General features: G+C 71.6%; 38 protein-coding genes (1 of these 38 running past the window's edge). 25 read left to right on the top strand and 13 right to left on the bottom strand.

Features of this window, described 5'->3' with window-relative positions; all coding sequences use genetic code 11:
• From ABT025_RS15540 to ABT025_RS15515, 6 genes are all read right to left on the bottom strand, one after another.
• Window positions 1-2,083 carry the 5' end (the start) of an ATP-binding protein gene (locus tag ABT025_RS15540; RefSeq protein WP_350994120.1) on the bottom strand. Its footprint begins 3,605 nt before the window's first position, so 2,083 of the gene's 5,688 nt are visible here — the first part of the coding sequence; its start codon is at window positions 2,081-2,083; its stop codon lies beyond the left edge, outside the window.
• Window positions 2,084-2,315: 232 nt separating this feature from the next.
• Window positions 2,316-4,829: an AprA-related methyltransferase gene (locus ABT025_RS15535; RefSeq protein ID WP_350994118.1), complete on the bottom strand. Its 2,514-nt coding sequence runs from the start codon at window positions 4,827-4,829 to the stop codon at window positions 2,316-2,318.
• Between the two features lie 618 nt (window positions 4,830-5,447).
• The gene (locus tag ABT025_RS15530) at window positions 5,448-6,575 is read right to left on the bottom strand and encodes an LLM class flavin-dependent oxidoreductase (protein WP_350994116.1); all 1,128 of its coding nucleotides are present in this window, start codon (window positions 6,573-6,575) and stop codon (window positions 5,448-5,450) included.
• 48 nt (window positions 6,576-6,623) lie between these two features.
• A complete protein-coding gene (locus ABT025_RS15525) occupies window positions 6,624-14,786 on the bottom strand; it encodes a hybrid non-ribosomal peptide synthetase/type I polyketide synthase (RefSeq protein WP_350994114.1) in 8,163 nt (2,720 codons plus the stop codon).
• 20 nt (window positions 14,787-14,806) lie between these two features.
• Entirely contained in the window at window positions 14,807-18,046 is a 3,240-nt protein-coding gene (locus ABT025_RS15520; RefSeq protein ID WP_350994112.1) for a type I polyketide synthase, read from the bottom strand.
• A 1-nt stretch (window position 18,047) separates the two neighbouring features.
• Complete coding sequence (locus ABT025_RS15515) at window positions 18,048-23,231, bottom strand: acyltransferase domain-containing protein (protein WP_350994110.1); 5,184 nt, start codon at window positions 23,229-23,231, stop codon at window positions 18,048-18,050.
• A 1,173-nt stretch (window positions 23,232-24,404) separates the two neighbouring features.
• Between ABT025_RS15515 and argC the strand changes: the two genes are divergently transcribed.
• The 5 genes from argC to ABT025_RS15490 are packed head-to-tail and all read left to right on the top strand — an operon-like array spanning window position 24,405 to window position 29,250.
• Window positions 24,405-25,433, top strand: a complete 1,029-nt coding sequence (gene argC, locus ABT025_RS15510; RefSeq protein WP_350994108.1) for an N-acetyl-gamma-glutamyl-phosphate reductase — start codon at window positions 24,405-24,407, stop codon at window positions 25,431-25,433.
• Window positions 25,430-26,584: a bifunctional glutamate N-acetyltransferase/amino-acid acetyltransferase ArgJ gene (gene argJ / locus ABT025_RS15505; protein ID WP_350994106.1), complete on the top strand. Its 1,155-nt coding sequence runs from the start codon at window positions 25,430-25,432 to the stop codon at window positions 26,582-26,584. The genes argC and argJ overlap by 4 nt, the downstream gene beginning before the upstream one ends.
• Window positions 26,581-27,495, top strand: coding sequence for an acetylglutamate kinase (gene argB, locus ABT025_RS15500; RefSeq protein ID WP_350994104.1), 915 nt, complete (start codon window positions 26,581-26,583; stop codon window positions 27,493-27,495). The genes argJ and argB overlap by 4 nt, the downstream gene beginning before the upstream one ends.
• Window positions 27,492-28,703, top strand: coding sequence for an acetylornithine transaminase (locus ABT025_RS15495; protein WP_350994102.1), 1,212 nt, complete (start codon window positions 27,492-27,494; stop codon window positions 28,701-28,703). The genes argB and ABT025_RS15495 overlap by 4 nt, the downstream gene beginning before the upstream one ends.
• Window positions 28,704-28,713: 10 nt before the next feature.
• Window positions 28,714-29,250: an arginine repressor gene (locus ABT025_RS15490; RefSeq protein ID WP_350994100.1), complete on the top strand. Its 537-nt coding sequence runs from the start codon at window positions 28,714-28,716 to the stop codon at window positions 29,248-29,250.
• Window positions 29,251-29,252: 2 nt separating this feature from the next.
• Here ABT025_RS15490 and ABT025_RS15485 read toward each other — a convergent pair whose 3' ends face one another.
• Together ABT025_RS15485 and ABT025_RS15480 are read right to left on the bottom strand one after the other, a co-directional pair.
• Window positions 29,253-29,954, bottom strand: a complete 702-nt coding sequence (locus tag ABT025_RS15485) for a L,D-transpeptidase family protein (protein WP_350994098.1) — start codon at window positions 29,952-29,954, stop codon at window positions 29,253-29,255.
• A gap of 95 nt (window positions 29,955-30,049) precedes the next feature.
• Window positions 30,050-30,643: a pyridoxamine 5'-phosphate oxidase family protein gene (locus ABT025_RS15480; protein WP_350994096.1), complete on the bottom strand. Its 594-nt coding sequence runs from the start codon at window positions 30,641-30,643 to the stop codon at window positions 30,050-30,052.
• A gap of 361 nt (window positions 30,644-31,004) precedes the next feature.
• On the opposite strand from ABT025_RS15480, the gene argH reads away from it, so the two are divergent.
• The 3 genes from argH (at window position 31,005) to ABT025_RS15465 (ending at window position 34,127) form a co-directional block, all read left to right on the top strand.
• The gene (gene argH / locus ABT025_RS15475) at window positions 31,005-32,438 is read left to right on the top strand and encodes an argininosuccinate lyase (RefSeq protein WP_350994094.1); all 1,434 of its coding nucleotides are present in this window, start codon (window positions 31,005-31,007) and stop codon (window positions 32,436-32,438) included.
• A 66-nt stretch (window positions 32,439-32,504) separates the two neighbouring features.
• Window positions 32,505-33,476 carry an aldo/keto reductase gene (locus tag ABT025_RS15470; RefSeq protein WP_350994092.1) on the top strand — a complete coding sequence of 324 codons (972 nt, stop codon included), beginning with the start codon at window positions 32,505-32,507 and terminating at the stop codon, window positions 33,474-33,476.
• Window positions 33,477-33,554: 78 nt separating this feature from the next.
• Window positions 33,555-34,127 carry a sigma factor gene (locus tag ABT025_RS15465; RefSeq protein WP_502971952.1) on the top strand — a complete coding sequence of 191 codons (573 nt, stop codon included), beginning with the start codon at window positions 33,555-33,557 and terminating at the stop codon, window positions 34,125-34,127.
• A 75-nt stretch (window positions 34,128-34,202) separates the two neighbouring features.
• Here the strand turns inward: ABT025_RS15465 and ABT025_RS15460 are convergent, their stop codons facing one another.
• Entirely contained in the window at window positions 34,203-34,724 is a 522-nt protein-coding gene (locus ABT025_RS15460) for an HAD domain-containing protein (RefSeq protein ID WP_350994090.1), read from the bottom strand.
• Window positions 34,725-34,809: 85 nt separating this feature from the next.
• Between ABT025_RS15460 and ABT025_RS15455 the strand changes: the two genes are divergently transcribed.
• Window positions 34,810-35,361: a TetR/AcrR family transcriptional regulator gene (locus tag ABT025_RS15455; RefSeq protein ID WP_350994088.1), complete on the top strand. Its 552-nt coding sequence runs from the start codon at window positions 34,810-34,812 to the stop codon at window positions 35,359-35,361.
• Window positions 35,358-36,902 carry an MFS transporter gene (locus ABT025_RS15450; protein WP_350994086.1) on the top strand — a complete coding sequence of 515 codons (1,545 nt, stop codon included), beginning with the start codon at window positions 35,358-35,360 and terminating at the stop codon, window positions 36,900-36,902. The genes ABT025_RS15455 and ABT025_RS15450 overlap by 4 nt, the downstream gene beginning before the upstream one ends.
• A 77-nt stretch (window positions 36,903-36,979) precedes the next feature.
• Here ABT025_RS15450 and ABT025_RS15445 read toward each other — a convergent pair whose 3' ends face one another.
• A complete protein-coding gene (locus tag ABT025_RS15445; RefSeq protein WP_350994084.1) occupies window positions 36,980-37,651 on the bottom strand; it encodes a lysophospholipid acyltransferase family protein in 672 nt (223 codons plus the stop codon).
• 234 nt (window positions 37,652-37,885) lie between these two features.
• Between ABT025_RS15445 and ABT025_RS15440 the strand changes: the two genes are divergently transcribed.
• The 3 genes from ABT025_RS15440 (at window position 37,886) to ABT025_RS15430 (ending at window position 40,250) form a co-directional block, all read left to right on the top strand.
• Window positions 37,886-39,052 carry a glycerophosphodiester phosphodiesterase gene (locus tag ABT025_RS15440; protein ID WP_350994083.1) on the top strand — a complete coding sequence of 389 codons (1,167 nt, stop codon included), beginning with the start codon at window positions 37,886-37,888 and terminating at the stop codon, window positions 39,050-39,052.
• Between the two features lie 90 nt (window positions 39,053-39,142).
• Entirely contained in the window at window positions 39,143-39,709 is a 567-nt protein-coding gene (locus ABT025_RS15435) for a sigma-70 family RNA polymerase sigma factor (RefSeq protein WP_502971951.1), read from the top strand.
• A 37-nt stretch (window positions 39,710-39,746) separates the two neighbouring features.
• A complete protein-coding gene (locus ABT025_RS15430; RefSeq protein ID WP_350994197.1) occupies window positions 39,747-40,250 on the top strand; it encodes a GNAT family N-acetyltransferase in 504 nt (167 codons plus the stop codon).
• A gap of 63 nt (window positions 40,251-40,313) precedes the next feature.
• Here ABT025_RS15430 and ABT025_RS15425 read toward each other — a convergent pair whose 3' ends face one another.
• Together ABT025_RS15425 and ABT025_RS15420 are read right to left on the bottom strand one after the other, a co-directional pair.
• A complete protein-coding gene (locus tag ABT025_RS15425) occupies window positions 40,314-40,760 on the bottom strand; it encodes a hypothetical protein (protein WP_350994081.1) in 447 nt (148 codons plus the stop codon).
• Window positions 40,761-40,762: 2 nt separating this feature from the next.
• Window positions 40,763-41,122 (bottom strand): hypothetical protein, encoded by a 360-nt coding sequence (locus tag ABT025_RS15420; protein ID WP_350994079.1) that lies wholly within the window; start codon window positions 41,120-41,122, stop codon window positions 40,763-40,765.
• 621 nt (window positions 41,123-41,743) lie between these two features.
• Between ABT025_RS15420 and ABT025_RS15415 the strand changes: the two genes are divergently transcribed.
• The 8 genes from ABT025_RS15415 (at window position 41,744) to ABT025_RS15380 (ending at window position 52,875) form a co-directional block, all read left to right on the top strand.
• The gene (locus ABT025_RS15415) at window positions 41,744-42,793 is read left to right on the top strand and encodes a methionine ABC transporter ATP-binding protein (RefSeq protein WP_350994077.1); all 1,050 of its coding nucleotides are present in this window, start codon (window positions 41,744-41,746) and stop codon (window positions 42,791-42,793) included.
• Window positions 42,790-43,461: a methionine ABC transporter permease gene (locus ABT025_RS15410; protein WP_350994075.1), complete on the top strand. Its 672-nt coding sequence runs from the start codon at window positions 42,790-42,792 to the stop codon at window positions 43,459-43,461. Before ABT025_RS15415 ends, ABT025_RS15410 begins: the two co-directional genes overlap by 4 nt.
• 72 nt (window positions 43,462-43,533) lie before the next feature.
• Complete coding sequence (locus ABT025_RS15405; RefSeq protein WP_350994074.1) at window positions 43,534-44,400, top strand: MetQ/NlpA family ABC transporter substrate-binding protein; 867 nt, start codon at window positions 43,534-43,536, stop codon at window positions 44,398-44,400.
• A 101-nt stretch (window positions 44,401-44,501) separates the two neighbouring features.
• Window positions 44,502-45,179, top strand: a complete 678-nt coding sequence (locus tag ABT025_RS15400) for a GNAT family N-acetyltransferase (RefSeq protein ID WP_350994073.1) — start codon at window positions 44,502-44,504, stop codon at window positions 45,177-45,179.
• 114 nt (window positions 45,180-45,293) lie between these two features.
• Window positions 45,294-46,532 carry a precorrin-6y C5,15-methyltransferase (decarboxylating) subunit CbiE gene (gene cbiE, locus ABT025_RS15395; protein ID WP_350994072.1) on the top strand — a complete coding sequence of 413 codons (1,239 nt, stop codon included), beginning with the start codon at window positions 45,294-45,296 and terminating at the stop codon, window positions 46,530-46,532.
• A gap of 333 nt (window positions 46,533-46,865) precedes the next feature.
• Entirely contained in the window at window positions 46,866-50,306 is a 3,441-nt protein-coding gene (gene cobT / locus ABT025_RS15390) for a nicotinate-nucleotide--dimethylbenzimidazole phosphoribosyltransferase (RefSeq protein WP_350994070.1), read from the top strand.
• Window positions 50,307-50,657: 351 nt separating this feature from the next.
• Entirely contained in the window at window positions 50,658-51,911 is a 1,254-nt protein-coding gene (gene cobA / locus ABT025_RS15385) for a uroporphyrinogen-III C-methyltransferase (protein WP_350994068.1), read from the top strand.
• A 64-nt stretch (window positions 51,912-51,975) separates the two neighbouring features.
• Window positions 51,976-52,875, top strand: coding sequence for a TrmH family RNA methyltransferase (locus ABT025_RS15380; protein WP_350994066.1), 900 nt, complete (start codon window positions 51,976-51,978; stop codon window positions 52,873-52,875).
• Between the two features lie 663 nt (window positions 52,876-53,538).
• Here ABT025_RS15380 and ABT025_RS15375 read toward each other — a convergent pair.
• Entirely contained in the window at window positions 53,539-54,840 is a 1,302-nt protein-coding gene (locus tag ABT025_RS15375) for a serine/threonine-protein kinase (RefSeq protein ID WP_350994063.1), read from the bottom strand.
• A 205-nt stretch (window positions 54,841-55,045) separates the two neighbouring features.
• Here ABT025_RS15375 and ABT025_RS15370 point away from each other — a divergent pair, with 205 nt between their 5' ends.
• The 4 genes from ABT025_RS15370 (at window position 55,046) to ABT025_RS15355 (ending at window position 57,549) form a co-directional block, all read left to right on the top strand.
• Window positions 55,046-55,306: a DUF8836 family protein gene (locus tag ABT025_RS15370; protein WP_350994060.1), complete on the top strand. Its 261-nt coding sequence runs from the start codon at window positions 55,046-55,048 to the stop codon at window positions 55,304-55,306.
• Between the two features lie 185 nt (window positions 55,307-55,491).
• Entirely contained in the window at window positions 55,492-55,701 is a 210-nt protein-coding gene (locus ABT025_RS15365; protein ID WP_350994058.1) for a hypothetical protein, read from the top strand.
• Between the two features lie 454 nt (window positions 55,702-56,155).
• Window positions 56,156-57,202 (top strand): phosphotransferase, encoded by a 1,047-nt coding sequence (locus tag ABT025_RS15360; protein WP_350994056.1) that lies wholly within the window; start codon window positions 56,156-56,158, stop codon window positions 57,200-57,202.
• 68 nt (window positions 57,203-57,270) lie between these two features.
• Window positions 57,271-57,549, top strand: coding sequence for a TFIIB-type zinc ribbon-containing protein (locus ABT025_RS15355; RefSeq protein WP_350994054.1), 279 nt, complete (start codon window positions 57,271-57,273; stop codon window positions 57,547-57,549).
• The last annotated feature ends 122 nt before the right edge of the window (window positions 57,550-57,671 follow it).

Genomic DNA, 57,671 nt, shown 5'->3' with positions numbered 1-57,671 from the left:
CGCCGCCCGCTGCCGCGGGCAGGTCGATGGCCTGCTGCTCCGCCTCCATGGCACCGGCGACCGCCGGGTCCCCGCCGGATACACCGTCCTCCTCGGGCAGCGGCTCCAGGCGCAGCAGCGGCGCACCGGACTCGACCTGGGTGCCGACCGGGGCCGAGCACTCGCGGACCAGGGCCCGGAACGGAGCACGCAGCACCGTCTCCATCTTCATCGATTCCAGCACCAGGACCGGGGCGCCCTCGGCGACCTCGTCCCCGGCGGCGACCGGGGTCGCGACCACCAGGGCCGGGGCGGGAGAGCGGACCACGCCGCCCTCGTCGCGGCTGACCCGGTGCGCGATGCCGTCGACCTCGACCTGGTGCACGGGCCCGTGCACGGAGGCCGTCAGCCGGAACCGCTGCCCGTTGACCGTGATGGCGCCGCTGTAGCCGTCGAACCGTTCCAGCACGGCCTCGGCCACGGCGACGTCGCCGCCGGCCGTGATCTCGGCCCGGAACCGGTCCGGGCCGCGGCGCGCGACCCGCACCCGGTAGGAGACGTCGCGGAGCTTGTAGTCGAGGGGCTGCCCGTGGTCGTGGCGGACCTGGGGCCGCCCGGCGCGGGCGGCGGCCAGCAGCGCCTCCCGGCCGACCTCCTCCTCGTCCTCGTACGCCCCGACCGCCGCGGCGACGAGGGCGATGCCGGAGTGGGCGTGGGTGGCCAGACGGCCCTGTGCGCGGACCCGGTCGATCCAGCCGGTGTCGGCCCAGCCGGCCTCGGTGCTGCCGTGGGTGACCTCGGGCTGGTCCAGCAGGTCCAGGACGAAGCTCTTGTTGGTGGCGCCGCCCTCGATGACGACGCTGGTCCCGGCCATGGCGCGCCGCAGCCGGGCCAGGGCCTCTTCGCGGTCGCGGCCGTAGGCGATGACCTTGGCGATCATCGAGTCGAAGTCCGCGGGGATGGTGTCGCCCTCGCTGACGCCGGTGTCGACACGTATCCCCGGCCCGGCCGGCAGGACCAGGCGGGCGATGCGGCCGGGCGCGGGCGCGAAGTCGCGGTCCGGATCCTCGGCGTTCAGCCGTGCCTCGACGGCGTGCCCGGACTCGGTGGGCCGGTCCCCGGAAAGGCGGCCGCCGGACGCGACGTGCAGCTGCATCCGGACCAGATCGGTGCCGGTGGTCAGTTCGGTGACGGGGTGTTCGACCTGCAGGCGCGTGTTCACCTCGAGGAACGAGAACTGCTTCTCGTCCGGGTGGTAGAGGAACTCCACGGTCGCGGCGCCCCGGTAGCCGACCGAGAGGGCGAGCCGCTCCGCGGACGTCTTCAGGTCCGTGACCTGCTCCGGGGACAGCAGCGGGGAGGCGGACTCCTCGATGACCTTCTGGTTGCGGCGCTGCACCGAGCAGTCCCGCACGCCCAGGGCCCAGGCCGTGCCCTGCCCGTCCGCGATGACCTGGACCTCGACGTGACGTGCGCCGGTCACGAGCCGTTCGAGGAACACCGTGCCGTTGCCGAACGCCCGCAGTGCCTCGGAACTGGTCCGCTCCCACGCCCCGGTGAGGTCGGCCTCCGAGGTGATGACCCGGATGCCGCGCCCGCCGCCGCCGGCGGTGGCCTTCAGCATCAGCGGGTAGCCGATCCGCTCCGCGGCCCGGTGCGCCTCCTCCAGGGTGGCGACCGGGCCGCGGCTCCACGGAGCGACCGGAACGCCGACCCTCTCGGCTATGAGCTTCGCGCCGATCTTGTCGCCCAGCCGGCGCATCGCCTCCGCGGACGGACCGACGAACGTGACCCCGGCCTTCTCGCACAGCTCCGCGAACGCCGGGTCCTCCGCGACGAAACCCCAGCCCGGCCACGCCGCGTCCGCGCCCGACTCGGCCAGGGCGCGCTCCAGGACCGCCATGTCGAGATAGGGGCGGTCCGCGGCCGCGCCGAGGTATACCGCCCGGTCGGCCTCCCGGACGAACGTGGCACCGCGGTCGGCGTCGGTGTACAGCGCTACCGTCTCGGTGACCGTCCCGGTCTGCGCGGACAGGTCACGGACAGCGTGGATCAGCCGCATCGCGGCCTCTCCGCGGTTGACAATGGCAATACGGCTGAACACCGGCCAGGCCCCCTTCTGATTATTCGTGCGGCGCCGGAAATGCTGTGGGACATCAACAGGGAATGGAGACCCAAGGGCTGTCCCGTAATCCCTGGCGGGCGCACGACGACAGCTACGGCACCTCGCCGCGTTGTCGGAACGCCCGAATACATCCAGTACTTGGACGCCCCTCCGCCTTGCGATGCACCGCATCCGACGCCGCGCTGATCCACCACGGACTACGGGACATCCCTCAGGGGCGCTCGAAGACGCCGAACTTCCACTCGACGTTGTAGCCGAGACCCGTACCGGCCGGCCCCGTCGAGATTTCGGGGAAGACATATTCGCGCACGATGTGGCGAATGGCTGCCTCTCGAATCGTCCGGTCGGTGATCTCGGCGAGGTACTCCGCCTGATTCGACGGGACGAGTGCCGTCGAGAGGTTCTCCTCAGCCAGCAGTTCGAACGTCTGACTGGTCGTCGTGCCGGTCATGAACTGCTCGAGAGCCGTGACGACGCCGTCGATGGACTGCGGTGTGGGCAGTATCCGGCGGTCCGCGCGTTCCTGGGCGTTCAGGCTCTGGGCCGAACGCGCGTGGGCGACGGCCTCGCGCAGCGGCGCGGGCAGTTCGGACGGGTCGGCCGCGTCCAGTGCGTTCAGCCAGTGCCGCCTGAGCAGGCGGTTGGGGTCGTGGAAGAGAACGGAGTTCCTGGTGGCGGGCGCGAGGTCGGGGGCATTGAAGACCAGCCTGCCGCCGGGTGCCAGCACGGCCGCGATCGAGGCGGCCGCGTGCCGCATGGGGCCTTCGCGGAGCAGGTGGAACACCATGTTGGCCATCACCACGTCGACGTGATCGCCGTCCATGACGTCGAGGAGATCACGGAATTGTCCGCCATCTCCCCGCAGGGAATGGAATCTGGCCCACGGGACGTCCTTCAGGAGCTCGTAGCCCTGAGCGAACCATCCGTGCGGCAAGTCGACCAGGTGGAGCTCGAAACCTATGCCGAGACCGGCAAGGCGTTCGGGGAGATCCTGCTCGATACAGATCTTGGAGAGTTCGATGGATGCCAGGCCGGTACCTGCCCCGTAGTCCAGAACCCGGATGACGTCGCCCCTGCGGGCCTGCTCGGCGCGCGCGTTGATCGCGGCCATGACTTCGCGGACCACCACTCCGGTTGCTCCGGAGGACCATCTGCGGGGCTGGGACAGGTCGCCGTCGAAGTAGAGCAGTTCGTGCAGGCCGCGCCCGTCGTCCAGGTCGGAGCCCGGCTCCGGGTGCCAGCCGTTCGCCTGCGGGGCCGTCACGGGGTCCTGCCCCGCAGCTGTCCCGGGCCGCTCGTCCGGGGCAGGCAGCTGGACCACCTCCAGGGGATTCGGCTGCGCGCACACGAATCGGTTGACCGAGACCGCGACAAAAGGCAGCGTGCTCGGATAGCGGCGTTCAAGGTGGCTCACCGCGGTCAGGCCGGCTCGCCGGCTGCAGTTCATGAACGTCGAATACTCGACCGGATACTGGTGAGCCAGGCCGCGGTAGGTATCGAACGCGACCGAGTGCAGCGTGCCGAGATGCTGGGACGCGACGTGCGGAGGCACGCAGTGCGCCTCGAGAAGCACCATGCCGTGCTTGCCGACATACGGCTTCCAGCGCTCAAGGTGTGCGACGAGATCCGCCTCGACCGCAGCGGCCGACAGCGGCGTGCCGTCGGACGCCACATACGCGCCGGACGCCGAGCCGGGGACATCGGACGGCGGTCCGCCGTGGTAGGTCCGGCCGTGGTCGGCGAACGAGCGGATGTGCAGGCCGTCCTCGATCGACAGCCCGTGCTCGGCCAGTTGCGCCCGCAGTTCCTGCGGCGACGCGACGTCACCCAGCAGGAGAAGCGGGTCACGTACGCCGGCAGCCCGCAGCTTCCGCCGTGCGTCGTCGAGAGCGATCGGGCTGGAGTCGATTCCGACGTAGCGGACGCCGTCACCGATCATGGAATGCAGGTGGGTGAGCCAACTGCCGTCACCGCAGCCCATGTCGGCGATGAACGCCGGCGGCCGGCCGTGTGCGAACATCTCTCCGAATATCGGGTCCGCGTCGGCGAAGTACCGGCTGCCGGCGGCCGAGACGGCCTGAACATTGAGCTCCTGGTCGCGATGCCATTCATCGGCGCCGGTACTTACCACGAGCTCGCCGCGAAGCAGCTCCTCCAGACGGGCCAGCATGGGAAGGTAGGAGCCCGCCAGGCCGAAGTCGTCGATGCAATTCCGCAGAGCCCGGCCTTTCGGGGTCCACCGGCACTCGGCGTCGACCCAGCCGAGCAGGGCAAGGAGACGCTCCACGTCCTGCGGGAGCCGCTCACCGCTTTCGTGAGCGCGCAGTGACAGCATGACCGGTACGAGCAGCGTTCCTTCCAGACACGCCCCGGTGAACTCGTCCCGCTCGGTGCCTGCGTGCCATTCTTCCAGGCGCCCGACTGCGGCCGAGAAAGCAGCCGAGGTCTCGTCGTCCCAAGGGCTCTTCCACGAGTCGGACGTGCTGCCGGCGAACCGGGCAAGGAACTGGCCCGCCTCCACGAGGTGTTCGCGATGACGCAGGGCCGCTCGTCCGGACGGCGTCCACGTCGCCGGCTCGGCGTCACCGTCGAACCAGCCGACGCTCGCGAGGCAGCGCCGCACCACTCCCAGATATCCGGTTCCGGGAAGGCCGCATTCCCTGCCGGGGCCGGATTCCAGCAGGCCGAGTGAGTCGAGCGCGCGGATGATTGAGGAGATGACCACGCCATCTTGGTAAAGGAAATTACGGCGGCGTGCAGAGGCCTTGTGATCTGCCGGCGCCTCACTGTCGGTTGACTGGAACGTGGCGGTCATTGTCGTCTCGGAAGGCACTGAATACCCCTCAACCATCCATGGTCAGCTGATAACGCGAGCCTGGTAGCCGCATTGAGTCTTCTGCTTGGTGCGTCAGCAGGAAGGGCCGGTCGGAGCCCTCCCCGGGCCCGAACCTGACGGCCGCGAAGCGGTCCGCGCCCGGGGTGACGAGGATCTGCACCAGCGCGCGGTGCCGCTGGGAAGGAAGTCGACGGCACACCCCTCGGCCTTCGTCATCACGCCGTGGCAGCTCGGGATGCGCACCGGCATCGGCGCGGGGTCGACGAGACCGAGGCCGGGCACGAGGCGGTGAAGCCCCAAGGTGTGCCGTCGACGCCCCTGGTGGCGGCGATGACCAGTGGCGCCGCCACCGTCGACATTCGGAAGGAGTCCCCGGCGGCCGCGGCCGCGGGGCCCTGCCCGTCCGACGCGCAGGAGGTCTCTCACCCGTACCGGTTCTCAGCCCCCGGCACGGGTCGCCTGCTCGATCGGTTCGTTCTCACTCGGCCGTCGGCCGGTGAGGTGCTGTCATGCCACGCCGTTGGCCGAGGCCCGGGCCGCCTCGCGGACCTGTGCGGAGAAGTCGTCACGGAGCGACGCCTCCCAGGCCTGCGAATCGCGCAGGCCCTGCACGGAGCCGGTGAAGTGCGGCGCGACCTCCGAGGCGAACAGCTCGAAGCTGTCCATGGTCTGCCGGCGGTTGGCCCAGTTCTGCACGGTCAGCAGCAGGCTGCCGAAGCCGCCGCTCTGCTCGTTCAGGTACTCGATCGCCTCTATCGCGTCCTCCGGGGACCCGATGATCGCGGTGCGCGTCTCCACCATGTGCTCGACCTCGCGGCCCTCCGGCAGGTCGCCCACGGCGCCGAGGGTGCCCTTGACGTAGCTGTTGAACCACTCCGCCGCACCCTGGCGCACCTGCCGGTACGCCTCCTCGCGGGTCTCCGCGATGTGGGTGCAGATCGCCACGCGCCACTTGCTCCGGTCCACCGTGGTGCCGTTCTTCGCGGCCTCGTCCTCGGTGGTCTCCCACAGCTTGCCGAGCGGCGGGGCTTCCCGTCCGGCCAGTCCGGCGAAGGTCAACGGGTTGATGCCGTACTTGCCGGCCAGCCGCATGCTGCGCTCGGTGCCCGTGCCCGCTGCCATCATCTCGAAGCAGGGCTGGGTGTACGGCCGCATCTGCAGCCGGGCCTCACGCAGTTCGAACCAGTCGGTCTTGCGGGTCAACGGCTCGGTGCTGGTGAGCAGGTGGTGGATCGCGTCCAGCGACTCGGCCATCATCCGCCGCTGGTCGCTGGCGGCGATCCCCATCATGTACGCGTCCGAGGGGTGCACCCCGGCGCCCATGCCGAACATGATCCGGCCGCGGGTCTGGTGGTCGAGCTGGACCATCCGGTCGGCCGCGGTCAGCGGGTGGTGGTAGGGCAGGCTGACGACGCCGGTGCCCAGCATGATGCGCCGGGTGCGCTCGGCCGCGGCGGCCAGCAGCAGCTCCGGTGAGGCGACGGTGGACCAGCCGCCGGAGTGGTGCTCGCCGACCCAGGCCTCGTTGAAGCCGAGCTGGTCCAGGCGGGTGATCAGCTCCAGGTCGTGCTGCAGGTTCGCGGTCGGGTCCTGGCCGAGCCGGTGGAAGGGGGGGAGAAACGCGCCGAATCGCATGGTGGGGTGTCCTATCGTCTTTCGTCAGGAGTTTGCTTGCCGGTGTGGTCAGGGGTTCATGGCTCGGCGGATCGCGTCCGCGACGACGTCCACGGCGGGCGGCGCCACGACGGAGTAGTGATCGCCGGGCACGGCTTCGACGCTTGTGTCTTCGTCGCCCAGCAGGTCCACCCATGCCGCGGCGGTCTTCTCGTCCGCCCCGCCGTCCGCCGCGCGCAGCAGCAGGGTGCGGACCCCGGACGGGGCCGGGGAGTGTGCCTCCAGGAGGCGCGAGTTGGCCATGAAGCGCTCGATGATGCGGTGGAATGCCTCGGCGCCGATGTCCGACGGCAGCACGCCGGCGCTCACCAGGGACCGGCGCAGGGACTGGACGCGGTCGGGATGCGTGGACGGCACCGTCTCGCCGCCGTCCTGGTCCCCGCCGCTGTCCGCCGCGGAGCGCGGCGTCCAGTCGCTGCCCGACAGCCCGGCCAGGTCGCGGGCGAACCATTCGAGCAGGTCGTCGTCGCCGAGCGGACCGCTGTACGACGGGCCCGGCGGTTCGAGCAGGTCCACCGCGACGACCAGGTCCGCCGTCCGCCCCGACGCGGCCAGCAGCCGGGACATCTCGATCGCGACCACACCGCCCATCGACCAGCCGCCGAGCAGCCAGGGGCCGTCCGGCTGGGCCGAGACGACTTCCTCGACGTAATGGGCGGCCAGCTCGGTCAGCGTCGGCGCGTCCAGGTCGTCAGGGGTCTGCAGCGCATAGAACGGGCGGTCGCCACCGACCCGCGCGGCCAGTTCCGCGTAGCAGAGCACGTCGCCGCCGACCGGGTGCACGAAGAACAGCGGTGGCAGTGCGCCTTCCGTACGCACCTGCACCAGGGCCTCGCGGCGGTGTGTGCTGCCGAGGTCGGCCAGCGCCTCGGCCAACTGGGCGATGGTCGGCCGGGCGAACAGCAGGGACACCGGCAGCACCCGCTCCCACTCGGCCTCGATGCGGGCCATCAGCCGCACCGCGGTGAGTGAGTCGCCCCCCAGGGCGAAGAAGCCGGCGTCCGCGGTGACCAGCGCCGGGTCGAAGAACTCGCCCCAGATCGCGGCCAGCCGGGTCTCGGTCTCGCCCTCGGGTGCCCGGCCGACGGTCTCGCCGAGTGCCAGGGACGGGTCGGGCAGCGCACCGCGGTTCACCTTGCCGTTGGCGGTGAGCGGCATCTCGTCGAGCTGTACGAACTGCTTCGGCACCATGTACTCCGGCAGCACGGCGCGCAGCGCCGACTCGATCCTGGCGGTGTCCGGGTCGGCGTCGGGCCGGTGGACCACGTAGGCGACCAGCCGCTTGGGACCCTGCCGGTCGCCGAGCGCCTGCACCACGGTGGCGCGCACGCCGTCGCAGTGCGAGATCGCCGCTTCGATCTCACCCAGCTCGATGCGGTACCCCTGCACCTTGACCTGGTCGTCCTCACGGCCGAGGAACTCGATCACGCCGTCGGGCCGGTACCGGCCCAGGTCACCGGTGCGGTAGAGCCGTTCACCGGTAGCCGGGTGCCGGACGAACGAGGCGCGCGTCTTCTCCCCGTCCGCGTGGTACCCGCGGGCCAGGCCCTCGCCGCCGATGTAGAGCTGGCCGGGGACCAGGGCCGGGCGCGGGCGCAGCTGCTCGTCGAGCACGTGGAACTGCTGATTGCGCATCGGCACGCCGTACGGGACGCTCGTCCACTGCGGGTCGACGCTTTCGATCGGGTACCAGATCGACCAGATCGACGCCTCGGTCGCGCCGCCCAGGCTCCATATCGCCGCGCCGGGCAGCCCGCGCCGGATCAGATCCGGCAGGGTCACCGGTATCCAGTCGCCGCTCATCATCACGACGCGGACCAGGTCCGGCGCCTGCGCGTTCGGCGAGGCGAGGTGCTGGGCGAACAGCTCCATCAGGGCAGGGGCGCTGTTCCAGATCGTCACGCCGTGCTTCCTGGCGAGTTCGGCCCAGCGGGCCGGTTCGTGCGCGGAGTCCGGATCAGGAAGGACGATCGCGCCGCCGGCGGACAGCATGCCGAACACGTCGTACACGGACAGGTCGAAGTTGAACGCCGACAGGGCGAGCACACGGTCCTGGTCGGTCACGGCGAACCGGTCGTTGACGTCCGCGACGGTGTTGCCGGCCGCACTGTGCTCGATCATCACCCCCTTGGGGGTTCCGGTGCTGCCGGAAGTGAAGATGACGTACGCCAGGTCTCCCGGGTCCGCGGAGGACGGGGGAGCCGGTGCGTCGGACAGCGCGGCGAGCGTCTCGTCGTCGACCACGAGCCGTTCCACGCCCGCGGGCCACGACTCGCCCGCCGGCCCGCCGGGCTGGGTGAGCGCCACGGTGATGCCGGAGGTCTCGCACAGGGTGCGCAACCGTTCGGCCGGTACCGCGGCGTCGATCGGCACGTAGGCGGCACCCGCCTTGAGGATGCCGAGGGCCCCGGCGACCTGCTCCCAGCCCTTGTGCATCACCACGCCGATCAACTGCTCGGGGGCGGTGCCGTGTTCGCGCAGCCAGTTGGCTATCCGATTCGACAGCGCGTCGAGCTCACCGTAGGTGAGGCTCCGGTCGGGCGCGATCACGGCTGTCCGCTCGGGCCGTTCGGCCGCGTTGGCCATGAACCCGTCGTGCAGCAGCCCCTCGGGCCGCGGGCCGGCGGTGGCGTTGACGCGCTGCCGTACAGCGAGCTCCTTCTGCCCCAGGAGCGGGGCGATCGGGCTGTTCCAGGCCGCCGGCGAGGCGGCCAGCTCGTTGAGGAGGCTGACGTAGGCGGCATGCATCGCGTCGATCAGGCCGGCCGGGAAGAGCTCTTCCACCACGTCCCAGTTGACGATCAGCTCCCCGTCGTCCTCGATCACCTGGTGGTCGAGCCACACCTGCGGGGTGCGGATGGCGCTGGAGACCTCGCGGCCGCTGTCGCCGAGGGACAGCAGGTGCTGGACCAGGCCGGTGCCCGCGGCGCGCGTGTCACGGGCGGCGAAGTTCACCGTGCTGGCGAAGACGACCGGAACGGACGCGCGCACCGACTCGCCGCGCTGCTGGTTCATCTCCCGCAGCACCCGGACACCGCTCACCCGGCTGTGCTCGAGGTCCTGCCACAGCTGCTGCTGCACCTTCACGGCACGTTCGCCGAACGGGGTGCTGCCGCCCGCGTGCACCTCCAGCAGGATGGTCGAGCTGAAGTTGCCGACGATCGAGTCCACCTGCGGATGCAGCGGCATCCGGTTGAAGAAGAGCATGTTCAGGGTGAAGTCGGGCTTCTTGCTCCACTGCGCGATCACCTCGGTGTACGCGGCGCAGATCGCTGCGGACGCGGTGACCCCGGCCGCCTTCGCATGCTCCCGGAAGGCCGTCCAGGCTTCGCGGTCGAGCCGGTGCTCGCGGTGCACGAAGTGCGGCCGGTGCACGGTGGCGGGGTCGCGTGCCAGCGGCAGTTCGGGTGCGGGCGGCATCTGGGCGACCCGGCCGCGCCAGTACTCGAGCGAGGCCGCGTACTCGGGGCCCTGCTCCAGTTCCTTGGCCGCGGTGACGTAGTCGCGGAAGGTGATCTCCGCGGGCTCGTCCAGCTCCTCGCCGCGGACGGACTGCGCCCATTCGCGGAACACCGTCGACGCGCCCCACGCGTCGCTGATCAGCGCCTCGTGCGCGACGTGCAGGCGGATGCGGCCTTCGCCCAGGATGCTGGCGCGCACGTCGAACAGCGGCCATTGGTCCGCGTCGAGGACCTGGTCGCGCATCTCCTCGTGCAGGTCGGCCAACTTCTGTTCGCGGGCGTCGGCTTCGAGTCCTGACACGTCGTAGGTGCGGATCTCGTAACGCGGCACCTCGGGCAGTACGCGCTGGGTGCTGTCGTTGTTGATGACGGCCCTGAGCATGTCGTGGCGGGCTATCAGCGCGTTGAGCTTGTCGGCCAGGAGGCCGAGGTCGGCGCCTTCGAGGTCGACCTCGGTGAAGAAGTAGGTCGAGACGTTCCCGAGCTCGAACGCGTCCGTGCGGCCGATCAGATAGGCCTGCTGGAGGTCGGTCAGCGGGAACGGCTCGAACCGCGCGTCCGGGTCGGGCACGATCCGCGGCGGCTCGTCCGCCGGCAGTTCGAGGCTCGCGGCCGCGCCCGGACCGGCGCCTTCCGCGGTGTCCCCGCCGGTCGGCTCGCCCAGTGCGTCGAGCACCAGATCGGTCAGGCCGTTGATGTCGCAGCCCTCGATGAAAGCGACCAGCGGCAGCGAGACAGCCAGCTGGCGGGTCAACTGGTCGTTGGCCTGCAGCGCCATCAGCGAGTCGAGCCCCAGGGCGGGGAGCGGCTCGTCGAGGTCGAGGTCTTCGGCGCGGGATCCGAGCACGCCCGCGATGGTTCCGGTGACCAGCCTCAGGGTTTCGGCCGACCGCTCGTTCGAGGGCAGGGCGAGGATGCGGGCGCGTGCCGCACCGGCCGCTCCGGTCTGCGCTGCGGACGGCGCGACTGCGGGACGGGCCGGGCCGTTCTTCTTCGCGTCGCTGCTCTGACGCGTGACCGCGTCCTTGTCCGCGCGCTTCATGTACACGCCGTCGGCCGACAACACCGGGGTGCCCTCGGCGTCGCGCACGTCGAGCGTCGCGGTGAGAACGTCGCCGGCGTAGCCGGACCGGGTCACCGTGACACGGCAGTAGAGCTCACGGCCGTCGTGACCGTGGAAGGTGAGGCGGTCGATGCCGAGGAGCATGTAGGCCTCGTCCGGCGTACCGCCTTCGGGCATGCAGCTGATCAGCATCTGCAGCAGCGAGTCGGTCACGCCCGGGTGCAGCAGATACGGGTCCGCCTCGCCGGCCGCGGCCGGCCGTATCCGGGCGACGGCCTCGCCGGGCCGGTGCCAGATGTGGTCGATCCAGCGGGCCGACCCGCCCAGGTAGATCGTGCGTTGCCAGAGCTGCCTGTAGTGGTCCTCGCCGCTGGTCTGCTGCGCGAACTCGGCGGCCAGCTCCGCCTCGTCGATGGCCGCACCGGCCGTCCCGGGTGCGGCCGGACCGAGGCGCCCCTGGGCGTGCAGCACCCAGGGGGCGGAGTCGCCGGCGCTCTCCGGGCGGGCGAAGAAGCGGTAGGCGTAGCGCGCCTCGTCGAGAGGTTCGAGCGCCAGCTGTCCGGCGCACACCTCACTGGCTATCAGGCTCTGGGGAATCGAGTAGTCCTCGATGGCGATCGGCCCGCTCACGCCTTCCCGCCGCGCTGCCGACAGGGCCACGTCGAGGTAGACGCCGGCGTTGACCACCGGCATCCCGTCCATGACACAGTCACGCAGGCACGCGTGCGCCGCGGGGTCGATCCGGGCGTCGAAGAGACGGCTGTCCAGAGCACACGGGATCGATGCGCCGAGCAGCGCGCCGCCGGTGCCGGACCCGTCGGCCGCGGAAGCGCCCGCCGCGGCGACGGGCAGGTGCCCGTTCGCCGTGGAGGCCGGAGCCGCCGCATTCGGGGTCTGCTCGCTCGGGGTGTACCAGTGCCGATCGGGCCGGAAGGGGTACGTGGGTGCGGCCACCTTGCGCCGGCCGCGGCCGGCGTCGACCTTCGCCCAGTCCACCGGAACCCCGCGGGTGTGCAGTGCGGCCAGACCGTTGAGCATCACCCGGTTGTCGTCCTGCTTCTGCCGCAGCGAGGGCAGGAACAGGAAGTCGGGGCCGGATTCGGACTGCGGGGCGAACCGTGTGGCCATACCGCTGAGTACGGGGCTCGGCCCGACCTCGATGAACACGGTGCATCCGGAGTCGAACACGGCCTGCATCCCGCGGTGGAAGTCCACCGGGGCCAGCGCGTGCCGACGCCAGTACGCGGCGCCGATACAGCCCTCGCCGCTGAGGGACTTGCCGGTCACGTTCGAGAACAACGGAATCTGCGGCGCCCGGTACGCGATCTTCTCGGCCTCGGCCTCGAACGGGTCGAGCATCGGCTCCATGAGCGGCGAGTGGAAGGCCTTGGAGGTCTTGACCGGCCTCGAGTTGATGCCCGCTTCGGCGAGGACGGGCAGGAAACGCTCCATCGCCTCCGGCGCACCGGCCACCACGACGCTCTGCGGGCCGTTGATCGCGCTGAGCGAGAGCCCTTCCCCGGCCTGCGCGAGCAGCTCGCGCACACGCTGGGACTCGGCGAACACGGTGACCATCGCGCCCGCGGGAGTCAGCTCCTGCATGAGCCGGCCGCGGTGGGCGGCCAGCAGCGCGCCCTCGGTCCAGTCCATCGCCCCGGCCACACAGGCCGCGGCGAGCTCGCCGACGCTGTGGCCGAGCAGGGCGGCCGGCTCGACGCCCCAGGAGCGCCACAGCCGGGCGACGGCGTACTCGAGAATGAACAGGGCCGGCTGGGTGTAGCGGGTCTCGTCGATGAGCCCGGCGTCGAGCGAGCCGTCGAGCATCAGCGGCAGCAACCGGCGGCCCAGCACGGGCTCGAGCAGTTCGTCTGCCTGGTCGAACAGCTCACGCACCAGCGGCTCGGTCCGGTAGAGCGAGGCGGCCATCGGCGCGTACTGCGAACCCTGGCCGGTGAACAGGAAGGCGACGCGAGGCCTGGCGGAGGCGCTCACCCGGCCCGTGTGCACATACGGCGAGGTGTCTTCGGCCGGCAGCTCGATCGCCTCGGCAAGACCTTCGCGCAGTGCCTGCGCGGTCCGACCGACCACGGCGGCCCGGAAGGGGAGCACGGCGCGGCCCACAGCCGCCGTGTGGCACAGGTCGGGCAACTCCTGCTCGTCCGCGGCCGCCAGGCGGTCCTGGTAGGCGCGCACCAGCTCGTCCAGGGCCGCGGAGCTCTTCGCGGACAGGGCCAGCAGATGGTCGTTGCGCGGCTCGGGCGCGTTCGCGTCCGGCTCGGGTGCCGGCGGCTCGCCGACCACCACGTGCGCGTTGGTGCCGCTGACACCGAAACCGCTGACTCCGGCGACACGGGGCCCGGGCCCGGCGGGGAAGGCGGTCGGTTCGACCGGGATGCGCAGGTGCAGCTGGTCCAGGTCGATCGCCGGGTTGACCTCGGTGAGGTTCAGGTGCGGCGGCACGGTGCCGTGCCGCACCGTCATCAGCGCCTTGATGAGTCCCACGACGCCGGCCGCGGCCTCCAGGTGGCCGAAGTTGGTCTTGGCCGAACCGACCAGCGGGGGCTCCGAGCCGGTCGGCGCGCCGAGCGCGGCGCGCAGCGCCCGCAGTTCGAGCGGGTCGCCGAGCGGGGTGCCCGTGCCGTGCGCCTCGATGTAACCGACGCGGCTGCCCTCGACCCGTGCTGCGCGCAGCGCTGCCCGCACCACGTCGGTCTGAGCTGCCGGGTTCGGCACGGTGATGCCGCTGCTGCGGCCGTCCTGGTTGACAGCCGAGCCGAGAATCAGCCCCTCGATACGGTCGTTGTCCGCGAGCGCGGTGGACAGTCGCTTGAGGACCACCACCCCGCAGCCCTCGCCCCGGCCGTAGCCGTCGGCCGACGCGTCGAAGGTCTTGCACCGGCCGTCCTCGGCGAGCATCCCGGCCTGAGACATCAGCAGGAACCACTCGGGGCTCAGCAGGACGTTGACACCGCCGGCCAGCGCCATCGAGGTCTCCCCCGAGCGCAGGCTCTGGCAGGCCAGGTGCACCGCGACCAGCGAGGAGGAGCAGGCGGTGTCCACGGACAGGCTCGGGCCGCTCAGGCCGAGCCAGTAGGACAGCCGGCCGGCCGCGAACGTCGAGGCGTTGCTGGTGGTGCAGTACATCTCCAGCTCGTCCGGGACGACCTGCTGCATCTGGCTCTGGGTGTAGTCGTAGGTGGTGACGCCCAGGTAGACCCCGGTGGGGCTGCCGCCCAGGCGGTCCGGCGCCTGACCCGCGTGCTCAAGGGCCTCCCAGGCCACCTCGAGGAACATCCTCTGCTGCGGGTCGAGAGCGGCGGCCTCGCGCGGAGAGATGCCGAAGAACCCGGCGTCGAAGCGGTCGACCTCGTCGAGGAACCCGCCGCCCGCTATGCCGCCCCACCGCTTCGGGTCCCAGCGCTCCGGCGGGACCGGCACGGTCCCGCTCCGGCTCCGGAGCAGGAAATCCCAGTACTGTTCCGGGCTTCGTACGCCGCCTGGCAGCCTGCAGCCCATGCCGATCACGGCGATCGGCTCGGTTCTGGCCTGCTCCGCCTCGTCGAGGCGTGCCCGCAGTGTGCGTATTTGCACCAGGCTCCGGGCCAGCACCTCGCGGGCCGCACTGGGCTCAGCTGTGTCGATGGTCATAGCCCTTCCCTTAACCCTCACTAGTCGATTTCCGCGCTGAGGAGAATGATGAGATCTTCTTCCGACAGGCCTTCGGTATCCGCGAGATCCGCCGCGTCCACCGTCAGAGCCTCGGCCTCGGGGACGGACGCCTCGGCAGGCGCTGCCTCGGGGACGGGCACCTCAGGGGTCTCGGCCTCGGGTGCGGCCACCTCGGCCAGGTGCCCGGCGAGCGCGTTGACCGACCCGTGTTCGAACATCACTGTTGCCGGGAGCGGTATGCCGAGGGCTGCGACAATCCGCGCATGCACGTTCGTCGCCATGAGCGAGTCCATGCCGAGCTGGAAGAAGCCCGCGTCCGGGTCGAGCTCCTGCGAGTCGAACTCCAGGGCCGCGGCCACCAGGCCGAGGACGAACTCCGCTGCGGCCGGGACCCGTTCGGCCGACGGCAGCGTACGCAGCCGCCCGGCCAGCGCGGCATCGACGGACACCCGGCGCCGCTGCGGCGCGGCCGGTCCGGGTGCCTGCACGACGGCCGAGCTGTCGCGCTCGCGGTACCAGAGCTGCTCGTGCTGCCAGGGCTGAGGCGGCAGCGGCACGGCCCGGTCGAGCGGACCGAGCATCGCGTCGAAACGTATCGGGATGCCTGCGCAGTGCAGCGCCGCAGCGCCCAGCAGCAGGGGTTCCCCGGCTGAGGCGCCCGAGTTCGGTGCGGGCACGGCGGTCCCTTGCACCCCGGCGTCGGCGAGTGCCCGCTGAAGGCTGCCCGTGAGCGGCTGCCTCGGGCTCAGGTCGACGAACGCGCCGGCACCGAGGCCGAGAGCGCTCTGCGCCGCGTCCCAGAAACGGACCGTGCGGCGCATGTTGTCGAACCAGTGCCCGGGACCGAAACCGGTGCCTTCGCGGACCTGCCCGGTCACCGTGGAGATGATCTGCGTATCGGCCTGCCGCGGAGTCAGACCGGACAGCGCGGCGAGCAGTCCCTCGCGCATCTCGTCCATGGCCGAGCTGTGTGTCGCAACCGCCTGACTCACCAGCCGCGACGGGATGTTCTCCGCCTTGAGCTCGGCCGCCGCCTTCTCCAGCGCGTCCTGCGGGCCGGAGAGCGACGCGGACAGCGGTCCTTCCGACGAGGCCAGTGCGAGCCCGTCGAAGCGCCGGGCCAGATCGGCGAGCCGGTCAGCCGACGCGGCGACCGCGAGCATTCCTCCGTGTCCCCGCCGAGCCTCGACCGCCGCGCTCTGCGCGCAGATCACCCGGGCGCCGTCGGTGCGGTCGAGCACCCCGGAGAAACGTGCCGCAGCCACCTCGCCGAACCCGTGGCCGATGACGGCCAGGGGTCGGACCCCCGCCTCCGTCCACCAGGCGGCCAGGGCGAGGCTGATCGCGTACCGCACCGGCTGCACCAGGTCGATCCGCTGCTCCTCGTCGATGCCTTCGATGAGGTCGTGGATGCCGCGGCCGAGCCAGGGGCGTAAGGCGTCGTCGCAGTCGTCGAGCATCTCCCGGAAGGCGGAGCTGGTCTGCGACAGCTCCCGCGCGGTCTCCGCCCAGCCGCTCGGCGCGTGTGCCGAGAAGGCGAACACCGCGCCGGGCGGCGCATCGCCGGCGCGCCCGCTCACCACACCGGGTGCGAAGCCGGACTCCGACCAGGCGGTGAGCCGGTCCGCCGCCTCGCGCGCGGAGCCGGCCACCACGGCGAGCCGGTGCTCCTGGTGCGTGCGCCGGACGCTCGCCGTGTGCGCGATCGCCCGGAACGCCGCGTCGTCGGCCGGAGCCCCCTGCAGGAAGTCCCGGTGCGCGGCCGCGGTCGCGGCCAGCAGCTCCTCGGTCCGGGCGGATACCGCCACGGTGTACGGCGGCGCCGGCGCCGGGGCGGGCGCGGCGGGGGCTGCGGGCGTGGGGGCCGGGCCGAGGATCGCGTGCGCGTTCGTCCCGCCGGCGCCGAAGGAGCTGACCGCCGCGTGCCGGAAGCGCTCGGGCGCCGTCCAGTCCTGGGCCCGCTCGGCGATGGCCAGCCGCGTGCCGGCCAGGTCGATGTTCGGGTTGAGGCGGTCGAAGTTCAGATTGGCCATGGTCCGGCCGTGCTTGAGGCACAGTGCCGCCTTCACCAGGCCGGCCAGTCCGGCAGCCGACTCCAGGTGGCCGATGTTGGTCTTCACCGAGCCGAGCACGCAGGGCGGCGCCCCGTCCGCGCGGCCGTAGGTCGCCGCCAGCGCCTCGACCTCGATCGGGTCACCGAGGACCGTGCCCGTGCCGTGCGCCTCGACGAGGGTGATCTGGTTCGGTTCGAGGGAGGCGGCCTTGAGGGCCTGGCGGATCACCGCCTGCTGCGCCCGGCCGTTCGGCGCGGTCTGACCGTTGCTCAGCCCGTCCTGGTTCACGGCCGAGCCGCGGATCACCGCGATGACCGGGTCGCCCGCGGCCTCCGCGTCGCTGAGCCGGCGCAGTGCAACCGCCACCACACCCTCGCCGCGTGTGTACCCGCTCGCGGCAGCGTCGAAAGTGCGACATCGGCCGTCCGGGGACAGCGGCATCCCCTTCGCGTGGGCGACCGCCGTCGAGGGGGACAGGATCAGGTTCACACCGCCGACCACGGCCAGGTCGCTCTCGCCGCTGCGCAGGCTCTGGCAGGCCAGGTGCACCGCGACGAGCGAGCTCGAGCAGGCGGTGTCCACGGTCAGGCTCGGGCCGTTCAGGTCGAACAGGTAGGAAAGCCGGTTCGCGATCAGCGAGTTGGTGCCGCCGGTGATCGTGTAGGTGTCCGCCCAGGACGGGTCCGCCACCTGGAGCTGGAGGTAGTCGGCGGAGTTCACCCCCACGAACACCCCCGTCGCGCTGCCGGCCAGCGCCTCCCGGGAGAGTCCGGCCCGGTCCAGCGCCTCCCAGGCGACCTCGAGGAACAGCCGCTGCTGCGGGTCCATCCGGGACGCCTCGCGCGGCGAGATGCCGAAGAAGTAGGGGTCGAACTCGTCGACCCCGTCGACGAAGGCGCCGTACTGCATGCGCATCCGGCCCGGCGTCTCCGGGTCCGGGTCGTAGAAGGCCTGGGCGTCCCACCGCGAGGCGGGGATGGGCGTGATGGCGTCCACTTCGCCCGAGAGCAGGTCCCAGTAGTCCTCCATGGACCGGACGCCGCCCGGCAGCCGGCAGCCGACACCGATCAGCGCGATCGGCTCGCTGCGGGTGCGTTCCAGTTTCTCGATGCGCTCCCGGAGGCGTGCGACGATTCGTGCGGCGTCGGGCGCGGGCCGGGACGCGGCGGTGGGGGAATCTGTCATGTCAGAGGTCCTCTATGCGTGCTTCGAGGAGTTCGAGCTCCCGGATCAGGCTGTCTCCGTCATCCGCGCCGGGCAGGAGCGCGGACTCGTCGGGGGCGCCGGGCGGCGCCGGCTCGGGCGGCCGCTCAGCGTCGGCGTCCTGCCGCGGCTCACCCAGCCCGACCTTGTCGGTGAGGTAAGGCACGAGCTTCCGGACCGTCGGATAGTTGAAGATGAGGCTGGACGACAGCTGCACGCCGAACTTGCGTTCCAGCCTCTTGCGGAGCTCGACCGACATGAGCGAGTCCATACCGAGCTCGTGCAACGGCTGGTCGGCGCCCACGCGCTCGGGACTCGTACCCACGATCCGTGCGACGGCCGTCCGCAGGACGGACTCGATCTCGGCCACCGGGTCGGCCGCTGTCAGCAGCGCCGACACCGTCCCGTCGGCCGCCGCGGGCCGCGCAGACTCCGGGACCTGCGCGGAGCCGCCCGATTCCTCGGCGGGTGAGGCGATCCGTAAGGTGTCGGCCCGGCGCACGCGCAGCCCGCGGATCGTCATCAGGCCACCGCCTGCGGAGTCCAGCATCTGCACTTCGGCCCGGGTGCTCCCGACGCCGTCCGCCTCCAGCCGCACGTGAACGGAGACCGTGCCCGACGGCTTGCCTGCGAAGGAGATCGAATCGGCTCCCTCGACCAGCACCAGACCCGTACCGCCCGGGTCGCCGCCGCTGAGTACGGCGGCGGTGACCGTCTGGAAAGCCGCGTCGTACGCGGAGCGCGGCAGCCGGGTACCCGACACCGCGAGATCCTGTGCCGTGAGAGTGGCCTGCGCGACTGCGCCGCCGTCGAGGGCCTGGAAGGCTGTCACCCGCCGGTACTCCGGGCCGCACTCGACGCCGTTGCCGGCCAGCAGCCGGTAGAACCCGTCCTCCGTGAGGACGTCCGGCGCGGAGAGCTCCATGGTGTGGCGCGGGGCGCCGCGCCGGTCCGGCGTACCGTCCTCGGCGCGGAACACGGCTTCGGCGAGCAGGACCGGGTGCGGGCCTCCTCCGCCGTCGAAGACCCGGAAGCGGGCGCCGCCGCCCTCTTCGGAGAGCACCGACTGCACGAGCCGCGGCTGTCCGGTCCGCGGTGCGAGTGCGGAGGCGAACAGGACGTCGGAAACACTGAGTTCCGCTCCCGGTATCACCTCGTCGACCGCGGCCGCCGCCAGCGCGAGGTAGGCCGATCCCGGTACCACGGCTGTGCCACGGACCTGGTGGTCCGCGACCTCCGGTATCTCGCAGGAGAGCCGCGTCTGCCAGTAGTGCAGCCCGGGTTCGACCGCAGAGTCGAGCCGGGCGCCGAGCACCAGACCCGTGCCGGCCGCGTACTCGGAGTGCGCCTCACGGTCGGTACCGGACAGTCCGGGGACCGGGAAGTGCTCGCGCTGCCAGGGGTACGGAGGCAGGTCCACCAGCCGGGGCTCGCCGGGGCGGAGCGCCGCGCTACCGTCGACCTCGACACCGGCGAGATGGGCGGAGCCGAGCGACTGCAGCATGACAGCGCGCCCGTCCTCATCGCGTCGCATCGAAGGGACGACCGTCACCTGTCGCCCGGCGTGCGCGGCAGTCCCGTCGATCGCGGTGGTCAGGACCGGGTGCGGGCTGATCTCGACGAAGACGGTGACGTCCTCGTCGAGCAGTGACCGGACACCGTCCGAAAGGGACACGGGCTCGCGCAGGTTGTCGCACCAGTACGCGGCATCCATGCCGGACCCGTCGACGAGCCGGTTCAGTACGGTCGAGTGGATCGGGACCCGGCCCGCGGTCGGCCGAACGTCGCTCAGCCCCTCCAGCAGGCCGTCCATCTGCGGGCCGTGCGCGGCCGCATCGGCCGGCACGGCGCCGTGCCCGGACGTCCCGTCCAGCAGAGCGCTGCCCAGACAGACGATCCGAAGGCCGTCGTCCAGGGCGAGTGCCCCGCTCGTGCACGCGGCCGCCACCTCGCCCATCCCGTGGCCGGTCACCACGTCCGGCTCGACCCCCCAGGACCGCCACAGCTCGGCGAGCGCGATCTGGACGGAGAAGAGCAGCGGCCGTACGAGAGGGACCCGCTCGCCGCTCGGCGGCCCGTCGACCGCGTTCGAGAGCAGCTCGTCGAGGATCGACCGGCCGAGCATCGGCGCCGCCTTCGCGTCGCACTCGCGCAGCACCGCCGCGAACACCGGCTCCTCGGCGAGCAGTCGCCGGGCCGTGCCGGGCCACGGCGAGCCCGCGTCCGGGAACACGAACGCGGTCCGGGGCCGGCCGATGGCGGGCCGGCCTCCGGCCCTGGCGGTCTCCGTGTCGCCGCCCTCGGCGAGCCGGTCCAAGTCGGCGGCCAGGCCGGGCAGATCCCGGCCGACCGCGGCGAGCCGGTAGGGAAAGGCGGTACGGCGGGCCGTGGCCCGGCAGACGTCGGCCACGGTGATCTCCGGACCGGCCGTGCGCAACGCGCGGGCCGTGTCCGCGGCGTACTGGAGCAGCGCCTCCGGACTCTGCGCGGAGAGGGTCAGCAGATGCGCCGTCCCCTCGTCCGGCGCCACCTGGGCCACCGGCTCCCAGCCGAGCGTCCGCAGCCGGCCGAGCGTGTCGGACAGTCCGCCGCGCGCATCGCCGCGCCGCATGGTGCCGAGCGCGACGGGGAGGCCGTCCGCACCGGCGCCGCCGTCGGCGGCCTCTTCGGTGAGCTGCGTCAACGCGTGCAGCAGCACGGGATGGGCGGTGATCTCGAGGAGTACCGAGGCGCCGTCGGTCATCGCCCTGCGCACGGCCTCGTCGAACCGGACCAGGCAGCGCAGGTTCTGCGCGAAGTACGCGCCGTCGACCTCACGCCAGTCGAGTGGTTCCGCGGTGACCGAGGAGATCATCGGGATCCGTCCCGGGCGGGGGCGCAGCTCGCCGATGTCCCGTACCAAGTCCTCGATGACCTGTTCGATCGCCGGGCCGTGCCCGGCCACATCGACGTCGATCATGCCCGCCTGGGCACCGGCCGCCTTGGCCGCGGCCACCACTGCTTCGAGCCGGGCGCGGTCGCCGGATATCACGGTGGAACGCGGCCCGTTGCATGCGGCCACGGTCACCGCGCCCTCTTCCGGGCCGAGTAACTCCCGTACCTCGGCCACCGTGTACTCCAGCGCGGCCATGCCGTGGTCGGGGCGGGCCATCTGGTACTGGTACCGGCTGTAGTGGTAGACCAGCGACGTCGCCTGCTCCACGTCGAGGATTCCGGCAATCACGGCTGCCGGGATCTCGCCGATGCAGTGTCCGACCACCGAGGCCGGACGCACCCCGGTGTGCTCCAGCCAGCGGGCCAGGCCGACCTGCATGGCGAACAGCAGCGGCAGGACCACGTCCAGGCGCTTCCTGTCCTCCTGGCCCGTGGCGAGCTTCTCGGCCAGGGACCAGCCCGCCAGCGGGATGAAGACGCGGTCGCACTCCTCGACCGCGGCGCGGAAGACCGGCTCCGCGCGCATCATCTCGACACCCATTTCCGCGTACTGGTGCCCGTGCGGGGAGCAGGCGAAGAGGATGTCGGGGCGCGGCCTGCCCGCCGCGGGAGCTTCCGGCTGCGCGGTCGGCTCCGGGGCGTCGGCCGCGGGCAGTTCACGGGTCCGGGGCTCGTCGCGTCCCTCGAGAACGACGTGCACATTCGTGCCGCCCCAGCCGAACGCGCTGACCCCGGCGAGCAGGCGGGTGTTCTCGGGCCAGGCCTCGTTCTCGCGCGGAACGCGCAGGCGCAGTCCTTCGAAGTCGATGTGTGCGTTCGGAGTCGAGAAGTGCGGGTTCGGCGGGATCCGGCGGTGCTGCAGACAGAGCGCCGCCTTGATCATCCCTGCGATGCCCGCGGCGCCTTCGAGGTGGCCTATGTTCGCCTTCACCGAGCCCATGACCAGGTCCGGCGCGTCCGGCTTCCGGCCCACGGTGAGCGCCGCTCCGAGAGCGGAGGCCTCGATCGGGTCGCCGAGCGCGGTTCCCGTGCCGTGCGTCTCGACATACGCGACGTCGCGCGCATCGACGGCCGCCGTCCTGTAGGCCTGGCTGAGCACTTCCTGCTGGGCAATCGGGTTCGGCGCGGTCAGGCCGTTGCTCTGCCCGTCGTTGTTGGCGGCCGATCCCCGGATCACGCACCAGATCCGGTCGTTGTCGGCGAGCGCGCGCGACAAGGGCTTGAGCACGATGACACCGCAGCCCTCGCCCCGGCCGAACCCGTCGGCACTGGCGTCGAAGACCTTGCACCGGCCGTCCGGCGCGAGGGCGCCGAAGCCCTGCAGCGCCTCCGTGGTCCGCGGGTCCAGCAGCAGGTTGACCCCGCCGACGACGGCCACGTTCGACTCTCCGGTGGCCAGGCTCTGACAGCCCAGGTGCACGGCCAGCAGGGAGGACGAACACGCGCTGTCGACGACCAGGCTCGGCCCGCGCAGCCCGAGCGAGTAGGACAGGCGGTTGGCGATCATGTTCAGGGAACGCCCGCTGGCCATGTACGCCGAGGCCGGGCCGGCCGGTGTCGAACCCAAGTCGGCGTAGTCGTGCCAGATGGCGCCGACGAACACCCCGGTGCGGCTGCCGGCGAGCCTGCCGTCGCCGAGCCCCGCGGCATCCAGCGCCTCCCAGGCCACTTCGAGGAAGAGGGACTGCTGCGGATCCATCTCCTGCGCCTCGCGCGGGGAGATACCGAAGAACAGGGGATCGAACCGGTCGACAGGGCCGCGCAGGTATCCCGCTTCACGCGGTCCTGACGCGGGCTTACGGCGCCCCGACGGTGGCGGTCCGGTCAGGTCGGCGCCGTCGCTCAGCAGCTGCCAGAACTGGTCGATGCCGTCCGCGCCCGGGAAGCGGCAGGCCATGCCCACGACGGCGACGGGCTCGCCGCTCACAGGGGCCCCCGGCCCCTCCGTCACACCTGGGACCGCGGGTTCCGGCTCCTGCCCGCCGAGCAGCCGCGCAACCAGTCGTTCGACGGTCGGGCATTCCCACGGGAGCGTGGCCGGAAGCCGACGGCCCATCAGTTCGCTGAGCGCCTCGACGAATCCGACGGCCTTGAGCGAGTCGAGTCCATAGGCGGAGAAGACGATGTCATCGCGCAGGGCGGCGGGATCCATGCCGAGCCGGGCGGACAACTCCGCGCGCACTGCAGCGGCCAGGTCGGCAGCCGGATGATCGGCCGTCTGTGTTGCTTCCATTCAAAGCCACCCCCCGAAGGCTACCTGAAATATAAAAGTTGCTTTTGTGCACCCTCATTCATCGCCAAGGGCGATAGTCAATATGACCTTAAAAGAGAGTGTGTTAACAGTGCCGTTACATAAGTAGTCGTGCCCTTCCCCCCGGTGCCCCGAAATTGAATTTCCCTAGAGGCGACCCGCGATGGATGACCTTGGCAGGCCTCGCGTCGGCTTGTCAAGCTCCTTGACTCGGCATCAAGATCGACTCGCTGGGGCCTGGTGGCGAGGCCAATTCCGGTTAGCTGGGCCGTGGGCAGGCGCCGCCGCTGAACCCGGGTGGCGGGGTCAATTCCGGTTAGATAGGCCGTAGGTGGGGCCGGCCGCTGAATCCTGGTGCGGAAGTCCAATTCCAGTTGGGTGTGCCGGGCATCCTTGACGCTCTCTCTAATTACCCGCCGGCGCGGGCCGGTCGGGCGGGTGTCATGGCTGCCCGAGGTGTGTGTCATGGCCCGCTGGTGACACATCGCCATGGCGCGGGCGCCGTCGCGGTGAACGACAGGGTGTGGTGCGCGACTCGCCCGTGTCGCGGAGGTCCGGGCCTATATCGGAACGGACGCCTTCGTGCGGCCGGCCGGTGGGCGGGCGGGCCGAAGGCGTCGGTGTCTCGGTCCCTGCCCGGCAGGGGTGTGGGACCCGCCCCGCGCGATGGGGTGGGGTCCCCGCCGTCACGATCGTCGCGCCCCGCGTTCGAGCCGCTACTCCATGGCACCCGCGTGGTCAACCCCGAAGGTGAGGGTCGGCGGAATTGCGTCCGCGCCCTGATGTCCGGCGGTGATGTCACCGGTGCGCCCCCGTATTCGGTGGTGATCTCACCGCCGAAGAACTGTGAGAGGCCGGTGAGGTGGCCGGGAGGGGCCGCCGAAGAACTGTGAGAGGCCGGTGAAGTGAACGCGAGAGGCCGTCGAGGCGACTGCGGGAAGCCGGCGAAGGGCTCCGGGTGAAGATCCGCATCCATGGGGTCCGGACCTGGTTGCGCCACCGTTGCCCGGTGTTACATGTTCATACGCCGTTCCGCGCGCACGTCTGCCCGGCGGAGCTCTCGCTGTCGCGCGAGGCTCCCGCCGGGATGAGCGCATGTCTTTGCATAAAAGTGCAGAGATGCGTATAGTCATGCCATCGACGAGGAGGATTTCGATGGTGGTACGTGCAGCAGTGGCAGGGGCGAGCGGATACGCCGGCGGGGAGCTGCTCCGCCTTCTGTTGGTCCACCCAGAGGTCGAGATCGGGGCCCTCACCGCGAACTCCAACGCGGGCCAGCCGCTCGGCGCCCTGCAGCCGCACCTGCGGCCACTGGCCGGCCGGGTGCTCCGGCCGACCACCGCCGAGGTGCTCGCCGGACACGACGTGGTCTTCCTCGCCCTCCCGCACGGGCAGTCCGCCGCAGTGGCGGAGCAGCTCGGTGACGAGGTGCTCGTGGTCGACATGGGGGCCGACTTCCGGCTCGAGAACGCGGCTGACTGGGAGAAGTTCTACGCCTCGCCGCACGCCGGGACCTGGCCCTACGGCCTGCCCGAGCTGCCCGGCGGGCGGGCCGCGCTGGCGGGGAGCAAGCGCATCGCGGTTCCCGGCTGCTACCCGACCGCCGTGTCGCTCGCCCTCTTCCCGGCGTACGCGGCCCAGCTCGTCGAGCCCGAGGCAGTGATCGTCGCCGCCTCCGGTACCTCGGGTGCGGGCAAGGCGGCCAAGCCGCATCTGCTCGGCTCCGAGGTGATGGGCAACATGTCGCCGTACGGCGTCGGCGGTGTCCACCGGCACACGCCCGAGATGATCCAGAACCTCAGCGCCGCCGCCGGTGAGCGGGTCAGCGTGTCCTTCACCCCGACCCTCGCACCGATGCCCCGCGGCATCCTCGCCACGTGCAGTGCCAAGGCGAAGCCGGGCGTGAGCGCCGGGTCCCTGCGCGCCGCGTACGAGAAGGCCTTCGCGGACGAGCCGTTCGTCGATCTGCTCCCCGAGGGCCAGTGGCCCTCGACCGCGGCCGTATACGGCTCCAACGCCGTCCAGATCCAGGCCGCCCACGACGAGGCGGCCGGCCGGGTCATCGTGATCAGCGCCATCGACAACCTTGCCAAGGGCACCGCGGGTGGTGCCCTGCAGAGCATGAACATCGCCCTCGGACTTCCCGAGGACACGGGTCTTTCCACGATCGGAGTCGCACCGTGAGCGTCACGGCAGCACAGGGATTCTCGGCGGCGGGCATCGCCGCCGGGATCAAGGACAGCGGTAACCCGGACCTGGCCCTCGTGGTCAACAACGGTCCCCGTCGCGCCGCTGCGGGCGTCTTCACCTCCAACCGTGTCAAGGCCGCTCCCGTCCTCTGGTCGGAGCAGGTCCTCAAGGGGGGCGAGGTCACCGCCGTCGTCCTCAACTCCGGCGGCGCCAACGCCTGTACGGGGCCGCAGGGCTTCCAGGACACCCACGCCACCGCCGAGAAGGCGGCCGAGGTCCTCGAAGGCCACAGCGCCGGTGAGATCGCCGTCGCCTCGACCGGGCTCATCGGTCTGCTGCTCCCCATGGACAAGCTGCTGCCCGGCATCGAGAAGGCCGCGGCGGCCCTGAGCGAGCACGGCGGCGAGAAGGCCGCCATCGCCATCAAGACCACCGACACCGTCCACAAGACGGCCGTCTCAGGCGGCGAGGGCTGGACCGTCGGCGGCATGGCGAAGGGCGCGGGCATGCTCGCCCCCGGCCTGGCCACGATGCTCGTCGTCCTCACCACCGACGCCGACGTCGCCGCCCCCGCGCTCGACGCCGCGCTGCGCGACGCGACCCGGACCACGTTCGACCGGGTCGACTCCGACGGCTGCATGTCCACCAACGACACCGTGCTCCTGCTGGCCTCGGGGGCCAGCGGAATCACGCCGGAGCAGGGGGAGTTCGCGGAGGCGGTACGGGCCGTCTGCGACGACCTCGCCCGGCAGCTGATCGGTGACGCGGAGGGCGCCTCCAAGGACATCCGCATCGAGGTCGTGAACGCCGCGACGGAGGACGACGCCGTGGAGGTGGGCCGTTCCATCGCCCGTAACAACCTCCTCAAGTGCGCCATCCACGGCGAGGACCCCAACTGGGGCCGGGTGCTGTCCGCGATCGGCACGACGAAGGCGGCCTTCGAGCCGGATCAGCTGAACGTCGCCATCAACGACGTCTGGGTCTGCAAGAACGGGGGAGTCGGCGAGGACCGCGACCTCGTCGACATGCGCTACCGGGAGGTCAAGATCACCGCCGACCTCGCCGCGGGCACCGAGTCGGCCGTCATCTGGGCCAACGACCTCACCGCGGACTACGTCCACGAGAACAGCGCGTACAGCTCATGAGCGCCGCGCGGAAACACACCGCACTCCCGAAGGCGCAGATCCTCATCGAGGCCCTGCCCTGGCTGACCCGGCACAACGGCAAGACCGTCGTCATCAAGTTCGGCGGCAACGCCATGATCGACGAGGAGTTGAAGGCGGCCTTCGCCCAGGACGTCGTCTTCCTGCGGCACGCCGGCCTCAAGCCCGTCGTCGTGCACGGCGGCGGCCCGCAGATCAGCGCCCAGCTCGACAAACAGGGCCTGGTCAGCGAGTTCAAGGCCGGGCTCCGCGTCACCACGCCCGAGGCGATGGACGTCGTACGGATGGTGCTGGCCGGACAGGTCCAGCGCGAGCTCGTCGGCCTGCTCAACCAGCACGGCCCGCTCGCCGTCGGCATGACCGGCGAGGACGCCCACACCATCACCGCGATCCAGCACCGCCCGGTGATCGACGGTGAGGCCGTCGACATCGGCCGGGTCGGTGAGATCACCGCCATCGACACCGGGGCCATCCAGGCGCTGCTGGACGACGGCCGCATCCCCGTCATCTCCTCCATCGCCCGTTCGGCGGAGGACAACCACGTCTACAACGTCAACGCCGACACCGCGGCCGCCGCACTCGCCGCCGCGCTGGGCGCCGAGACACTGATGGTCCTCACCGACGTCGAGGGCCTCTACGAGGACTGGCCCAACAGCGACGACGTGATCAGCCGCCTCACCGCCACCGAGCTGGAGAAGCTCCTGCCGGAACTCTCCAGCGGCATGGTGCCCAAGATGCAGGGCTGCCTGCACGCCGTACGCAACGGCGTGGAGACCGCCCGCGTCATCGACGGCCGGGTCCAGCACTCGATCCTGCTGGAGATCTTCACCGACGAAGGAATCGGCACGATGGTCGTGCCCGACACGACGACCGGAACACAGGGGGAGTCATGAGCAACCAGGAACTCACACAGCGCTGGCAGCACGCGCTGATGGACAACTACGGCACCCCCCGGCTTCCCCTCGTCCGCGGCGAAGGCGCCCATGTGTGGGACGCCGACGGCACCGAGTACCTCGACTTCGTCGGCGGCATCGCGGTGAACGCGCTGGGCCACGCCCACCCCGCCGTCGTCGAGGCGGTCTCCACCCAGATCGCCTCCCTCGGCCATGTCTCCAACCTCTTCATCGCCGAGCCGCCCGTCGCCCTCGCGGAACGGCTGCTCCAGCTCTTCGGCCGGACCGGCAAGGTCTACTTCTCCAACTCGGGCGCCGAGGCCAACGAGGCCGCGTTCAAGATCGGCCGGCTGACCGGCCGCGGCCACATGGTCGCCACCGACGGCGGCTTCCACGGCCGGACCATGGGGGCCCTCGCGCTCACCGGCCAGCCCAAGAAGCGCGAGCCCTTCGTCCCGCTGCCCGGTGACGTCACGCACGTCCCGTACGGGGACGTCGAGGCGCTGCGGGCCGCGGTGACCACCGACACCGCGCTGCTGATCATCGAGCCCATGCAGGGTGAGAACGGTGTCGTCGTCCCGCCCAAGGGCTATCTCGAGGCGGCCCGGGAGATCACCCGGGCCACCGGCACCCTGCTCGTCCTCGACGAGGTGCAGACCGGGATCGGCCGGTGCGGCACCTGGTTCGAGCACCAGGCCCACCAAGGCGTGGAGCCCGATCTGGTCACCCTCGCCAAGGGGCTCGGCGGCGGACTGCCGATCGGCGCCACGGTGGCGTTCGGCGCCGCGGCCGACCTGCTCGGCCCCGGCCAGCACGGCACGACGTTCGGCGGCAACCCGATCGCCTGCGCCGCCGGACTCGCGGTCCTGGACACCCTGGCCGCCGACGGCGCGCTGGACAACGTGAAGCGGCTGGGCGAGCGGATCCGCAACGGCGTGGAGGGCCTGGGGCACCCCCTGGTCTCCCACGTCCGCGGCTCCGGCCTGCTGCTGGGTATCGTGCTCACCGAACCCCTTGCGCCCCAGGTGCAGCAGGCGGCTCAGGGAGCCGGACTCCTGGTGAACGCGCCCGCCCCCGATGTCGTACGGCTGATGCCGCCGCTGATCATCGGTGAGGCGGAGGTGGACGCGTTCCTCCAGGCGCTGCCCGGTGCCCTCGACGCGGCATACGGGGACGGACGATCCGGAGAGGGACACACCGGAGAATGAGGCGACGACGATGACCGAGGCGCAGGATTCCGAGCACGGCGGGCCGTCCGTGCCGCAGACCCGCACCGCACGCCACCGCCGGATCGTGGACATCCTGAACCGGCAGCCGGTGCGCTCGCAGAGCCAGCTGGCCAAGCTCCTTGGCGACGACGGGCTGAGCGTCACGCAGGCGACGCTCTCCCGGGATCTGGACGAGCTGGGTGCGGTGAAGATCCGCAACACCGGTGGCGAGCTGATCTACGCGGTGCCGAGCGAGGGCGGATTCCGCACCCCGCACGCGCCGCTTGGCGGGTCCGCCAAGGAGGAGCGGATGCGCCGCCTCTCCGCCGAACTGCTCATCTCGGCGGAGGCCTCGGCCAACCTGGTGGTGCTGCGTACGCCCCCGGGCGCCGCCCAGTTCCTCGCCTCGGCGATCGACCAGGCCGAGTTGCACGACATCCTCGGCACCATCGCAGGCGACGACACGCTCATGCTGATCAGCCGCGATCCGGCCGGCGGGCAGGCGCTCGCCGACCATCTGCTGAGGCTCGCACAGAACGAGCGCTGAGGTCAGTAGCGCGTGATCGCGGTCGGGCCCGAAAGGGTTCCGATCGCGAGATGCGGACGGCGGGCCGGATCGGCCCAGGCCAGGATCCGGTCCATCGCGGCCGCCGGCACGGAGACACAGCCGGCGGTCGCGCCGCGTCCGTTGACGTGCAGGAAGATCCCGGCGCCCCGGCCCCGTACCGGCCTGTCGTAGTTGAACCCGACGACGAGGGCCCGGGCGTACTGCGTCGGATACGTGATCAGGTGCTCGGCCTCGGTGGCCCGGCAGTCGGTGGACCGCGGCTCCATCCACCGGTTGTAGGCGCGCGCCGCGTTGTCCTGGCACCACCACGACCGTTCACCGACCCTGCGGTACGGATAGCGGGTGCCGGGCCCGGCCGCCTTCACCCCGAAGGCGTACGGCAAGCGGTAGAGCCCGGTGGGTGTGGTGGCGGTTCCCTGCTTGCGCGATGCGCCCTCGGCCAGTCCGTTCGCCCCGAAGCGGGCGGGCGCGGACCCGGCGGCCACCCAGCGCCCGGCGCGCAGACTCCACCAGGTGACCGTGCCCGTGGTGGCGGCGGTACCGGAGGCCACGGCCGTGATGAGCTGGCTGCCGCCGCCCGTGCCGGCCAGCCGCAGGGGCAGCGGCAGCACTGCGGGAGGACGGGCCCCGAGCAGCCCGGCGAGGGCGAGCAGGACCGAACCGGTCACCAGAAGTCTGCGCATGTCCCGGACCGTAGACCCGCCGCCCCGGGGTCACCTGCGCACCTGCTCCGTACGGCCCAGTCGGCTCACGTCCGCACAGCCGAGGGGCAGCGGCGTCACGGCGAGGGCGGCATGACCGGCAGCGGGAGCGGCAGCCCCGGCAGCCCGTCCATGCTGGTGGCGATGTGCTCCTTCTTCTCGAAGTAGGCGCTGAGCGAGGCGTCGTCCTCCCGTGCGAAGCGCTGCCCGTGCAGCGAGCGGTCCTCGTCGTACGACATGAAGGGGACGCCGTATCCGCAGGTGTCCCGGATCAGTTCGGCCGTCACCACGATGATCGCCCGCAGCCCGTGCAGGGAGGGGTCGACCCCGTCGAACCGTCCGAGCAGTTCCGGGAACCGGAGGTCGTCGCGGAAGACCGGCTCACCGCGGCCGTGGATCCGCACGATGTTCGGTGGCCCCTGGAAGGCGCACCACATCAGCGTGATGCGCCCGTTCTCGCGGAGGTGGGCGACCGTCTCGGCGTTGCTCCCGGCGAAGTCGAGATAGGCCACGGTCTGTTCGTCGAGGACGGCGAACGATCCGCTGACGCCCTTGGGCGAGAGGTTCACCGTGCCGTCGGCGTCCAGCGGGGAGGTTGCGGTGAAGAAGATGGGCTGCGCCTCGATAAAGGTGCGCAGCCTTCCGTCAATGCGTTCATACGTCTTTCCCATGGGTCGGATTATCCGCTCGGGCGCCCGGGGTGCGGGGGAGTTTCGGCCGGTGGGACGGAGGTGCCCGGCCGTCCGGAGAGGCTGCCGCGCCGTCACCCGCACCGGGCACCTTCCGCTCGGACGGCCGTACCCGGGGGATCCTGCCCGCGCCGGACCGGCAGCGGCGGCGGGTCCGCGCAAGGGCCGTCCTGCGCAGCTTTGACAAAACATACAGAGGGCCGCATAGTTATGCTTGTTAGTGATTGCGGCAGTGGCTGCACCGTGGATCGCGCCGTGAGCAGGCATCCGTGACCGAGTGTGCTGCACTCGCACGGGGAAGCGGTCGCACATCCAACCCCCTGGTTCTTCCTAGGAGCACGCAGTGAGCAACGGCAACGGCAACGGCGACGTACGTCTCTGGGGCGCCCGCTTCGCGGACGGTCCGGCCGAGGCGCTGGCCAGGCTGTCCGCGTCCGTCCACTTCGACTGGCGGCTCGCGCCGTACGACATCGCCGGCTCCCGTGCCCACGCGCGCGTCCTCAACAAGGCGGGCCTGCTCACCGAGGACGAGCTGAAGCGGATGACCGCGGGGCTCGACCAGCTGGAGGCCGACGTCGCCGACGGCTCCTTCACCGGCACCATCGCCGACGAGGACGTCCACACCGCCCTGGAGCGCGGGCTGCTGGAGCGGCTCGGTCCCGACCTCGGCGGCAAGCTCCGTGCCGGGCGGTCCCGCAACGACCAGATCGCCACGCTCTTCCGGATGTACCTGCGCGACCACGCCCGCATCATCGGCGGTCTGATCGCCGAGCTCCAGGAAGCCCTCGTCGGCCTGGCCGAGGCGCACGCGGACGTGGCCATGCCCGGCCGTACGCACCTCCAGCACGCCCAGCCGGTGCTCTTCGCCCACCACGTCCTGGCCCATGTGCAGTCCCTGTCCCGGGACGCGGAGCGGCTGCGGCAGTGGGACGAGCGGACCGCGGTCTCCCCGTACGGCTCCGGCGCACTCGCCGGCTCCTCGCTCGGGCTCGACCCCGAGGCGGTCGCCGCCGACCTCGGCTTCGAGCGCGGCTCGGTGGGCAACTCCATCGACGGCACGGCCTCGCGGGACTTCGTCGCCGAGTTCGCGTTCATCACCGCGATGATCGGCGTCAATCTCTCCCGGATCGCCGAGGAGATCATCATCTGGAACACGAAGGAGTTCTCCTTCGTCACCCTCCATGACGCCTTCTCGACCGGCTCCTCGATCATGCCGCAGAAGAAGAACCCCGACATCGCCGAACTGGCGCGGGGCAAGTCGGGCCGGCTCATCGGCAATCTGACCGGCCTCATGGCCACGCTCAAGGCCCTGCCGCTCGCGTACAACCGCGACCTCCAGGAGGACAAGGAGCCGGTCTTCGACTCCTGCGACCAGCTCGAAGTCCTGCTTCCCGCCTTCACCGGGATGATGGCCACCCTCACCGTCAACCGTGAGCGCATGGAGGAGCTGGCCCCGGCCGGCTTCTCGCTCGCCACCGACATCGCCGAGTGGCTGGTCAGGAAGGGCGTGCCGTTCCGCGTCGCCCACGAGGTCGCCGGCGAGTGCGTCAAGGAGTGCGAGAGCCACGGCATCGAGCTCGACGAACTGACCGACGAGCAGTTCGCGAAGATCTCCGAGCACCTCACCCCCGAGGTCCGTACGGTCCTCGACGTGGCGGGTGCGCTCGCCTCCCGCAACGGACGCGGTGGCACGGCGCCGTCCGCGGTCGCAGTCCAGCTGACCGAGGTCAAGGCGGACCTGGCGACGCAGCACGCCTGGGCGGCGGCCCGCAAGTAGCCGGACGGGCATCGCGGGCTACGTTGGGGGTAGTCGAGATTCCTGCCCACCGACGAGGAGCCCGCGATGCCGTTCGCCCGACTGACCACAGCGACCACCCCGACCGCCCACATCGGGCTGGGCCTGGCAGCGGTCGGCAGGCCCGGCTACATCAACCTCCACCGCGATCGCGACCTGCCCGACGAGCGCACCGTCGACGCGCTGCGCGCCCGTACGCACGAGCTGCTCGACGCGGCCTACGCGCAGGGCGTCCGCTATTTCGACGTCGCCCGCTCCTACGGCCGCTCCGAGGAGTTCCTCGCCGACTGGCTGACCGCCCGGCCGGAGGTCCGCGACGTCGTCGTCGGGAGCAAGTGGGGATACACCTACACCGCCGACTGGAGCGTCGACGCCGAGGCCCACGAGGTCAAGGACCACACCCTCGCCACGTTCGACCGGCAGCGCGCCGAGACCGGCGCCCTGCTGGGTGACCGGCTCGACCTCTACCAGATCCACTCGGTGACCCCCGACAGCCCGGCCCTCACCGACAAGGAACTCCACGCCCGGCTCGCCGAGCTCGCCGCCGGCGGGGTCAGTGTCGGCCTCTCCACCAGCGGACCGGCCCAGGCCGACGCGATCCGGGCCGCCCTCACCGTCACGGTGGACGGTGAACCCCTCTTCCGTACGGTCCAGGCCACGTACAACGCGCTGGAGACCTCGGCCGGGCCGGCGCTCGCCGAGGCCCATGCAGCGGGGCTCACCGTCATCGTCAAGGAAGCCATGGCCAACGGCCGGCTCGCGGGTACGGAGGCTCCCGCCGTGATGCGGGAGATCGGCGCCGAGGAGGGGCTGGGCAGCGACGCGGTCGCACTGGCGCTGGTGCTGCACCAGCCCTGGGCCGGGGTGGTGCTCTCCGGTGCGGCGACCGTCGGCCAGCTCGCCGGCAACCTCCACGCGGCCGTCCTCGGCCTCGACGAGGAGCGCAGGGCCGGGCTGGACGCGCTGGTGGAGGAGCCGGAGGCGTACTGGCGGCACCGCGCGTCGCTCCCGTGGAGCTGATCCCTTCCCGCACTCCTGTCACAGCCGACCGTTCCCGTACGTCAGGGTGGTGACGGCACACGACGCAGGAGGACGGCTGTGGACGGCAACGAGTTCCTGGCGGCACGCTTCGAGGAGAACAGGGACCGTCTCAAGGCGGTGGCCCACCGGATGCTCGGCTCCGACAGCGAGGCGGAGGACGCCGTCCAGGAGGCCTGGATCCGCCTCGGCCGCTCCGACAGCGTGGCGATCGGCAACCTGGGCGGCTGGCTGACCACCGTGGTCGGCCGGGTCTGCCTGGACATCCTGCGCTCGCGCCGCTCCCGCCGCGAGGAACCCCTGGAGACCGGTGCGCCGGACCCGAACGGGCCCGGCCGGGTCCTCGGCCCGCAGCCCGGCGCCGACCCGGAGCAGCAGGCGCTGATCGCGGACTCGGTGGGCCTCGCGCTGCTCGTCGTGCTCGAAACACTGGACCCGGCCGAGCGCCTGGCCTTCGTGTACGCGGTGCCGCGAACGTGGCCCGGCAGGCGCTCATGTTCGCCCCGTTCGCCCGGTCGGCACAGTTCGCACCGGTCGACGGTGCTCCGGCCGTCGTCTCGACGGGGGAGGGGCAGCACTTCTCGGTCGTGCGGTTCACGATCGAGCGCGGAAAGGTCGTCGAGCTTTTCGTGATCAACGAGCCCGGGCAGTTGCCCGGGCTCGACCTGATCCTCCTCGACGGATGAGCGGAACCGGCGGGGGCAGGGGTCAGCCGCTGCCCCGTCCGTCCGCCCACGCGGCCAGCGCGTCGAAGTCGGGCCGCTCCAGCCCGACCCGCGGATCGATCTGCAGCAGCAGGCTCTCCGCGCCCGTCCCGTGTTCCCCGACCCATGCCCGGTCCCGCTCGGTGATCTCGTCGTCGACCCACGCGAACGGCCGCCCGGCCGCGTACTCCACGACGTACTGCGTCTTCCAGTACGTCCCGGCCGGTGCGGCACCGTGCATGTCCGGCCAGTCGATGTAGGGGAGAGGGGGCAGCCCGAGATGCGGCCCGATCCACTCGTTGGCCTCGTCCTTCCAGGTGGTCGCCCAGATCAGCTCGTAGCGGCCGGCCAGCGCGAGCAGTTCCTCGCCGTGCCGGGGGTCGAGCAGAACGGGCAGCGCCGGGCCGGCGGTCCACCCTGTCGGCCGCATGAGGTGCCTGGTGTATCCCTCCGGCGTGCGGCGTCGGGAGAGTGCTGCGTACGGATTGAGCGGGCCGTCGATGTCGATCAGCAGCAGCGGCTTCATGCCGACATGCTCCTCCGCTCCCGACGCGCGGCGCGAGCCGATTTCCGGTGAGACATTGATGTCTCAAATGGGTTAGTGTCGTCTCATGACTCTTGATCGTGAGCAGGTGCTGCGCAGCGCCGCCGCCCTGCTGACCCGAAAATCGACGGCCACCATGGACGAGGTCGCCAAAGCCGCCGGCATCGGTCGGGCCACCCTGCACCGGCACTTCGCCGGACGGGACGCCCTGGTCAGGGCGTTGGAGGAGCTGGGGATCCAGGAGTTCGGAGCAGCCCTCGACGCCGCGGTGCTGGACGAGGGGACGTCGGACGAGGCACTGCGCCGTTTCGTCGCCGCGATCGAGCCGAGCGCCGGGCTGCTCTCCTTCCTCGTGACCGAGAATCAGCTCTTCGAGGGTGATGAGCAGAACGACGGCTGGGACCGGCTGGACGCCCGGGTGGCCGCGTTCTTCCGGCGCGGCCAGGAGCGCGGCGAGATCCGCATCGACCTGACGCCGGCCTGGCTCACCGAAGCGCTCTACGGGCTCATCAGCAGCGCCGCGTGGGCCGTTCAGGCGGGCCGGGTGGCCGGACAGGACTTCCCGTACATGATCGTCGAGTTGCTGCTCGGCGGCGCACGCCGGAGCGTGGAGCAATGAGCAGCGTCGAACAGCACCCGGAGCCCGCGCCCGAGCTGTACCGCCCCGGGCGGTGGATCGCGCTGTCCGTGCTCGTGCTCGCGGTGCTGCTGGTGGCCATCGACGCCACCGTGCTGGGCCTCGCGACCCCGTTCCTCAGCGAGGACCTCGAACCGACCGGCACCCAGCTGCTCTGGATCGGCGACGTCTACTCCTTCGTCATCGCCGGGCTCCTGGTCTCGATGGGCAGTCTCGGCGACCGCATCGGCCGCAAGAAGCTGCTGCTGTGCGGTGCCACCGCCTTCGGCGCGGTCTCGGTGCTCAACGCGTACGCGCACACGCCCGAGATGATGATCCTGGCGCGGGCCCTGCTGGGCGTGGCGGGCGCCACCCTGATGCCGTCCACCCTCGCCCTGATCCGCAACCTCTTCCACGACGCCCGCGAGCGGAGTCTGGCCATCGGCATCTGGGGAGCGATGGCCTCGGCCGGTGCGGCGGTCGGGCCCGTCGTCGGCGGATTCCTCCTGGAGCACTTCTGGTGGGGCTCGGTCTTCCTGATCAACGTGCCGGTCATGGCGGTACTCGTCGTGGTCGGGATCAAGATGATCCCCGAGTCCAAGAATCCTGCTCCCGGACCGTGGGACCTGCTGAGCGTGGTGCTCTCGCTGGTCGGCATGATCGGGGTCGTCTACGCCATCAAGGAGCTCGCCGCGCACGGCGGAAGCTGGGAGGTCGCCCTCTCGGGCCTCGGCGGACTGGCGTTGCTCGTCTGGTTCGTACGCCGGCAGTTCCGGCTCCCCGCCCCGCTGCTCGACATGCGGCTCTTCCACCACCGGGGATTCTCCGGCGCGGTGCTCGCCGACCTGCTGACCATCCTCGGCCTCTCCGGCCTGGTCTTCTTCCTCTCCCAGTTCCTGCAACTGGTCCAGGGACGCGGACCGCTGGAGGCCGGGCTCGCCGAACTTCCCGCGGCGGTCGGCGCGGTCACGGCGGGTCTGCTGGCGGGGACCACCGCCCGCCGCTACTCCGTACGCGTCGTGGTGACCGGCGGCCTCGCCGGCATCGGCCTGTCGCTGGCCGCGGTTTCCGCCGTCCACAAGGACACCGCCTATCCGCTGATCGGCGCGCTCCTGCTGGTCGTCGGCGTGGGGGCGGGCTTCGCCTTCACGGTCACCTCCGACGTGATCCTCTCCAGCGTTCCGAAGGAGCACGCCGGCTCCGCCTCCGCGGTCTCGGAGACGGCGTACGAGCTGGGAGCCGCCCTCGGCATCGCCCTGCTCGGCTCCATCGTCACCGGGGTGTACCAGGGCTTCAACGCCCCCGCCGGAACTCCGCCCGACATCGCGGCGGCCGCCCACGAGTCCCTGGGCGGCGCGGTCGAGGCGGCCGAGGCGCTGCCCGAACCGGAGGCGACGACCCTGGTCTCCGCCGCCCAGGACGCCTTTGTCGACGGGCTGGGGGCCGCCTCGGCCATCGGCGCGGTCGTGCTGATGGCGACGGCGGTCGCCGCCTGGTTCCTGCTGCGCGGCCAGGAGCTGGAGGAAGGCATCGTGCACGACTGATGCGGGCATGCGGAAGGGCCCGTACCGCCAACCGGGGTACGGGCCCTTCTCGTCGTTCCGTGCCGTCGCGCCCAGGCTCAGGCGGCCTTGGCCTTCGTCGCATACATGTCGACGTACTCCTGGCCGGACAGCCGCATCACCTCGGCCATCACGGAGTCCGTCACCGCCCGCAGCACATAGCGGTCGCGGTCCATGCCCTCGTAGCGCGAGAACTCCATCGCCTCACCGAAGCGGACCGTGACCTTGCCGGGCCGCGGCAGTCCGGCACCGCCCGGCTGCAGCTTGTCCGTACCGATCATCGCGAACGGCACCACCGGGGCACCCGTCATCAGCGTCAGCCGCGCGATGCCCGTACGGCCCCGGTAGAGGCGGCCGTCGGGGGAGCGGGTGCCCTCCGGGTAGATCGCGAAGGCCTTGCCCTCCTCCAGCACCCGGCGGCCCGTCATCAGCGCCGCGACACCGCCCCGGCCGCCGTCCCGGTCCACCGGGATCATGCCGCTGCCGGTGAAGAACCAGGCCATCAGACGGCCCTTGAGACCCTTGCCGGTCACGTACTCGTCCTTGCCGATGTAGAACACCGGCCGGTCGCAGCAGATCGGCATGATCATCGAGTCGATGAACGTCAGATGGTTGCCCGCGAGAATCACCGGCCCGGTCCCCGGAATGTTCTGGGCGCCTTCCACCTGGGGGCGGAACAGCAGACGCAGGATCGGTCCGAGCACTGCCTTGATGAGTGCGAGTCGGGACAACGGTTCCTCCGGTGTAGTGGCCGGGCCGGCCGAGGCGACGAATGGAGAGGGTCCATGCAGGTGAGGACGATACTCGCGGGTACTCGCTGATCGCACATCGGGTTCACTCAGCGGATACGCAGTGTTGACGTGTGTTTGCGCCATGTTCGTCCAGATGGCGCCGTCCGGACCGCACCGCTGCCTACGCTCGGTCCTCGCCCGACAGGTGCCGGACATCATATGCGAGGAGTATTCATGACAGAGCGTGCGCAGGCCGGTCCCGGACGACGGACCGTCATGGGCGTGGGCGCCGCAGTACTCGGCACCGCGGCCCTCGGTGTCACCGGAACGGCGCAGGCGGCAGGGAAGTCCGAGGGCGCGTCCGCCGGGCATGGCGGCCACCGCCTCGACCTGCCGGTGCCGACCGTCATCGGCCACCGCGGTACCAGCGGCTACCGTCCCGAGCACACGCTCGGCTCCTACCAGCTGGCTCTCGACATGGGCGCGCACATCATCGAGCAGGACCTGGTGCCGACCAGGGACGGCCATCTCGTATGCCGCCACGAGAACGACATCACCGCCACCACCGATGTCTCCGCCCACCCCGAGTTCGCGAGCCGCCGGACGACGAAGACGGTCGACGGCATCGCTCTGACCGGCTGGTTCACGGAGGACTTCACCCTCGCCGAGCTGAAGACACTGCGGGCCAAGGAGCGCATCCCCGGCAACCGCCAGAAGAACACGCTGTACGACGGCCGCTGGGAGGTCCCCACCTTCGAAGAGGTCCTGCGCTGGGCCGACCGTGAGGGCCGCAAGCGCGGAAAGCCCGTCTGGCTGTACGTCGAGACCAAGCACCCCACCTACTTCCGCGGCCTGGGCCTCGGCCTGGAGGAGCCGCTGGCCAAGCTGCTGCGCCGCTACAACCGGCACCGCGCGCAGTCGACGCTCATCCTCCAGTCCTTCGAACCCGGCAGCATCCAGCGGCTGTCGAAGCTCGTCGCCACCCCGCGCGTCGTGCTGCTCTCGGGCGCGGGGTCCAAGCCCTGGGACTTCGTCGCATCCGGCGACCCGCGCACCACCGACGACCTGGTGAAGCCCGCCGGCCTGCAGTGGATGGCGTCCTTCGCCCAGGGCATCGGTCCCACCCTGGACCTGGTCATCCCCAAGGACGGCTCGGGCCGGCTCACCACGCCCACCACGCTGGTGCGGGACGCGCACGCGCAGGGCCTGATCCTGCACCCGTACACGATGCGCAACGAGAACACCTTCCTGCCCGCAGACTTCCGCCGGGGCACGGACCCCAACGCCTACGGCGACGCCTTCGGCGCCTTCGCGGCGTACTTCGCCACGGGAATCGACGGGATCTTCTCCGACAACCCGGACACGGCGCTGCTCGCGGCGGCGGACTTCGCCGGCGAGTAGCGGCGTCAGCACCCGACCGGGGCGTGCCCCGGTCGGGTGGTCCCGGCAGGTTCGGCAACCGCCGGCCGGCACAGCGGGTCGGGTGGGGACGTGACGCTTATCGATCTTCCTCAGGCCCTGCCCGTCCCGGGCGCGACCGCCGTCGTCCGCACGCTCCGTCCACTGGTCAGAGCCGAGGCGACGGCGGAGGCCGCGGCATCCGCCACCGGTGCGGCGGTCGACCCCGCCGATCTCGAACAGACCGTCTGGCTACGGCTGCTGGAGCGGCTGGTGGACCAGGGGCTGCCCGCGGACCCCGCCCGGTGGGTGCGGGACACCGTCAGGGCGGAGGCCCGCCGGGCCCGCCGCACCGCCCGGCGTGAGCGGCCCTACCGCGACGAGGCCGCAGCCGACCTCTCCGGCTGCCCGGAGCGGGCCGCCCTCGGCGCCGACCAACGCCGGGTGCTGCACGCCGCCGTGGACCGGCTGTCGGACTCCTGCGCTCGCTTACTGCGCGCGCTCCTCGCCCCGGGCGATCCCACCTACCGGGAAATCGCAGGGGAGTTGGGTATGTCACAGGGGAGTTTGGGCCCGATGCGTTCCCGATGCCTTGGATGTCTGCGCAGAATGCTCGCGGCGGAGGTTGTAGCTCCTGAACTGCGGGGAAAGGAGCGGTAGACAACCGGCGGATCAGGTGAGCGAGAGGCATGCGCAGATGGGCATGAGCGTGATCATCTCGGCGGCGAAGGCACAGGACGCCGAGCAGGTCTTGAAACTCCAGTACCTCTGTTTTCAGAGCGAGGCGGAGTTGTACGGGAACTACCGGATCGACCCCCTCGTCCAGACCCTCGACTCGGTACGCGCCGAAATCGCCACGAACCTGGTGTTCGTGGCGCGGCTCGGCGAGGAAGTCGTCGGTTCGGTACGCGGCGCCGCGGACCAGGACGGCACCGGACAGATCGGGAGGCTCTGCGTCCACCCCCGGCTCCAGGGGCACGGGCTCGGCGCCCGCCTGCTGGGCGCGGCGGAGGCAGGACTCACCGACCAGCGGTCGGCCACTCGCTTCCGGCTGCACACCGGGCACCGGAGCGAAAGCAATCTGCGGCTCTACCGGCGCGCGGGCTACGCCCCTGTCGGCAACGCCACCGGTCAGGACGGCGTCCGGATGATCCTCCTGGAGAAGGAGGCCTCGGCGACCGCCTACGTGGCGAGTGCCTGAGGACCGTCCCGCTCAGGTGACGAGTGCCTGAGGGCCGTCCCGCCGGGAATCGCGAAACGGTCCTCAGGGCCTCTCGCCCGCCCGCGAGCGGCGCAGCCACATCATCCCGGTGACCGGAAGGATCACCGGGATGAACAGGTAGTCCCGGCCGAAGGACGACCAGACCGTGGCGTCCGGGAATGCCGAGGGCTCGATCAGCGTCCACGTACCCACGATCAGCACCCCGGCGAGCTCGGCGGCGCAGCACACCAGCGCCGTCCGGCGCGCCCTCTCGCCCCCGCGCACCAGCGAGTAGGTGATGAAGCCGTAGACGGCCGCGGCGGAGGCCGACAGCACATAGGCCAGGGGGGCCTTCCCGAAGTGCAGGATCATCTCGACGATCGCGCGGGACGCCGCCGCCACGGTGAACACGCCGTAGAACCAGACCAGTACCCGCCCCGGACCGGTGCCCAGGTCGAAGGGCTGCTTCTCGGCGTCGGTCGCTGCGGGGGTGCGATCGGTGTCGGTCACGGTCAGTTTCCCCAGATGTCGTAGAGCCGTACTTCGAGAACGGCCAGCACGACCGCGCCCGCCGCCACCGTCACCGAACCCCACCGGGTCCGCTCGCTCAGCGACAGGAAACCGGCCGCCGGTACGGCGAGGAACGCCCCGATCAGATACGCGATGAAGATGGTCATGCCCTGCTCCGGCCGCTCGCCGCGGGCCATCTGCACGATCCCCACCACCAGCTGGGCCAGCGCCAGCAGCGAGACCACGGCCATTCCGATGAAGTGCCAGTCCTTGGTCGGCTGGTCCCGGGAGGCGGCGAATCCGCACCAGGCGGCGAGGGCCAGTGCGGCCACGCCGACCGCGATCGTCAGGGCGTCAAGCATGAGCCGAGGGTATTACGGGCCGCGGGGGCCGCTGCGTGCGCCCCCGTGCCCGCACGTGGCCGCCGGTGGGAACGAGGGCCCGTGACCGGGCCGCGCGGGCCGGCGATCGTGGCCTTGGCCACACACGTATGCGTCCCCGGCCGGTGAAGGGCGGACTGGTGGAAGGCTCGCCCCTCGCATCGATGCAGGTCACGACGGTATGGCCGGAGCTCTCCACGATCCGTCGGTTCCGGGCCCCGCGCCATCCACGGCTGTCCGCTATCCGGACAGTCGGTCCGGCGGGAACCTCACGTCTGTTTTACTTGGCGCATGACCACGACGAGCAGCCGCACCCTTGCGACCGAGGCGATCACGACGCCCGGTGCTCGTTGTATGTGTCGAATGCGCGCCTTCTGAGGGCCCACGCCTGAGCCTCGCGCCCCGAAGCGAGACCGAGCCCGAGCCGTCCGCACCCAGCGGAACGCGCCTCCCTGCACGCTGCCCCGCGGCCATCGCCGCGTACCGGCCGTGCCGGGAACCCCCGCTCGGAACGTCCGATCGAAACGTCCGGACAGTCTCACCGGACGAATGCCCCGTGCCCGGCGGACACCGCGCCGCGCACTCGACAGTGACGGAAACCCTGTGATCACCACTACGGGCCTCACGAAGGTCTACCAGTCGCGCGACCGTGAGGTCACCGCCCTGGACGGCGTCGACCTGCACGTCCGTGAGGGCGAGGTGTACGGCGTCATCGGGCAGAGCGGCGCCGGTAAATCCTCCCTCATCCGCTGCGTCAACCTGCTGGAGCGCCCCACCTCCGGCACCGTGACCGTGGCAGGCCAGGACCTCACCGCTCTCGCGGGCCGCGGTCGCCGGGCCGGCAAGGAACTGCGCGAGGCACGCAGCCGCATCGGCATGGTCTTCCAGCACTTCAACCTGCTGGCCTCCCGCACGGTCCAGGGCAACGTGGAGCTCCCACTGGAGATCCTCGGGGTCACCGGCCGCGAACGGTCCCGCAAGGCGCTCGAACTCCTCGACCTGGTCGGCCTCGCCGACAAGGCCAAGGCCTATCCGGGGCAGCTCTCCGGCGGCCAGAAGCAGCGCGTCGGTATCGCCCGCGCACTCGCCGGCGACCCCAAGGTGCTGCTCTCCGACGAAGCGACCTCGGCCCTGGACCCCGAGACCACCCGCTCCATCCTCCAACTGCTGCGCGACCTCAACCAGCAGCTCGGTCTCACCGTCCTGCTCATCACGCACGAGATGGACGTCGTCAAGACGATCTGCGACTCCGCCGCGCTGATGCAGAAGGGGCGCATCGTCGAGTCCGGAACCGTCGGCGACCTGCTCGCCACCCCCGGCTCCGAACTGGCCCACGAGCTGTTCCCCGTCGGGGGCACCGCCTCCGGCCCCGACCGCACGGTCGTCGACGTCACCTTCCACGGTGACGCGGCCGGCCGGCCGGTTATCTCCCAGCTCTCCCGTACGTACAACATCGACATCTCGATCCTGGGTGCCGCGATGGACACCGTCGGCGGCAAGCAGATCGGCCGGATGCGCATCGAGCTGCCCGGCCGGTTCGAGGAGAACGTCGTCCCGATCGGGTTCCTGCGCGAGCAGGGCCTGCAGGCCGAGGTCGTCGAGGCCGAACCCGTCGTCATCCCCGCACCGCTCACCAAGGAGGTGGCGAAGTGACCTGGTCCGAAATGCAGCCGCTGCTCACGCAGGGCACCGTCGACACCCTCTACATGGTCCTGTGGTCCGCGGCCGTCACCGTTCTGGTCGGACTGCCGCTCGGCGTTCTGCTCGTCCTCACCGACAAGGGCGGACTGCTGCAGAACACCCCGGTGAACAAGGTCATCGGTGTGATCGTGAACATCGGCCGCTCGCTGCCGTTCATCATCCTGCTGATCGCCCTGATCCCCTTCACCACCTGGGTCGTCGGCACCTTCATCGGGCCGACCGCGATGATCGTGCCGCTCGCCGTGGGCGCCATCCCGTTCTTCGCCCGGCTCGTCGAGACGGCCGTGCGCGAGGTCGACCACGGGCTCGTCGAAGCCGTTCAGTCCATGGGCGGCTCCATCCCCACGATCGTCCGCAAGGTCCTGCTGCCGCAGGCCCTGCCGTCCCTCGTCTCCGGCGTCACCACCACCGTCATCGTGCTCATCGGCTACTCCGCGATGGCCGGAGCGGTCGGCGGCGAAGGGCTCGGCTCCAAGGCCGTCACCTACGGATTCCAGCGCTTCGACAACCAGTTCATGCTCATCACCGTCGCGCTCCTGATCGTCATCGTGACCGTGATCCAGCTGATCGGCGACGGAGCCGTACGCCTGCTGGCCCGCCGCGGCCGCACCACCTCCTGAGACTTCCCTCCTCCACAAGCCCGCACTCCTTGTCCGGGCGCACCACCATCACCACCGAAAGAGGCACTCTTCGTGCGTAAGAACATCAAGATCACCGCAGCTGCCGCCGCCACCGCCGCTCTCGCCTTCGGCCTGACCGCCTGCGGCACGGACTCCGACCCGGCGTCGAAGTCCGGGAGCGGCGCCGGCGCCGACACCTCCAAGGCCCTCGTCGTCGCGGCGTCCCCGACGCCGCACGCCGACATCCTGGACTTCGTCAAGAAGAACCTGGCGGAGAAGGCGGGCCTCAAGCTGGAGGTCAAGGAGTTCACGGACTACGTCCTGCCGAACACCGCCACCGAGACCGGCCAGGTCGACGCCAACTTCTTCCAGCACCAGCCCTACCTGGACGACTTCAACAAGAAGAACAGCACCCACCTGGTCTCCGTCGGCACCGTCCACCTGGAGCCCCTCGGCCTCTACTCCAAGAAGGTCAAGGACCTGGGCGACATCAAGTCCGGCCAGACCATCGCCGTCCCCAACGACACCACCAACGAGGGCCGCGCGCTCCAGCTCCTCGCCGAGAACGGCCTGATCACCCTCAAGGACGGCGTCGGCACCAGCGCCAAGCTGAGCGACATCACCGACAAGAAGGGCCTGGAGTTCAAGGAGCTGGAGGCCGCAACCGTCCCCCGCGCCCTGAACGACGTGGACGCCGCGGTCATCAACGGCAACTACGCCATCGAGGCCGACCTCAAGCCCGCCAAGGACGCCCTGGTGCTGGAGAAGGCCGACGGCAACCCGTACGCCAACATCATCGCCGTGAAGAAGGGCAACGAGAAGGACGCCCGCGTGGAGAAGCTGGTGAAGCTCCTCCACTCCGACGAGGTCAAGAAGTTCATCGAGGACAGCTACCAGGGCTCGGTCATCCCGGCCTTCGGAACCGCAGCCAAGTCCTGACCCCGGCACGGCACTTGTCCGACGAGCCCCGCACACCCCGCCCGGGTGCGCGGGGCTCCGCCGTGCCGACCCGGCCATGCACAAGCTCCGCCCGATGCTGCATGCTGTGCCTTTACACGGTCTTCGGCATGGAGCTGCGCATGACTTCCACCTTTCCGGACATCTCCATCAGCACGGACCGGTTGGTGCTGCGCCCGTTCGACATGGCTGACATCCCCGCGTACATCGAGATGATGAACGACGAACTCGTCGTCGCCTGGACCGAGGCACCCCACCCCTACACCCAGGTGGACGCCGAGCGCTGGGTCCGCAGGATCGCCCCCGCGCAGCGGACCAAGGGTGACGGCATCGTGCTCGCCGTCACCGAGTTCCTCACCCAGCGCCTCGTCGGCTCGGTCCGGCTGCGCAACACCGACTGGCGCACCCGCGCCACCGAGGCCGCCTACATCACCGCCCCGTGGGCGCGCGGCGAGGGCTACGCCACCGAGTCGGTCCTGGCCCTGGCCCAGTGGCTCTTCCGCGACCAGGCCTTCGAGCGCATCGAGCTGCGCACCGCCGCCGACAACACCGCCTCCCAGCAGGTCGCGCAGAAGCTCGGCTGCATCAGCGAGGGAGTGCTGCGCAACGCCCGCATAGCCCGCTCACAGACCGAGGACGGAGGATGGACCGACATCAGGACCGATCTGATCGTCTGGGGCCTCCTCCCCGAAGACCTCGAAGGGGTCGCCGAAGAGCTCGCCGACGCCGGTGGCTACGGCACCTACAACGACTGGAACTGAGAGCATCCGACTCCCGGGGCACCGGCACCGCGCTGGTCCGGACCAGGTAGCCTCACCCTGCCCGCCCCAGGGCAACCAGCCCCACCTGCGACAACTCCAGGAGACTGACGACAGATGGCCGACCGGGTCACAGTGATCGGCTGGGACGGCTCGCCACTGACCAGAGCGGCCACGGCGGCGCTCTCGGCCGCCACCCTTGTCGCCGGCGCCGCCCACCACCTCGCGCTGCCCGAAGTCCCCCACGGCGCGGAGCGGATCCGTCTCGGCTCCGTCGACCTCGCGGCCCGCCGGATCGCCGGCCACCGCGGCAGCGCCGTGGTCCTCGCCGACGGGGACCCCGGATTCTTCGGTGTCGTCCGCACGCTGCGCGCACCCGAGCACGGCCTCGAAGTCGAAGTGGTGCCCGCGGTCTCCTCCGTCGCCACCGCCTTCGCCCGCGCCGGCATGCCGTGGGAGGACGCCCAGACGGTCGTCGCCCACCCCCGCACCCTGCGCCGCGCCGTGAACGTCTGCCGCGCCCACCACAAGGTCGCCGTCCTCACCTCGCCCGGTGCGGGACCCGCCGAGCTCGCCCTCCTGCTCGAAGGCGTCCACCGCACCTTCGTCATCTGCGAGGAACTCGGCACCGACCGCGAACAGGTCACCGTCGTCACCTCGGACGCCGCCGCCGACCACGTCTGGCGCGACCCCAACGTCGTCATCGTCATCGGCGGAGGCCCCGAGCAGCGGGCCGAAGGCGCCTGGATCGCCGGCCGGCATCCCGCCTACCCCCAGGGCGTACGAGGCTGGGCGCTGCCCGCCGACGCCTACCGGGGCGCCGCGACGGACGCCCGGGGCGAGAGCGGCGAGGGCGAGGCGCCCGGTCTCCGCGCCGCCCAACTCGCCCATCTAGGGCCCCGGACCGGCGACCTGCTCTGGGACATCGGTTCCGGCAGCGGCGCCCTGGCCGTGGAGGCAGCCCGCTTCGGTGCGGCGGTCCTGGCCGTCGACAGCGACCCGGACGCCTGCGCCCGGACCACCGCGGCCGCCCGGGCCTTCGGGGTCCAGCTCCAGGTCGTCGAGGGCCGGGCCCCGCACGTGCTGGAACGGCTGCCCGAGCCCGACGTGGTCCGGATCGGCGGCGGCGGCGCCCCGGTCGTCATCGCCGTCGCGGACCGCAGGCCCGAGCGGATCGTGACGCACGCGTCGACCCGGGACGAGGCGGAGGCGCTGGGCGCGGCTCTCACGGAGAACGGATATACGGTCGCCTGCTCCCTCCTCCAGTCCGTCGAACTCGACACGGCCGCATGGTCGGAGCGCGAACGCACGGTCGTCTTCCTGCTTTCCGCACTGCGTTCGGACCTTGCCCCCTGACCCGGTCGGCATGCGGTGCGAGGTAGGCTGGCCGATCGTTGCACCGCGCCCGGACGTTCGTCGCTTCGTTCGTCAATGTCCGGAAAAGGGGACTGTTTTGGCCCCGGTTGTGGTACGGCAGGACCGGGGGACGCGCAACGTGGCGCAGTCCACAGCGAGCCGTGGCGAAATGAACTGCCGCGGCGGCGAACGGCCGCGAGAATGCAGTATGTCCGCGACCGACTCGTGCCGCGCGGCGCGCCCGCTCGTCCCAAGGGACGAGCACCGGCGTGCCGTGTTCGGGCGTCCCGGGCGAAGGGCCGAAGGAGCACTGACGATGGGCGAGGGGTACGCATGAGTGACACCGGCCAGATCCCGGGCGAGGGACTGCCGGAGAACGCAGGCATGGTGGAGCAGACGGGCATCCCCGCCCCGGACGCTTACACCTTCCTCGACCCCTCCGAGCATGCGTCCGAGGACGACGACCTCCTGCTGATGCCGAGCCCCCAGGGAGCCTGGAGCGAACCCCAGACCGGCCAGGCCCCGCTGACGGAGCAGGGTGGCGGATTCCAGCCCGGCCATGTTCCGCAGTCGCAGAACATGTCGCAGGGCGTCGGCGGGGCGCAGGTCCCGGCCCAGTTCCAGGAGCAGGTCCCGGCGTACGCCGTGCAGCGGGCCGGCGCCGAGTCGCTCCACGAGAGCGGCCAGGGAACCCACGAGTCCGGTGGCCGCAACTCCGGGCATGTCGACCTCGGCGGTGTGCGTATCCCGTCGCCCGTCCCCGCACCGGCGCAGGCCCAGGTTCCTGTGGCCCAGGCGCCCGTGCGCCGTCCGCTGCACCGCGGCCCGGCCTCCGAATCCGGCCCCTCCTACGGTGGTACCTCCGGAGGCGTGGTCCGTTCGCTGGCCGACCGGGGCCCGGCGGGTACGCCGCAGCCGCAGGCCCAGCCCCAGATGCAGGCTGCCGTTCAGGCGCCCGCACGGCACGCCGGTCCGGCCACCGCCGAACCCGAGTACTTCGAGCTGCCGGCCGACGAGGTGGCCGCGCTCCCGGGACCGCAGCTCGGCGAGATCCCGCCGCAGGGTGCGGGCCAGTGGGCGGCCCAGGCGCCGCAGCAGGCCGCCGTGCCGGTCGCGGACGCGGCTGCTGCCCCGGACGCCGTGGAGGCGGAGCCGTCGGCGCCGGAGGTGACGGCAGCAGAAACGGTCGTCCCGGAGCCGGCCGTTGCGGAAGCGGTGGCCGAGGCGCCCGTGGCCGAGGCGCGGGCGGAGGAGCCCGCACAGCCCGTCGAGCCGGTAGCCGTCGAGCCCGTGACCGTCGTGGCCGCGGAGCCGGCCGAGGCGCCCGAGGAGGCCCCTCGGGCCGAGGTCGTGGCGGAAGCCGCACCCGTGCACGTGGCACCGGCCGAGGCCGAGCCTGCCGAAGCCGTCGCGTCGCCCGAGGCCGTGGCCCCGGTCGAGGCCGTACCCGTCGAGGAGCCGGCCGCCGAAGCCGTGCCTGCCGAGACCACGCCCGTTGAGGCCGCGCCCGTTGAGGAGCCGGCCGTCGAAGCCCCGCTCGCCGCGGCCGTGCCTGCCGAGGCCGGTCCCGCCGCGGAAGCGCAGGCCGAGGCAGTGCCCGCAGACGTCGCGGCAGCCGTACAGCCGCCGGTGGAGCCGGTACCCGACGGTGCGTCCCTGGGTCGCTTCGTGCCCGTGGCGGGCTCGCTGCCGACCACACCCCACCTGGCCCCGACGCCTGTGGCCGAGCCGGTGGCCGTCGAGCCCGTGACCGCAGTGGCGGAGTCCGGGACGGCCGATGCGGCCGAGGAAGCGGTGGCGGTCCTCGGGACCACCACCTCGGAGCCCGTGTTCGTGGCCGAAGCGGAGACGGGACCCGAGGTCATCGAGACCCCGGACCTCACGGACAGCCATCCGGAACCCGTGCAGCCCGTGGCCCCCGAGCCAGTGGCCTCGGCCCCCGAGCCCGTGGAGACCGCCCCGGCCGCCGCTCCCGCAACGGCCGTCGAGCCCGAAGGCTCCGACGCCCCGGCCCCGGAGGCCGAAGAGGCGCCCGTCGCCGCGCCGCCCGCCCCCGGCTACGACGACGCCGAGCGCGAGGCCGTACTCCGGGTCATGCGCGAGCGCCGCGACATCCGCAACGGCTTCCGCAGCGACCCCATCCCGCACGAGGTGCTCCTGCGGGTCCTGGAGGCCGCCCACACGGCGCCCAGTGTCGGGCACTCCCAGCCCTGGGACTTCGTCGTCATCCGTTCTGCCGAGACCCGCCGCTCCATGCACGAACTGGCGCAGCGCCAGCGCGAGGCGTACGCGAAGTCGCTCCCCAAGGCGCGGGCGAAGCAGTTCAAGGAACTGAAGATCGAGGCGATCGTCGACACCCCGGTCAACATCGTCGTCACGGCCGACCCCACCCGCGGCGGCCGCCACACCCTCGGCCGGCACACCCAGCCGCAAATGGCCCCGTACTCCTCGGCGCTCGCCGTCGAGAACCTCTGGCTCGCCGCACGTGCCGAAGGCCTCGGCGTCGGCTGGGTCAGCTTCTTCGACGAGCGTGAGATGGTCCGTGCCCTGGGCCTTCCCGAGCACCTCGAAGTCGTGGCGTACCTCTGTGTCGGCTATGTCGACGAGTTCCCGGAGGAGCCGGAGCTGATGCAGGCGGGCTGGTCCAAGCGGCGCCCGTTGTCCTGGGTGGTCCACGAGGAGACGTACGGCCGCCGTGCCCTGCCCGGCGAGGAGCCGCACGACCTCCTCCAGGAGACCATCTCCAGCATCCGTCCACTGGATGCCAAGGCGCTCGGCGAGGCGTGGGAGCGCCAGAAGCGGATGACCAAGCCGGCCGGTGCGCTCGGCATGCTGGAGATCATCTCGGCCCAGCTCTCCGGGCTCTCCCGGATGTGCCCGCCGCCCATCCCGGAGCCCGCGGCCGTCGCGATCTTCGCGGGCGACCACGGCGTGCACGCCCAGGGCGTCACGGCCTGGCCGCAGGAGGTCACCGGCCAGATGGTCGCCAACTTCCTCGGCGGCGGCGCGGTCTGCAATGCCTTCGCGGCCCAGGTCGGTGCCGAGGTGTGCGTCGTCGACGTCGGCGTGGCCTCGGAGCTGCCCGCGACCCCCGGCCTGCTGCCCCGCAAGGTGCGCGCCGGAACGGCGGACTTCACCACGGGCCCCGCGCTCACCCGCGAGGAGGTCCTGGCCGCGATCGAGGTCGGCATCGAGACCGCCCGCGATCTGGTCGCAGCAGGCAACAAGGGCCTGCTGACCGGCGAGATGGGCATCGCCAACACCACGGCATCGGCCGCCCTGATCTGTGTGTACACGGGGATGGACCCGGCCGAGGTGACCGGCCGCGGCACCGGTATCAACGACGAGATGCACGCCCGCAAGGTCGATGTGGTGCGCCGCGCCCTCGATCTGCACCAGCCGGATCCGGCCGACCCGATCGGAGTGCTGGCGGCCGTGGGCGGCCTGGAGCACGCCGCGATGGCCGGGTTCCTGCTCGGCGGGGCCTCGCTCCGCACACCGGTCATCCTCGACGGCGTGAGCGCGGGAGCGGCGGCCCTGGTCGCACGCGCCATCGCGCCGGAGGCCCTGGCCGCCTGCATCGCGGGCCACCGCAGCGCCGAGCCCGGCCACGTCGCCGCGCTCAACAAGCTGGGCCTGCGCCCGCTGGTCGACCTCGACCTCCGCCTCGGCGAGGGCACGGGCGCGCTGCTGGCGCTGCCGATCGTGCAGAGCGCGGCCCGTGCGATGCACGAGGTGGCGACGTTCGACTCGGCAGGCGTCACGGAGAAGTAGCGCAGCCGCGGGGGGCCGGGGGCGCTGCCCCGGGCCCCCCGCTCCCCAATCGCCGGAGGGGCTTGATGGTGCCCGGGGCGTGAACTTCCAGCCTCGTCGGCGTTTGCGGCGCGGGGCCCGGGGGCGGGGCCCCGGTTACGGAAAGGGGCGGGGGAGGGGAACAGGCCCGCCGCCAGGTGCCCATGCCCCACCACCTGCCATGCCCCACCACCTGCCACACCCCGCCACCTGCCACACTCCACCCCGTATCGTGGCCCCAGCTCAAACCCCGCCCCACAACACCGCACGTCACAGCCGCTCCACCGCCGCAGCGGCCGCAGCCCCCGCATCGCACGAGGAGCCCGCACCGCCATGGCCGAGCACGTCGATCACCCCGCCTACCCCGTCGGACTGCGCCTGAGCGGGCGCCGCGTAGTCGTCGTCGGCGGCGGCCAGGTCGCGCAGCGCCGCCTCCCCGCCCTCATCGCGGCCGGCGCCGAAATCGTCCTCGTGTCGCCGGTCGCCACCCCGTCCGTCGAGGCGATGGCGGACGCCGGCGAGATCCGCTGGGAGCGCCGCACGTACGCGGAAGGCGACCTGGCCGATACCTGGTACGCCCTCATCGCGTCCGACGACACGGCTGCCAACGACGCCGCGTCCGCCGAGGCCGAGCGCACCCGCACGTGGTGCGTCCGCAGCGACAACGCGGACGCCGCCACCGCCTGGACCCCCGCCACCGGCCGCAGCGAGGGCGTGACGATCGCGGTACTGACCACCGACGCGCACGGCCGTGACCCGCGCCACTCCGCCGCCGTCCGCGACGCCATCGTCGAGGGCCTGCGCGACGGCACCCTCGCCGCCCCCCACCACCGCACCCGGGCCTCCGGCGTCTCCCTGGTCGGCGGCGGACCCGGCGACCCGGACCTGATCACCGTGCGCGGCCGCCGCCTCCTCGCCGAGGCGGACGTCGTCATCGCGGACCGGCTCGGCCCGCGCGACCTGCTCGACGAACTCCCGCCGCACGTAGAGGTGATCGACGCCGCCAAGATCCCGTACGGCCGCTTCATGGCGCAGGAGGCGATCAACAACGCACTGATCGAGCACGCCAAGGCCGGCAAGGCGGTCGTCCGGCTCAAGGGCGGTGACCCGTTCGTCTTCGGGCGCGGTATGGAGGAGGCCCAGGCGCTCGCCGCCGAAGGCATTCCGTGCACCGTCGTCCCGGGCATCTCCAGCTCGATCTCGGTCCCCGGAGCCGCCGGCATCCCCGTCACCCACCGCGGTGTCGCCCATGAGTTCACCGTGGTGAGCGGCCACGTGGCCCCCGACGACGAGCGTTCGCTGGTCGACTGGGAGGCCCTCGCCCGGCTGCGCGGCACCCTCGTGCTCCTGATGGCCGTCGACAAGATCGGTGCCATCGCCCGCGCGCTCATCGCCCACGGCAAGTCGCCCGAGACCCCGGTCGCGCTGGTCCAGGAAGGGACCACGGCCGCCCAGCGCCGTGTCGACGCGACGCTCGCCACGGTCGGCGAGCGGGCCGTTGCCGAGGACGTCCGCCCGCCCGCCGTCATCGTCATCGGCGACGTCGTCGCGGTCGGCGTCGAGGCGGCCGTACGAACCGCAGAGTAACCATCGGTAACGGATCTTTCTCCAGACCGTTGGCACCACACACCGGACAAGGCAGTATCAACCTGTGGCTGATCTCATCACCGTCGACGATCCCGACGACCCCCGCCTGAGCGACTACATCGGTCTGACCGACGTCGAGCTCCGGCGCAGGCGAGAGCCCGCCGAGGGCCTCTTCATCGCCGAGGGGGAGAAGGTGATCAGACGCGCCAGGCACGCCGGGTACGAAATGCGGTCCATGCTGCTCTCGGCGAAGTGGGTCGACCTGATGCGTGACGTGATCGACGAGGTTCCGGCGCCCGTCTACGCGGTCAGCCCCGAACTGGCCGAACGTGTCACCGGCTACCACGTGCATCGCGGGGCCCTCGCCTCCATGCAGCGCAAGCCGCTGCCGACAGCCGACGAACTGCTCCGCACGATCCGTCGCACGGACGGCGCGGAGGCCGCCGACGACCGCACGGACACCGGCGCGACGCCGCCCTCGGGCCCACAGGATCGTGCCGGGCAGCGTCGTATCGCGATCTTCGAGGACATCGTCGATCATGCGAATCTGGGTGCGGCCTTCCGTAACGCGGCGGCTCTGGGAGTGGACGCCGTATTCCTCACCCCGCGCTGTGCCGACCCTCTTTACCGGCGGGCCGTGAAGGTGTCCATGGGGGCTGTTCTCGCCGTCCCGTACGCCAGGTTCGAGTCGTGGCCGCGTGACGCCGATGTCATCCGGAAGGACGGCTTCGTGCTCGCGGCCCTCGCCATCTCGTCGAGTTCCATCACTCTCGACGAGCTCGCCGGCCGCCGTCACGAGAAGCTTGCCCTGATGCTGGGCACGGAGGGGGAGGGGCTGTCGGCCGGGGCGCTGCTGGCCGCCGACGAGCATGTGCGCATCCCGATGGATGCCGGTGTCGACTCCCTGAACGTGGCCGCTGCCTCTGCCGTCGCCTTCTACGCCACCCGGCCGAGTTCCGGCTGATCCCGGAAGCCGGGGACCGTGACCGTGCCACGAGCTCCTGGGTGACGGCCCGGGCTCGCAGGAAACACCGCAGTGCCCCTGCGGCCCGGAGCATGGCCGCATCGACCCCCGCCGTCTGGCGCCATCACCCCAACTCGGCTATCAGCCAGAGCTGTTGGCCACTCGACGCAGTCACCGTGCAGCGTCGTCGGCGAAGGTGAGCGCCCGTACCGAGGTGATCAGGCCACCGCATCCGCCAACCTGGCACCGTCTGTTCCCGTACGGCGGCCGATGTTGATTCCGGCGTTGCGGGGTGCGCGTGGCCCTGGTCCGGTTCGGCCCGCGTGCTTCTGGGCGGCGAGAAGGAGTCGGCGGCAGTGGTGTGGGGCGGCCGAGTGCCGTCCGGGCTCCCTGCCGGGCATGACCCCCGGCGGGCGAGGCGGCGGCCACAGAGGTCACAGAGGTGGTCGAGAAGGTCAGGCCGGGGCTGGAGCACTGGGCAGGCAGGGGAGCGTCTGCCCCCGAGGGCGTACGCCCGGCGCTCACCGAGCTCGGACGCCGCGCCGCGGACATGTGCCCAGGACCCGTGTGCGCGCCGGAGCGGCGGCCGCGCGGAGAACGAGACGGGCGTTCACCACGTCGTTTACGCCACCAATGTGGCACCGGGCCGGCCGCGGCTCGCGGCTACCGTTCGCCCTGGGCCTGGGCCTGGGCCTGGATCTGTCCTTGGCCCTGACCAGCGCCGAGACCACGGGCCGGCCCCTGGCACCCCTGAGCCGCCGCGATGCCCAGCGCCACCAGGAGCGTCACCACGACGAAGACCACCAACCGCTGTCGCAGCAGCCGCGGATTGGCAGGGCGCCGACCGGTCGAGGTCGAGCGTGTGCCGGGCCGGGTGCCTGGCCTGCCGTTCGTCCCGACCCCGCCCTGAGGCCTCTTGCCCGAACGTGTCGTGCTGCGCGGCTGCTGCGGTGCGGGCCGCGAACCCCCGGTGCGGGGCGATGCCGGACGCGCCGCCGCCTGCCGGCTCTGCGGCCGGGACACCGGAGCGGGGCCGGGTGCGCGACGCGTCTGCTGTTCGGTGTACGGGCCGTCCAGGCGGCCGGTCGGCCGGTCGGCCTCCTGCGCCGAACGCTGGGCGGGCGGGCGGCTCTCGTGCAGACCCTGTGCCTCCCGCGCCGCGATCTCCTTGAGCCGCATGGAGAGTTGCAGCGTGCTGGGCCGTTCCTCCGGGTCCTTCGCCAGACAGGCGCTCACCAGCGGAGCGAGCGCGTCGTGCACGTCGTACAGCTGAGGTTCCTCGTGCACCACGCGGTACAGCATCACCTCGGAACTGCCGTGCCCGAAAGGCGAGTCGGCCATGGCCGCGTACGCCAGTGTGGCACCGAGGGAGAAGACGTCCGTCGCGGGTGTCACCGCCGCGCCCCGTACCTGCTCGGGCGCGAGGAACCCGGGCGAACCCACCGCCGTACCCACGTGCGTGAGCGTGGACGCTCCGGTCGCCCAGGCGATCCCGAAGTCGATGATCCGCGGGCCCTTGGGGGACAGGAGGATGTTCGACGGCTTCAGGTCACGGTGGACGACACCGGCCTCGTGCACCGCCACCAGACCCTCGGAGAGCGCGGCCCCGATCGAAGCCACCTCCGCGGCCGACAGCGGACCCTCCTCGGCCACCTTGTCGTGCAGCGAGGGCCCCGGAACGTATTGCGTCGCGAACCACGGGCGGTCCGCCTCCAGGTCCGCGGCGACGAGCCGTGCCGTACAGCCGCCGCGGATCCGCCGGGCGGCGGACACCTCGCGCGCGAACCGTGAGCGGAACTCCTGATCCTCTGCCAGGTCGGGCCGGATCACCTTCAGCGCCACCCGCTGGCCCCGCCGGTCCGAGCCGAGGTAGACGACACCCATGCCGCCCGCCCCGAGTCGCCGGTGCAGCCTGAACGAGCCGACGACACGCGGGTCCTCGCGCCGGAGCCGCATCATCGCCATGTCTGCCCATCCCCGCTGCCTGGTCCGCCTGACGAGGCACAGCTTACGTACCCGCCGCCCGGGGCGCTCAGAGGCCGCGCCCTCGCCGGAGAATCGATTGTCAGTGCCGGGTGGGAAACTTGAGGAGTGGTCAGGGAGCCGCGGATCCCGGCTCCCCGGCCCGTGCGAGATCTCAATGGTCCGTCGCAGAAGGGGGATTGGATCAATGAAGGGCGATCGAGTCGAGATAGTCGTGGACGCCGGAGACACGACCCGAACCTACGAAGTAGTGGCCTCCAGGGCAGGGCGCAGGGTGGAGACCGCGGTCCGCCGCGGAGTGGTCGAAGTGAGTGAAGTCACGCGGAGCGGGTCGGTGGTGCGCACCGCCCGCTTCATGGCGACCAGGGTGCTCGCCCTGGTCGAACAACCGGTTCCCAGGGAGGACGACTCCGAGCGCCCCCTCCGGGATGACCCCAACGTCGGGTAGGCCGGTCTCCACCCAGGGGAGTAGCCGACCGCTCACGGCTCATCCTCCGGGAGGCCCGGCATTCGGTACGCGGGCATGACGCCGCCCGCTTCCCGGATCCCTAATGTTGAAGTCAAGCGGCGGGCGTTGCACTCGTCCCCCGAGGTCACACGCCCGCCGCTCCACATCAGGTCAGGAGAGGAATCATGGCGGACACGGCAGCGCGGACGATGATCCGCACGCAGGGACGCAGGGCCTATGCCTCGTTCGGCAGCCGCCCTTCGTCCGGCAGGCGTCACCCGTTGGTGGCGACGGCCATGGTTCTTCCCCTGGCGGCCCTGCTGGCAGTCGTCTTCGGCGGCTGGGAGGCAGTGGTCACACAGGCGTCGTCCGTGGGCGTGATGCTGGGGCGCTGAGCGGCGCCCCGGGTCCGGGAGAGCGGTCCGGACCGGGACATCCGGCCAACAACCCCGTGGGGACGGGGGTGCGGCGGACGGCAGCGTTTGTCCGGTCAGCTGGGGAGCTGACCGGACATCGCGCTGTCCGGGGCCGTGCGGCCACGTGCTGCCGCGTGGCCGGGAGCCGTGGGTCCGGAGGTCTGAGACGTGGGAGTCCGGAGGTCCCGAGACCTGAGCTGCGGGAGCCCGGTGGTCTGCAGACCTGAGCTGCGGGAGCCCGGTGGTCTGCAGACCTGAGCCGCGGGGGACCCGGAGCTGAGGCGCAAGAGACCCGGAGCCCTGAGACACGGGGGACCCGGACCGGCTCCGGAGGCGTACCCCCGTGCACCGGTCGGCCGGTGCGATCCGCGTACGCTCTGCGGCGGGCGCGGCGCCGGCCGGGCCCGCCGATCCTGTGCCACCGGGGGAGTCCGTGACCACCGCAGTCGTACGTGCGCTGGGCGCCCTGGCCCATGAAGCGGCCCACGCCCGTTCCGGGCCAGAGTGCGCCTGCCCGCCGCCGGCCGTCCTCGCGGACCGTGCGGACGGCACAGTCGTCCGCTGCGGCCCCGTCGTCGCCAAGGCCCACGCCGCCGGTACGGACACAGCCGCGCTGTCCCTGCGTCTCGGTCTGGCCGCCGACCCCGGCCTGGCCGGCATCCTGCTCGCCCCCCTCCTCGTAGGGCCCGCCGCGGGACCGGCGCTGTCCGGCGCCGCCTCGCCGTACCTCACCGAGCTGCACGGCCACCCGGTCACCCTGTGGCCGTACGGGGAGCCCGTGGACGCGGACGACCCCGACACGGCGCCATGGGAGGAGGCGGCCGTCCTGCTGGCCCGCCTCCACCGCACCCGGCCCGTGCCGGTTCAGCCCGGACCCGGCCCCGGCGCACCGGACGTAAGGGCGACGCCACCCGGGATGCCCGCCATGAGGGGGCCGGCGAAGGCCGCGCTCGCCGTGGCCCGGATGCGGGCGGCCCGGCCGGGCGATCCGGCCCACGCCCCCGTGCTCGCGGCCTGGCGCGGGCTGCCGCCCTGGGTACGGGACGAGGCACCCGCTCCCGCGCACCGCGCGCACGGCCTCTGCCACGGCGATCTGCACCTGGGCCAGCTCGTCCGGCATCCCGCACCGCACGGCGCGTGGCTGCTGATCGACGTCGACGACTCGGGGCCGGGCGACCCCGCCTGGGACCTTGCGCGGCCCGCCGCCTGGTACGCGGCAGGGCTGCTGCCCCCCGAGGTGTGGTTCCGCTTCCTGGGTGCCTACCGCACCGCGGGCGGCCCCGCGGTGCGCGCCGACGGCGACCCGTGGCCCGAGCTGGACCTCGCGGCCCGCGCCCTGACCGTGCAGACGGCGGCGCTCGCCCTCGCCAAGTCCGTGGCGGAGCAAAGGACTCCGGATGAGGTGGAGCAGGTGATGATCGACGCCTGTGCCCGAATTGCCGCTCTCCCGCCCGAGTTGGCCGCCGACCACTCGTCGTAGGGTGAACCGACCGCCGCCGGGCATGCATTCCGGCGACGGCTAACCGACGGCGAGGAGTGAGCCCGCAGATGCAGTGTCCCAAGTGCCACGCACAGATGCAGACGTACAACCGCAACGGCATTCAGATCGAGCAGTGCAGCGGCTGCCGGGGGATATTCCTGGACTACGGCGAGCTGGAGTCCCTGACCCGCATCGAGGCGCAGTGGACGCAGCAGGCCCCGCCCGCCCCGCAGCAGGCCTATCCGGCCGCCCCCGCGCCCGCCTGGGGCGCCCCGCAGCACCACGGTGGACACCACCAGGGCCACTACCGGCAGAAGAGCTTCGGCCGGATGCTCTTCTCGTCCTGATCCGGACCGCCCTGCGTCGGGGGGGGGGGGGGGGGCGGGGGGGGGGGGGGGGGGGGGGGGGGCCCGCGGGCCGCACCAGCCCCGCCGGGGGGGGAGGCGGGGGGGGGGGGGGGGGGCGCGAG

The sequence above is a fragment of the Streptomyces sp. NPDC002809 genome (assembly GCF_040295435.1).
GTDB lineage: Bacteria > Actinomycetota > Actinomycetes > Streptomycetales > Streptomycetaceae > Streptomyces.
This window is presented reverse-complemented; position numbering and strand designations above follow the sequence as displayed.

Bases quoted from the DNA above. Each gene is read 5' to 3' on its own strand.
- cbiE (WP_350994072.1), top strand. From the start codon at position 45,294: ATGGCCGACCGGGTCACAGTGATCGGCTGGGACGGCTCGCCACTGACC.
- ABT025_RS15470 (WP_350994092.1), top strand. From the start codon at position 32,505: ATGCCGTTCGCCCGACTGACCACAGCGACCACCCCGACCGCCCACATC.
- ABT025_RS15420 (WP_350994079.1), bottom strand. From the start codon at position 41,122: ATGCTTGACGCCCTGACGATCGCGGTCGGCGTGGCCGCACTGGCCCTC.
- cobA (WP_350994068.1), top strand. From the start codon at position 50,658: ATGGCCGAGCACGTCGATCACCCCGCCTACCCCGTCGGACTGCGCCTG.
- ABT025_RS15525 (WP_350994114.1), bottom strand. From the start codon at position 14,786: ATGACCATCGACACAGCTGAGCCCAGTGCGGCCCGCGAGGTGCTGGCC.
- ABT025_RS15495 (WP_350994102.1), top strand. From the start codon at position 27,492: ATGAGCAACCAGGAACTCACACAGCGCTGGCAGCACGCGCTGATGGAC.
- ABT025_RS15365 (WP_350994058.1), top strand. From the start codon at position 55,492: ATGGCGGACACGGCAGCGCGGACGATGATCCGCACGCAGGGACGCAGG.
- ABT025_RS15375 (WP_350994063.1), bottom strand. From the start codon at position 54,840: ATGGCGATGATGCGGCTCCGGCGCGAGGACCCGCGTGTCGTCGGCTCG.
- ABT025_RS15490 (WP_350994100.1), top strand. From the start codon at position 28,714: ATGACCGAGGCGCAGGATTCCGAGCACGGCGGGCCGTCCGTGCCGCAG.
- cobT (WP_350994070.1), top strand. From the start codon at position 46,866: ATGAGTGACACCGGCCAGATCCCGGGCGAGGGACTGCCGGAGAACGCA.
- ABT025_RS15480 (WP_350994096.1), bottom strand. From the start codon at position 30,643: ATGGGAAAGACGTATGAACGCATTGACGGAAGGCTGCGCACCTTTATC.
- ABT025_RS15370 (WP_350994060.1), top strand. From the start codon at position 55,046: ATGAAGGGCGATCGAGTCGAGATAGTCGTGGACGCCGGAGACACGACC.
- ABT025_RS15455 (WP_350994088.1), top strand. From the start codon at position 34,810: ATGACTCTTGATCGTGAGCAGGTGCTGCGCAGCGCCGCCGCCCTGCTG.
- argB (WP_350994104.1), top strand. From the start codon at position 26,581: ATGAGCGCCGCGCGGAAACACACCGCACTCCCGAAGGCGCAGATCCTC.
- ABT025_RS15450 (WP_350994086.1), top strand. From the start codon at position 35,358: ATGAGCAGCGTCGAACAGCACCCGGAGCCCGCGCCCGAGCTGTACCGC.
- ABT025_RS15440 (WP_350994083.1), top strand. From the start codon at position 37,886: ATGACAGAGCGTGCGCAGGCCGGTCCCGGACGACGGACCGTCATGGGC.
- ABT025_RS15485 (WP_350994098.1), bottom strand. From the start codon at position 29,954: ATGCGCAGACTTCTGGTGACCGGTTCGGTCCTGCTCGCCCTCGCCGGG.
- ABT025_RS15520 (WP_350994112.1), bottom strand. From the start codon at position 18,046: ATGACAGATTCCCCCACCGCCGCGTCCCGGCCCGCGCCCGACGCCGCA.
- ABT025_RS15430 (WP_350994197.1), top strand. From the start codon at position 39,747: ATGGGCATGAGCGTGATCATCTCGGCGGCGAAGGCACAGGACGCCGAG.
- ABT025_RS15355 (WP_350994054.1), top strand. From the start codon at position 57,271: ATGCAGTGTCCCAAGTGCCACGCACAGATGCAGACGTACAACCGCAAC.
- ABT025_RS15530 (WP_350994116.1), bottom strand. From the start codon at position 6,575: ATGCGATTCGGCGCGTTTCTCCCCCCCTTCCACCGGCTCGGCCAGGAC.
- argC (WP_350994108.1), top strand. From the start codon at position 24,405: ATGGTGGTACGTGCAGCAGTGGCAGGGGCGAGCGGATACGCCGGCGGG.
- ABT025_RS15400 (WP_350994073.1), top strand. From the start codon at position 44,502: ATGCTGTGCCTTTACACGGTCTTCGGCATGGAGCTGCGCATGACTTCC.
- ABT025_RS15515 (WP_350994110.1), bottom strand. From the start codon at position 23,231: ATGGAAGCAACACAGACGGCCGATCATCCGGCTGCCGACCTGGCCGCT.
- ABT025_RS15460 (WP_350994090.1), bottom strand. From the start codon at position 34,724: ATGAAGCCGCTGCTGCTGATCGACATCGACGGCCCGCTCAATCCGTAC.